This is a genomic window from Trichococcus sp. K1Tr, from assembly GCF_028309625.1.
GTDB lineage: Bacteria > Bacillota > Bacilli > Lactobacillales > Aerococcaceae > Trichococcus.
The window spans coordinates 57,672-115,342 of the sequence record NZ_JAQMHR010000008.1; the positions used below are offsets into that span (position 1 = coordinate 57,672).

The 57,671-nt window shown below is 44.8% G+C and carries 47 protein-coding genes and 1 other annotated feature (2 of these 48 cut by a window edge); of the genes, 5 read left to right on the plus strand and 42 right to left on the minus strand.

Annotation, left to right across the window (positions count from 1 at the left end):
- On the plus strand, window positions 1-756 hold the 3' portion of the coding sequence (gene fghA / locus PH235_RS11820) for an S-formylglutathione hydrolase (protein ID WP_272162604.1). Its footprint begins 75 nt before the window's first position; 756 of the gene's 831 nt are visible here — the last part of the coding sequence; its start codon lies beyond the left edge, outside the window; it ends in the stop codon at window positions 754-756.
- A gap of 90 nt (window positions 757-846) precedes the next feature.
- Here fghA and PH235_RS11825 read toward each other — a convergent pair whose 3' ends face one another.
- The 18 genes from PH235_RS11825 to PH235_RS11910 all read right to left on the minus strand — a co-directional run bounded on the left by PH235_RS11825 (window position 847) and on the right by PH235_RS11910 (window position 21,457).
- Window positions 847-1,785: a hypothetical protein gene (locus PH235_RS11825; RefSeq protein ID WP_272162540.1), complete on the minus strand. Its 939-nt coding sequence runs from the start codon at window positions 1,783-1,785 to the stop codon at window positions 847-849.
- A 440-nt stretch (window positions 1,786-2,225) separates the two neighbouring features.
- Window positions 2,226-3,893 carry a peptide ABC transporter substrate-binding protein gene (locus PH235_RS11830; RefSeq protein ID WP_272162541.1) on the minus strand — a complete coding sequence of 556 codons (1,668 nt, stop codon included), beginning with the start codon at window positions 3,891-3,893 and terminating at the stop codon, window positions 2,226-2,228.
- Between the two features lie 197 nt (window positions 3,894-4,090).
- Window positions 4,091-4,903, minus strand: coding sequence for an ABC transporter ATP-binding protein (locus PH235_RS11835; RefSeq protein ID WP_272162542.1), 813 nt, complete (start codon window positions 4,901-4,903; stop codon window positions 4,091-4,093).
- A gap of 12 nt (window positions 4,904-4,915) precedes the next feature.
- Complete coding sequence (locus tag PH235_RS11840) at window positions 4,916-5,968, minus strand: taurine ABC transporter substrate-binding protein (RefSeq protein ID WP_068561556.1); 1,053 nt, start codon at window positions 5,966-5,968, stop codon at window positions 4,916-4,918.
- 1 nt (window position 5,969) lies between these two features.
- A complete protein-coding gene (locus PH235_RS11845; RefSeq protein WP_272162543.1) occupies window positions 5,970-6,749 on the minus strand; it encodes an ABC transporter permease in 780 nt (259 codons plus the stop codon).
- A 131-nt stretch (window positions 6,750-6,880) separates the two neighbouring features.
- The gene (locus PH235_RS11850; RefSeq protein WP_272162544.1) at window positions 6,881-8,578 is read right to left on the minus strand and encodes an FAD-dependent oxidoreductase; all 1,698 of its coding nucleotides are present in this window, start codon (window positions 8,576-8,578) and stop codon (window positions 6,881-6,883) included.
- Between the two features lie 69 nt (window positions 8,579-8,647).
- Complete coding sequence (locus PH235_RS11855; RefSeq protein WP_272162545.1) at window positions 8,648-9,967, minus strand: YeeE/YedE family protein; 1,320 nt, start codon at window positions 9,965-9,967, stop codon at window positions 8,648-8,650.
- 542 nt (window positions 9,968-10,509) lie between these two features.
- Window positions 10,510-11,250: an amino acid ABC transporter ATP-binding protein gene (locus PH235_RS11860; RefSeq protein ID WP_272162546.1), complete on the minus strand. Its 741-nt coding sequence runs from the start codon at window positions 11,248-11,250 to the stop codon at window positions 10,510-10,512.
- Window positions 11,225-12,010, minus strand: coding sequence for an amino acid ABC transporter permease (locus PH235_RS11865; RefSeq protein ID WP_370684643.1), 786 nt, complete (start codon window positions 12,008-12,010; stop codon window positions 11,225-11,227). The genes PH235_RS11860 and PH235_RS11865 overlap by 26 nt, the downstream gene beginning before the upstream one ends.
- Before the next feature lie 24 nt (window positions 12,011-12,034).
- Window positions 12,035-12,745 (minus strand): amino acid ABC transporter permease, encoded by a 711-nt coding sequence (locus PH235_RS11870; RefSeq protein ID WP_086990053.1) that lies wholly within the window; start codon window positions 12,743-12,745, stop codon window positions 12,035-12,037.
- Window positions 12,746-12,806: 61 nt separating this feature from the next.
- Window positions 12,807-13,679 (minus strand): transporter substrate-binding domain-containing protein, encoded by an 873-nt coding sequence (locus PH235_RS11875; protein ID WP_272162547.1) that lies wholly within the window; start codon window positions 13,677-13,679, stop codon window positions 12,807-12,809.
- Between the two features lie 32 nt (window positions 13,680-13,711).
- Window positions 13,712-14,815: a uroporphyrinogen decarboxylase family protein gene (locus tag PH235_RS11880; protein WP_272162548.1), complete on the minus strand. Its 1,104-nt coding sequence runs from the start codon at window positions 14,813-14,815 to the stop codon at window positions 13,712-13,714.
- Between the two features lies 1 nt (window position 14,816).
- The gene (locus tag PH235_RS11885) at window positions 14,817-15,857 is read right to left on the minus strand and encodes a Gfo/Idh/MocA family protein (RefSeq protein ID WP_272162549.1); all 1,041 of its coding nucleotides are present in this window, start codon (window positions 15,855-15,857) and stop codon (window positions 14,817-14,819) included.
- A gap of 149 nt (window positions 15,858-16,006) precedes the next feature.
- Window positions 16,007-17,053: a uroporphyrinogen decarboxylase family protein gene (locus PH235_RS11890; protein WP_272162550.1), complete on the minus strand. Its 1,047-nt coding sequence runs from the start codon at window positions 17,051-17,053 to the stop codon at window positions 16,007-16,009.
- Between the two features lie 52 nt (window positions 17,054-17,105).
- Window positions 17,106-17,365, minus strand: a binding site (T-box leader).
- Between the two features lie 409 nt (window positions 17,366-17,774).
- On the minus strand, window positions 17,775-18,527 hold the full coding sequence (locus PH235_RS11895) for an esterase family protein (protein ID WP_272162551.1): 753 nt from the start codon (window positions 18,525-18,527) through the stop codon (window positions 17,775-17,777).
- Between the two features lie 15 nt (window positions 18,528-18,542).
- Window positions 18,543-19,706 (minus strand): ATP-grasp domain-containing protein, encoded by a 1,164-nt coding sequence (locus tag PH235_RS11900; protein ID WP_272162552.1) that lies wholly within the window; start codon window positions 19,704-19,706, stop codon window positions 18,543-18,545.
- Window positions 19,707-20,081: 375 nt separating this feature from the next.
- On the minus strand, window positions 20,082-21,149 hold the full coding sequence (locus PH235_RS11905) for a hypothetical protein (protein ID WP_272162553.1): 1,068 nt from the start codon (window positions 21,147-21,149) through the stop codon (window positions 20,082-20,084).
- A gap of 17 nt (window positions 21,150-21,166) precedes the next feature.
- On the minus strand, window positions 21,167-21,457 hold the full coding sequence (locus PH235_RS11910; protein WP_272162554.1) for a hypothetical protein: 291 nt from the start codon (window positions 21,455-21,457) through the stop codon (window positions 21,167-21,169).
- 332 nt (window positions 21,458-21,789) lie between these two features.
- Between PH235_RS11910 and PH235_RS11915 the strand changes: the two genes are divergently transcribed.
- Window positions 21,790-22,944, plus strand: coding sequence for a plasmid pRiA4b ORF-3 family protein (locus PH235_RS11915; RefSeq protein ID WP_272162555.1), 1,155 nt, complete (start codon window positions 21,790-21,792; stop codon window positions 22,942-22,944).
- Between the two features lie 315 nt (window positions 22,945-23,259).
- Here the strand turns inward: PH235_RS11915 and PH235_RS11920 are convergent, their stop codons facing one another.
- From PH235_RS11920 to PH235_RS11930, 3 genes are all read right to left on the minus strand, one after another.
- Entirely contained in the window at window positions 23,260-24,555 is a 1,296-nt protein-coding gene (locus PH235_RS11920) for an NCS2 family permease (RefSeq protein ID WP_272162556.1), read from the minus strand.
- A gap of 123 nt (window positions 24,556-24,678) precedes the next feature.
- On the minus strand, window positions 24,679-25,974 hold the full coding sequence (rpoN, locus tag PH235_RS11925) for an RNA polymerase factor sigma-54 (RefSeq protein WP_272162557.1): 1,296 nt from the start codon (window positions 25,972-25,974) through the stop codon (window positions 24,679-24,681).
- 160 nt (window positions 25,975-26,134) lie between these two features.
- Window positions 26,135-27,457, minus strand: a complete 1,323-nt coding sequence (locus PH235_RS11930) for a purple acid phosphatase family protein (protein ID WP_272162558.1) — start codon at window positions 27,455-27,457, stop codon at window positions 26,135-26,137.
- A 456-nt stretch (window positions 27,458-27,913) separates the two neighbouring features.
- On the opposite strand from PH235_RS11930, the gene PH235_RS11935 reads away from it, so the two are divergent.
- Window positions 27,914-28,483 (plus strand): histidine phosphatase family protein, encoded by a 570-nt coding sequence (locus PH235_RS11935; RefSeq protein ID WP_272162559.1) that lies wholly within the window; start codon window positions 27,914-27,916, stop codon window positions 28,481-28,483.
- Window positions 28,484-28,661: 178 nt separating this feature from the next.
- On the opposite strand, the gene PH235_RS11940 is transcribed toward PH235_RS11935, so the two are convergent.
- Window positions 28,662-29,594, minus strand: a complete 933-nt coding sequence (locus tag PH235_RS11940; RefSeq protein WP_272162560.1) for an alpha/beta hydrolase — start codon at window positions 29,592-29,594, stop codon at window positions 28,662-28,664.
- A gap of 342 nt (window positions 29,595-29,936) precedes the next feature.
- The gene (locus PH235_RS11945) at window positions 29,937-30,281 is read right to left on the minus strand and encodes a winged helix-turn-helix transcriptional regulator (RefSeq protein ID WP_200831811.1); all 345 of its coding nucleotides are present in this window, start codon (window positions 30,279-30,281) and stop codon (window positions 29,937-29,939) included.
- 136 nt (window positions 30,282-30,417) lie between these two features.
- Between PH235_RS11945 and PH235_RS11950 the strand changes: the two genes are divergently transcribed.
- On the plus strand, window positions 30,418-31,287 hold the full coding sequence (locus PH235_RS11950) for an SDR family oxidoreductase (protein ID WP_272162561.1): 870 nt from the start codon (window positions 30,418-30,420) through the stop codon (window positions 31,285-31,287).
- Window positions 31,288-31,410: 123 nt separating this feature from the next.
- Here PH235_RS11950 and PH235_RS11955 read toward each other — a convergent pair whose 3' ends face one another.
- The 15 genes from PH235_RS11955 to PH235_RS12025 form a co-directional block, all read right to left on the minus strand.
- Window positions 31,411-31,779 carry a YccF domain-containing protein gene (locus PH235_RS11955; protein ID WP_272162562.1) on the minus strand — a complete coding sequence of 123 codons (369 nt, stop codon included), beginning with the start codon at window positions 31,777-31,779 and terminating at the stop codon, window positions 31,411-31,413.
- A 211-nt stretch (window positions 31,780-31,990) separates the two neighbouring features.
- A complete protein-coding gene (locus PH235_RS11960) occupies window positions 31,991-33,133 on the minus strand; it encodes a glycerate kinase (RefSeq protein WP_272162563.1) in 1,143 nt (380 codons plus the stop codon).
- 97 nt (window positions 33,134-33,230) lie between these two features.
- Complete coding sequence (locus PH235_RS11965; protein ID WP_272162564.1) at window positions 33,231-34,496, minus strand: GntP family permease; 1,266 nt, start codon at window positions 34,494-34,496, stop codon at window positions 33,231-33,233.
- 126 nt (window positions 34,497-34,622) lie between these two features.
- On the minus strand, window positions 34,623-35,762 hold the full coding sequence (locus PH235_RS11970; RefSeq protein WP_272162565.1) for a CdaR family transcriptional regulator: 1,140 nt from the start codon (window positions 35,760-35,762) through the stop codon (window positions 34,623-34,625).
- Window positions 35,763-36,145: 383 nt separating this feature from the next.
- Window positions 36,146-36,979, minus strand: coding sequence for a PTS system mannose/fructose/sorbose family transporter subunit IID (locus tag PH235_RS11975; protein ID WP_272162605.1), 834 nt, complete (start codon window positions 36,977-36,979; stop codon window positions 36,146-36,148).
- Window positions 36,980-36,983: 4 nt separating this feature from the next.
- Window positions 36,984-37,817 carry a PTS mannose/fructose/sorbose/N-acetylgalactosamine transporter subunit IIC gene (locus PH235_RS11980; RefSeq protein WP_272162566.1) on the minus strand — a complete coding sequence of 278 codons (834 nt, stop codon included), beginning with the start codon at window positions 37,815-37,817 and terminating at the stop codon, window positions 36,984-36,986.
- Between the two features lie 24 nt (window positions 37,818-37,841).
- Window positions 37,842-38,336, minus strand: a complete 495-nt coding sequence (locus PH235_RS11985; protein ID WP_272162567.1) for a PTS system mannose/fructose/N-acetylgalactosamine-transporter subunit IIB — start codon at window positions 38,334-38,336, stop codon at window positions 37,842-37,844.
- A 14-nt stretch (window positions 38,337-38,350) separates the two neighbouring features.
- Window positions 38,351-38,776, minus strand: coding sequence for a PTS sugar transporter subunit IIA (locus PH235_RS11990; RefSeq protein WP_272162568.1), 426 nt, complete (start codon window positions 38,774-38,776; stop codon window positions 38,351-38,353).
- A gap of 390 nt (window positions 38,777-39,166) precedes the next feature.
- Window positions 39,167-40,459 carry an ABC transporter substrate-binding protein gene (locus PH235_RS11995; RefSeq protein ID WP_334223642.1) on the minus strand — a complete coding sequence of 431 codons (1,293 nt, stop codon included), beginning with the start codon at window positions 40,457-40,459 and terminating at the stop codon, window positions 39,167-39,169.
- Window positions 40,452-41,132, minus strand: a complete 681-nt coding sequence (locus tag PH235_RS12000) for a response regulator transcription factor (RefSeq protein ID WP_272162570.1) — start codon at window positions 41,130-41,132, stop codon at window positions 40,452-40,454. Before PH235_RS12000 ends, PH235_RS11995 begins: the two co-directional genes overlap by 8 nt.
- Window positions 41,125-42,222: a sensor histidine kinase gene (locus PH235_RS12005; protein WP_443080883.1), complete on the minus strand. Its 1,098-nt coding sequence runs from the start codon at window positions 42,220-42,222 to the stop codon at window positions 41,125-41,127. Before PH235_RS12005 ends, PH235_RS12000 begins: the two co-directional genes overlap by 8 nt.
- 200 nt (window positions 42,223-42,422) lie before the next feature.
- Window positions 42,423-43,379: a sugar ABC transporter substrate-binding protein gene (locus tag PH235_RS12010; protein WP_272162606.1), complete on the minus strand. Its 957-nt coding sequence runs from the start codon at window positions 43,377-43,379 to the stop codon at window positions 42,423-42,425.
- Window positions 43,380-43,675: 296 nt separating this feature from the next.
- Entirely contained in the window at window positions 43,676-45,580 is a 1,905-nt protein-coding gene (gene drmB, locus PH235_RS12015) for a DUF1998 domain-containing protein (protein ID WP_272162572.1), read from the minus strand.
- A gap of 10 nt (window positions 45,581-45,590) precedes the next feature.
- Window positions 45,591-48,998, minus strand: a complete 3,408-nt coding sequence (locus tag PH235_RS12020) for a helicase-related protein (RefSeq protein WP_272162573.1) — start codon at window positions 48,996-48,998, stop codon at window positions 45,591-45,593.
- A gap of 1 nt (window position 48,999) precedes the next feature.
- Entirely contained in the window at window positions 49,000-51,483 is a 2,484-nt protein-coding gene (locus PH235_RS12025; RefSeq protein ID WP_272162574.1) for a hypothetical protein, read from the minus strand.
- A gap of 151 nt (window positions 51,484-51,634) precedes the next feature.
- On the opposite strand from PH235_RS12025, the gene PH235_RS12030 reads away from it, so the two are divergent.
- Complete coding sequence (locus PH235_RS12030; RefSeq protein WP_272162575.1) at window positions 51,635-52,888, plus strand: DNA cytosine methyltransferase; 1,254 nt, start codon at window positions 51,635-51,637, stop codon at window positions 52,886-52,888.
- Window positions 52,889-53,000: 112 nt separating this feature from the next.
- Here the strand turns inward: PH235_RS12030 and PH235_RS12035 are convergent, their stop codons facing one another.
- The 4 genes in view from PH235_RS12035 to PH235_RS12050 are tightly spaced (at most 36 nt apart) and all read right to left on the minus strand, a layout consistent with a single transcriptional unit that may run on beyond the window.
- Complete coding sequence (locus PH235_RS12035; RefSeq protein WP_272162576.1) at window positions 53,001-54,008, minus strand: LacI family DNA-binding transcriptional regulator; 1,008 nt, start codon at window positions 54,006-54,008, stop codon at window positions 53,001-53,003.
- A gap of 36 nt (window positions 54,009-54,044) precedes the next feature.
- The gene (locus tag PH235_RS12040) at window positions 54,045-55,058 is read right to left on the minus strand and encodes an aldose epimerase family protein (RefSeq protein ID WP_272162577.1); all 1,014 of its coding nucleotides are present in this window, start codon (window positions 55,056-55,058) and stop codon (window positions 54,045-54,047) included.
- Entirely contained in the window at window positions 55,051-55,725 is a 675-nt protein-coding gene (pgmB, locus tag PH235_RS12045; protein ID WP_086988954.1) for a beta-phosphoglucomutase, read from the minus strand. Before pgmB ends, PH235_RS12040 begins: the two co-directional genes overlap by 8 nt.
- A 23-nt stretch (window positions 55,726-55,748) precedes the next feature.
- Window positions 55,749-57,671, minus strand: the 3' portion of a protein-coding gene (locus tag PH235_RS12050; protein WP_272162578.1) for a glycoside hydrolase family 65 protein. It continues 351 nt past the right edge of the window; only the last 1,923 of its 2,274 coding nucleotides appear in the window; its start codon lies off the right edge, out of view; it ends in the stop codon at window positions 55,749-55,751.

Genomic DNA, 57,671 nt, shown 5'->3' on the forward strand with positions numbered 1-57,671 from the left:
CTGGATTGCGACATGGTTTTCAGCCTTTTCCTGCCGAAACAAACAGATAACAAGCCGACATCTTTGGTTTGGTGGCTTTCAGGATTGACGTGCACCGACGACAACTTCAGCCAAAAAGGCGCGTTCCAAAAATACGCAAGCCAGCACCAGTTTGTAGCTGTAATGCCGGACACTTCTCCGCGCGGAACGGATGTGGCGGATGACGAAAACTGGGATCTGGGTCAAGGCGCCGGTTTCTATCTGAATGCGACCCAGGAACCGTGGGCAAAAAATTATCAGATGTATGATTATTTGACGAAAGAATTGCCTCAACTTGTCTACACTCTGATCCCGAATTTTTCAGGAAAAGAGAGCATCCTGGGCCATTCGATGGGCGGACACGGCGCGTTGGTCATCGGATTGAAAAATCCGGAGCGCTACCAGTCCATCTCCGCTTTCGCCCCTATCCTGAATCCGTCACAAGTTCCTTGGGGCAAAAAAGCCTTCACCGCCTACTTGGGTCCGGATGAAAAAGATTGGGCAGCATGGGATGCGACCAGCTTGATCGCGGAAAGCCCTACAGCTCCGCCCATCCATATTTCGCAAGGGACCGCTGATGCTTTTTATGACATCCAGCTGAACGAGGAATCTTTCCTGCAAGCCGCTGAAGGCAAGAAAGTTTCCTACGAAAAATTGGACGGCTACGATCATAGTTACTTTACGATCGCTTCCTACATAGAAGAACATCTGCAATTCCATAAAGACTGTTTGAAGTAGAAAGAAAAATTCCCATAAATACACAGAAAGCCGATAAGATCACGGATATTCCGTTTCCTTATCGGCTTTTTTTATTGAGCAATCAGTCAACTATTTTTTCTTCTGGATTCCTTTCCGGGAAGCGGTCGGTTTAATCAGATTTTTCTTCAGCCATTCAAAATAGTACATGTCCGGCACGACAGCAAAGTCGGCCATCACATTTGAAATCGCGATATAGAGTTCTTCTTCGCTGCCCGCAAGATAATCGGCAGCATCCGTTGCGTCAAACATACTTTCCACATCAAACTCCCGCCGGCCGAAAACTTTTTTGCAGTTTTTGTTTTCTTTCTGCAGATCTTTGTAGTAGCGTTTCGCGCTCAACTCATCATCGTATTTCAACGAAATCAGAATCAGCGGCAACAGCATTTGGGCGGATGTTTCGGGATAGCATTCATAAAGCTCTTTGGCTTTTTCCAGTTGTTCCAACTGACAGTAGATACCCATCAGAATGTAGCGGGCTCCCATGTTATCCCCCACGCTCAACCGCAACATGTCTTCGTATTCCCTCGCGGCCGCTGTCAACATCCGGCGTCTTTGCAGTTCTTCGGCATACAGCGCCTTGACGCGCATGTAGGCTCTGGTTTCGACGATTCCCCAATATTTTCCGATGGACTCTTCATCATCCCGACCGTGCTTTTGCATCACAGTTTTTCCGAACGCCACCAGTTTCTTGATTTCATGGATAAATTCGAGTGACTCAGGGTCCAGTTGATAGAGTCTCGCTTCCAGATTATCCGGATCCAATTTCAAGGCACGCTCCAAAATGGCCGCGTGTTCGCGTTCGGAAGTCGCGAACTCCAGCTTTTCCAACTCTTCGCTCGCTTTCTCTTCATCAGTCAATTCTCCGGCTGTGAACACCGATCCCTGGGCACCCGCCTCATTGGAAAGTTTCATGAATGCTTCGATTGCTTCCTCCACAGAATCATATTCCTCACCGTGTTTCATCACGAAATTGTTCAACTGTTTCATCATCTTTTCCGTCTCTTTCATACACTCCATCCTCCCCTATTACGATCTACTAAGTATATTATACCCGCTTGTTGATGGATTGCGTTAAGGGGAAAGACATTCTGAGCAGAATATTCTTCTCAGGTTTCTGCTTTTTTACACTCATGGCGCAGTTGGAGCAGCGACTTGCGTTCACTTTTTGGCGCTCAACTCCGGCGAGCGTGGCCTCGCCGGAGTTGGGCCTCTGTTAACGCTTCTCTTCTCCGGTGAGCACTGCCTCGTCGGAGTTGGGACCTCGTTTTTGATCCGCTCCTCCGGTGAGCGTCCCCTCGCCGGAGGAGCGGATTCAGTTTTTCGCCCCGCAATTCCGGTCAGCGCGAAATACTCCACAAAAAGGAAATATCCGACTAACGGTCGCCTTCTGAAGGCAAGTCCGTTAAGCGGATATTTTCTCAAGTGCTTGTTTTCAGTCTATTGTCCGTTTACTCTTCCACGTAAGCCGTTCGGAAATACATCGCTGCGCCCACTGGTTGGATCTGCACATCCTTCAAGGACGGATCAACCAAGTTGGCGTTGGCGCCTTGATAGATCGGCGCATTCACGGCGTTCTCGGCAATCAAGGTTTCTTCCGCCGCCAATAGTGTTTCCCAACGTTGTTCCGCATCGTTCGCATACGTGCTTCTGGTGTCGTCCAACAAGGCATCGTAACCTTCATCCGCAAAGCGCGAACTGTTCAGGCCGCTTGTGGATTCATACATCTCCAGAAAGGCAATCGGATCGGCGTAACTCGGGGTATACGTTCCGTAGGCGATGTCGTAATCACCGTTCGTGGTCGATTCCATCCGGCTCTTCAGCGGCACATTGCGGATTGTAATCGTCAAGCCCGGCAGATTCTCTTGCCATTGCGATTGCAGGAATTCGGCAGTCGTCTTGGAAGTTTCGGTATCGGAAGTCAGCAATTCGATCGACAATGTTTCGATGCCCAATTCTTCCTTAGCGGTTTCCCACTCGGCCTGTGCCGTTTCCAGATCGTAGACTGCCAAATCGCCGCTCTCTTCGCGGAAATCTTCATCGGTTTCCGGATTGAAGGCGTAATTGGAAGGCACAAAACCATTCGAAGGCACGGAACCGTCATTCAAAACGGTATCCACATACGCTTCCTTGTCGAACGAAGTAGAAAGAGCTTTCCGCAGATGGACATTGGCTGTGCTCGTGCGGCCTTGGTTAAACCAGACATAGCCGGACAGAGCTTTCGGTTCCGTCACCAAAGCGTCGGATCCTGCATATTGTTCAATGTAAGGATTGCTGATCTGCGTCAACTGGACCTCACCGGATTCGAACAAGTTGATGTTCGTGGCGATTTCTTTGCTGACTTCCCAGTTAATCTGATCCAATTGGACGTTTTCCGCGTCCCAATAAGCTTCGTTTGGAACCATCGACCAGTTCAGATCCGTGCCTTCCCAACCTTCCACGACGAAAGGTCCATTGTACACCGTGTTTTCACTGTTCGTTCCGTAGGCGCTGCCCAACTCGCTCGCCACTTGGTGGTTCTGCGGCAAATAGGAGGACGTCCCCAACAAATCCTTGAAATAAGCGGTCGGATTGCCCAAAGTGAACTTCACGGTCTTTTCATCGACCGCTTCGACACCCAGTTCGGCTTTGTCCAACTCCCCATTGTTGATTGCTTCGGCATTCTTCAACGGGTACAGTTTGTTGATGTTCGGGGAAGCCGTTGCTGGATCGACGATTTTTTGGTAGGTATAGACGAAATCCTGCGCAGTCACCGGATCACCGTTCGACCAATTCGCATCTTCCCTGATCTTGAAGATATATTCCAGTCCGTCTTCACTGACGACAGGCTCTTCGGCGGCGATACCCAATTCAAACGCGCCATCGTCACCGACGCGATAAAGACCTTCATTTGCGTTCTCGAGCACCACCAAGCTGGAGTTATCTGCTGAGATGGCGTTGTCCAAGGAAGCCAACTCCCCCGTATTCGTGATAGTGATGACTTGCTCCGCGGCAGGTGTGGCTGATGAAGCGGCTGCCCCTTCGCTGCTTTCCGTATTTGCGGCATCCCCGGTCGAACAGCCCGCCAACACCAAACTTATCGCTAGCGTTGTCGTGATGACCCATTTATCTTTTAACATACTGTTCCTCCTGACGATTCTCATTATTTTTATCCCTATGTTGGAATTCATTTCTTTGATATGTATGTACAAGTAGCTTACCATCACAGGATGCTTTAGGATAATTCCGATTTCCGAACAACTGTGATAGGCAACGCCGATACTTCCAATAACCACAAAAAGCTCGCCCCCGTTGCGAACGGTAGGGCGAGCAAGACTTACCCGTTGTCGCTGGAAGTTAAAGAAACGTCCATGTCTGTGTTGATAAGATCCAGAATTTCATTTTTTATTTCCAGATAGGCAGCGTCTACGTTTACGCGATTACTTTTTGTATCTAGCGTTTTATGCGTGTAGTCCAATTCATAAGTCTTTATGATTTTCCCTGGTTGCTTGGACATCACGATGACGCGATTTCCCAAAGATAGCGCTTCGTCGACATCATGGGTAATCATGAGAACCGTATTTTTGTTTTCTTGCCACAAATCACGAATCAATGTCTGCATATTCAAGCGCGTGAGAGCGTCCAATGCCCCTAATGGCTCATCCATGAGAATCAGTTCCGGCCGATTAGCCAGAACTCGCGCCAATGCCACACGCTGGCGCATACCGCCTGAAAGTTCAAAGACGGCTTTGTCTTTATCTTTCAGTAATCCGATTTGTTCGAGGAAGTGATTACTGATTTGGTCAACTGCTTTTTTGCCCAACCCTCTGATATTCGGGCCGAAGCCGACATTATCTTTTACACTTAACCAAGGATATAGGGTAGGTGTTTGGAAAACCACACCTCGATTCCAGTCCGGGCCTTGGATCGGGTTGCCTTGGAAAGTTGCTTCACCTGTTGTTGGTTGTTGATAACCAGCAATGATTTTCAGCAACGTACTTTTTCCACAACCGGAAGGCCCCAACACGCAAACAAAGTCTTGGGGGGCAATCGTCAGGTCAATTCTTTCCAACGCCAACATCTGCTCTTTTCCGTTGCCGTAATCCATGCTGACATTGCGCAGCTCAATTAAAGATTTTTGTGAATTCATATCAAAACATCCTTATCTTTCCAAGTACATTTCAATGTATTGTGGATTAATAAAAGCATCAAATTCATCTTGCGACGGGGATTCTGTGATTGTTCCTTGTCCCAACAAGAAATCGGATGTTTCTTTCATAACTTTCGAAAAAGCACCAGCTTTTTCGCTGGTCCCCATATATTCATCAGATATTTCTTCTTCAGAAGTCAACCAAATTGAACCTTGCATTTGTGCCAACGCATCTTCAGCTGTGATTCCCAATGGATCCGCAACGATTTCAGCAGCTTTGTTCGGATTTTCCCGGTAAATATTTCCACCTGCGACAAGCGCTGCAATGAAATCAGTTGTGAGTTCTGGATATTGTTCAGTGAATCCTTTTCTTGCAAGCAATACGTTCGCCGTTTTGTGGCCCATGGCAGCAGCCTGTTCTGAAGAAATCAGTATATCACCATCTTCCAACAGATGCCCTAGTGAAGGCTGCCATGTATAGGCTGCATCAATATCCCCTCGTTCCCATGCTGCGACAATATCCACGGTCTTCATGTCAAGCAGTTGTACTTGATCGGCAATGCCCGCATCGTTAAGAACTTGCAAAAGGCTGTAATGAGCAGTGGACGCAAATGTTGTTGCCACGGTCATACCCGCCAAATCTTCGACTTTCTCGATTTCGCTATCTTTCCGAACGGCTAAAGCTTCTATTTCACCCAGTATTTCATGTAGCCAAATCAATTCTACATCTAGTCCTCTTGCTAAGGCGATGATTCCGTTGGTGTTTCCCATCGATGCAAAATCGATACTTCCTGACGCAAAGGCTTGGTTCGCTTCCACCCCCGAATCAAAAACCAAAAAATTGGTCTCGATGCCTTTATCAGCGAAATACTCATCAAACAGGGCCTCCGTCTTGGCAATTTTTTCATCGTTTGGTACGCGCAAATAACCGATATTGATTTCTTTCGGCAGCTGGCCTCCTTCGGAACTGACCTGTTCCGTCGTCTCATCGGCTCCGCCACATGCGGCTAATGCACCGGCTGCCAAAATAGTGAGCATAAATCCAAATATTTTTTTTCTTTTCATATTAATCCTTCCCTTTCCAGAATATCAATTTATTTTCCAAATACAACAACCCGCTGTCCATCATAATGCCTGTGACACCCATTATGATGATTCCAACAAACATGACATCCGATTTTAGGTAACGAGAGGCATCGATCACCATCCACCCAATACCGGAAGTTGCCGCAGTCATCTCAGCAGCCACCAGTGTCGTGTAGGAGAATCCTATAGCGGTTCGCAGTCCTGTAAAAATATTCGGCAAACAAGCAGGCAGGACGATTTTGACAAACAAATCCTTTTGGCTTGCCCCCAAAGACAGCGCACTCAGAATGTAGTCCTGATTCACATTATTTACCGCGGCGACACATGCGGTATAAATCGGTGCAAACGCAGCGAGATAAAGCAGGGTGACTTTTGACCCATCATCGATTCCCATCCACAAAATCAACAATGCATAATAGGCTAATGGCGGGATGGGACGATAGAACTGTACGATTGAATCTATAATAGCCCGAAATTTTCTGAAATAGCCGCTCAATAGCCCCAGCGGAACTGCTGTCACAAAAGCAATACCCACAGCCCATAACAGACGCACAAAACTATCGCTCAAATGTTGCCATAGGCTAATGTTGTTGTAACCTTTCCGGACGATAGTGATGAATGTTTTCCATACTTCTTGTGGTGACGGAAGAAGCAAGGAAGATACATCATATAAGTTGGTGACCAAAAACCACAGCAGAAAAATGGTAACCCAAGTAACGAATGTCAACGTAACTTCGAAGCGATTTTTGGTTTTTTTCACATTCATGAACATCCTCCATTAATTATTTTTAATAAACTGTACTTCAGACAATAACAATCAAGCGAGCAGAAATAGCTTTCTCCTCGCTTGACACTGATTATTGAATTAACAGAACTAAGTGATTTCTTGTGTTAATTGAAGTTATATTCTGTCACAATCGGATCACGATTGAAAGTAACGTCATTGAAGTATTCATATTCCGAAAGACCCAGGAAAGAACCATCGATATTATAAACAAGCTCGTAACCTAATTGACCAAGCGCACGCACCATGTTATAGCTGCGTTGGCTTGAACGGCAGTGAACGTAAACTGGTTTATCTTTAGGAATCTCAGCCAGTCTTCCGCGGAATTGACTCAACGGGATATTGACAGCACCTTTGATATGGCTCAAGTGATATTCATGTTCTTCACGTGCATCAATAATCATCTCGCCACTTTCAACCAATTCGCGGACTTTGGTAACCGGTACTTTTTTCACTTCTCCGTTCAAAATATTCAGCCCAACAAGAACGGCATGGTTTACAACATCCTTGGCCGTGGAGAAGTGTGGTGAATAAGTCAATTCCAACTCTTTCAAACTTTCAAGGTTAGCATTCAACATTATCGCTGTTGCGATGACGTCGATCCGCTTATCGACGTTCCCGCGTCCCACTGCTTGCGCTCCCAATATTTTTCCAGACGGTACAGCGAAAATCAATTTAAAGAACAAGTTTTCCGCATCTGGCATGATGCTGACTTTGTCTTTCGGAATAACGTAGGCAAAGTCATATACGATGCCGCGTTCTTGGCATTGTTTTTCGTTTAATCCAGTATTTGCGGCATTCAAACCGAACATCTTCACGCTTGAAGAACCGATGACGCCTGTATTTACATATGTGCGACCGTATACATGATCAGCTGCTGCCCGTGCTTGACGCTGTGCTGGGCCGGCAAGAGTCAGTTGTGTTTTTTGACCTGCAAAGAAGTCAGTTGTCTCAATAGCATCCCCAACGGCATAAATGTGTGGATTGCTTGTCTGGTAGTGATGGTTCACTTTGATGGAGCCCCCGAGGCCCAATTCCAAGCCTGCTTGCTTTGCCAACGTGTTTTCTGGTGTCACTCCGATTGCCATCACGACTGCTTGCGCTTTGATCGTACGGCCCGAAGTCAAAGTCACTCCGTCAGGTTTGATTGCTTGGACACTGTTGTTTAAAATCAAATCCACACCATTCACCTTGATTTCACGATTGATGATTTGAACCATGTCATAATCCATAGGTGACAACACTTGGTCTTGTGCTTCAATCAACGAAACATTATATCCGGCGTATTTCAAGTTCTCAGCAACTTCAAGTCCAATATATCCGCCACCAACCACAGCTACATCTTCGACTTGGTTATCTTGGGCATATGCAGTAAGGGAAGCTACGTCCGGTACAGTTTTCATGACGAAAACGTGTTCGGAGTTTACTCCTTCAATAGAATGTGGACGTAAAGCATTCGCACCCGGAGCCAAGAATAAGACATCATAAGTCTCTTTGTACGTTTCACCAGTAAGCGTATTTTTTACGGATACTGTCTTTTCCTCTTTGTTGATTCCGACTACTTCATTGTATACACGTGCATCAATTTTGTATTGCTTATCGAATTCCGTTGGTGTCATCAATACCAGACTTTCTGACTCTTCGATATCGCCGCTGATGTGGAACGGGATACAACAGTTCGAGAATGACACATAAGGCCCTCTTTCAAATATAGTAATTTCAGCTGATTCATCCAAACGCCTTATGCGTGCCGCGACTGAAGCTCCCCCAGCAACGCCTCCAACGATCAATACTTTTTTGCCCATTGTAATGGCCTCCTAATATATTATTAGCTGTATTCTGGTTTGATGTTATTAATCCAGATTCAATAATGTTTATTTCTTTCCGACTCGGTGTGGAAGGATGCATACTTTACCAGCAAATGCCTTCATTCCTACGATACCGCCGAGCGTCATAGCGACCAAGAAAATCCATCCTGAGAAGGAAAAGCTAGAAATGGCTGCGTACATTGCCCCGAGATTGCATCCTAGGCCCAAACGAGAACCAAAGCCTAACATCAATCCACCTAATCCGAAATAAAATGCATCTTTCCTGCTGAAGTCAAAGTTTAATATAAAGCGATTTGCCAACAAGAAGCTGAGCATAGAACCCAAGAATAGTCCGATGTTCAAGATTGTTCCTCCATCACTCAATAGTCCGGCGTTCACTTTATCTATATGGGACTGGAAATATTCTACAGGGAATTCAAAGCCCAGCGATTGGAATAATGCTACATTCCATGTTACAAGCGCAGTGGACACACCCCAGTTTTTATCCGTCGTCACTAATACAAATACCGCACCAAGTGCCAATGCCAACGCCCCAACAGTGAAGCTCCAGCGCTCAACAAACAGTTTGTGGTATGTTTGATAACTGAAGAAAGAATCTTTATCACGGTTATCAAGCGGCAACTCGAAATCTTCATAGTCCCCTTTCGGATCCATGTAAGTCCCTTCTTGCTTGCGCATATTCTCATAGTGGACGACAATCCAATAGATGACCGCCAACAGGATGACCGTAATCAGAAAAGCGCCGAAATATCCGAACATTTGTGGTAAATGCAATTGATATCCGATTTTCCCAAGCACAGTCTTGTCAAAAACTTCACGAGTATATTGACCTGGAGCTGCGCCTACAACAAAGAAAATAAATGCAATCAAAGCACGCCCGGAACCTTCACCGAAGTCCGCCAACGTACCTGAACCACACCCTCCCGCAAGCATCATACCTACACCGAAAATAAAGCCGCCCACGATTGTAGCTAGATTGGTAAAGTACACATTCGCGGTTCCCGGAATGATTGATTGACCATCTGCAGCCAAATACTCAGGGACTGCACCACCAGCAGCTGCTTTCCATTGAATCCCCATGATAATGAAAGATGTAACCAAAATCAGGACAAGTAAGGCTTTTGATAAGCTCCCTTCTCCCCGCATATAGATACGTTTAATTCCACCGGCGAAACCGAACCGAGAACGAGTCAAAATGTATCCCAAAACTACTCCGGCAAATAAATTAAGCGGCAGATTTTCTTTCAGTCCGGCCAAATAGGCCGCAAAAAAAATAGCCCCAAAACTAAGTGCACCACCTATGATTGGTTGCAAGAAAGGTCTCTTTCTTGTTGTTACTTGTGATTCCGATAGTGCTTGTGACATGTTACTTCCTCCTAATTGTTATAAAATAATATATAATTGCGTAGCACCATTTCACCTTTCCCAGTCACTCATACTTATATACCTAAACCCCCAAAAAACTAAATTACTTACTAAATAAATCAAAATAATAATCCGACCAGCCTTTGCTACATAACCTTAATTTCCGAAATTTACAACTCTTTCGCTGATGAACAGTTCTTCGGCAATGATTTCCAGTTCAAACACTACCTTCTGGTCAACCTGTTAAAGCAGAGCCTTTAGTTTGGGTTCTCGAGTACCGCCAAACTGATCGCTAGAATTGTAGCGATGACCCATTTACCTTTCAATATACTCCCCCCTGACAATTCCCATATTTATTCACCCTATATTGGAAGTCATTCCATTTATAGTTCGTAAGAGTAGCTTACCATTGCAGCAACCTTTAGGATAATTCCGATTTCCGAACAAGTGTGACAGGCAGAACCGATACATCCTGCAACACAAAAAGCCCGTCCCCCATTGTGAACGGCAGGACGAGCTGATTAAGGGAGCAGCCACAAAGATCAAGCGCGGACCAAAATCCGCTGCAGGAACCCTTTGGTGCGGGCTTCTTTTGGATTGCCGAAAATATCTTCAGGGGCGCCCTCCTCCACGATGACGCCCTGATCCATGAAAATGACGCGGTTGGCCACTTCCTTGGCGAATGTCATTTCATGCGTGACGATGACCATGGTGGTCCCTTCCTCCGCCAGTTTGCGGATGACCTGCAGCACTTCCCCGACCAGTTCCGGATCCAAAGCCGAAGTGGGTTCGTCGAACAGAATGACATCCGGATTCACCGCCAAAGCGCGGGCGATGCCCACCCGTTGCTGTTGGCCTCCTGACAGTTGCGAAGGATAGTAAGCTAAGCGGTCGCTCAAGCCAACTTTTTCCAAGGCGCGGATGGAGGTTTCGACAGCCTCCTTCTTCGGCACTTTCCGCCCGATAATCAAGCCTTCGGTGACATTGTCCAATACCGTCTTATTGTCGAACAGGCCATAGTTCTGGAAAACGAACGCCGATTTTTTCCTTACTGCAGTGATGTCCTTTTTGCTTGCTTTCGAAAATTCGGTCTGGATTTCATCGAAGTGCAACGAGCCCTCGTCGGCGCGCTCCAAAAAGTTGATGCAGCGCAACAAGGTCGTCTTGCCCGAACCGCTTGGGCCCAGAATCACGACGATATCGCCTTTTTCGACTGCGATGTCCACACCTTTCAAGACTTCCAGTTCACCGAATTTCTTATGAATATTCTTCAATTCCAGCATGGTATCGCTCCTTTCGCGCATCTACAAAATACTCCGGTTGGTTTTCTGATTTTACGGCAATGTTACGCCCGCGTTTGTAGCGGGACAAGCGCTGCTCCAACAATTGGAAAAACACCTGAACGAGTGAACAGAGCACAATGTACACAATGAAAATCACAAGGTACGACTCCAGATAATTGTAGCCGAATGCCGCTTCCGTCTTGGCGATGGCCGTGATATCCTGGACCGACATCAGAAAAGCCAGCGAGGTCGATTTCAGCAGATTGACGGTGCTGTTGCACAAGTTCGGCGTTGCCGCAACCAATGCTTGTGGAATCACGATGCGACGGTAGGCCTGGATCGGCAGCAGGCCGATCGAAAGGGCCGCCTCCAGCTGACGTTTGTCGACCGTTTCGAGGGCCGAACGGAAGACTTCGGACAGGATTGCGATCGTATTCAGCGTAAAGACGATATAGGCGTAGTAGATCGGATTGATGCCGAAAACGTCGAAATCGATTCCCCTGCTTTTCACGAACACATTCAACAGGCTCGGGAAGATGCTGTACATCACCAGAATCTGAACGATCAAAGGGGTTCCTCTGATGAAGGACACATAAACTTGGGAAACACGGGCCAGTACTTTGAGATTGCGCTGTCTTGCCACTGCGATCAGGAAAGCGAACGGCAACGCGAGCAGCAAGGGGATAAAGGTCAAGCGCAGTGTTGTCGGGATGCCCTTCAACACAAGGATCAGAATTTCCTGCACATAGGCTAAATCAATGGTCATGCGTCTTGCTCCTTTCTCTTAGGCCGCGCGCAGCGGTTGTTTTCCTGCTGATAGTTTGTCTTCCGCCAACTTGAACGCTTTTTCGATCGCCAGCGTCAATAGCCAATAGATGCCCGCCAAGGCGATGTAGGTCTCGATCGAATATCCGCCGAGATTGCGCGCGATGATCAGCTGGCCTTTGCCCATGATGTCGACGATGCCGATGGTGTAGGCCAAAGCCCCCTCCTTCATCAACAGGATGAACGAATTTCCGAGGTTCGGCAACGCACTCACGAGCGCTTGGGGCAAAACGATTCTTCTGAACGCTTGCGCTTCCGTAAGGCCGATGCTGAGGGCAGCCTCACGTTGCACTTTAGCGACCGCCAAGTAAGCCGAACGCATGATTTCCGAGCAAGGTGCGGAGAACAGGAGCGACAGGGCGATGACGACAAAGTAGAGGCGGTTCCAGCTATTGATGTCGATGCCGAAGACACCCAACAGCACCTCCGGCAAGCCGTAAAAGACCAAGAACATCATGACGATCGAAGGCGTGCAGCGGATGATCCAAATATAGCTATGGACGATTGCCCGCAGCCATTTTGGACCGCGGAGTCTTGCCCAGGTCGCCAAAAATCCCAGGATGCCTCCGATCACGATCGTTCCGATCAAAAATTGCAACGTCACGCCGAGACCGGACAGAATGTCCGGCACTGCCTTCCAAATATAAGTGATGTCGAATGGACGATTCATCTTTTTGCCTCCCTTTGTAGCTTCAGCTGTTGTGTTCCGTTCTCCGGCAGCAGCGCGAATCTTATTCCTTCACGTATTGGAATGTGTTTTCGCCAAGAAATTCGATCATCAAATCATCGATTGTTCCGTCTTCTTGCAATTGCAGGAAGGCTTCGTCGTATGCCTCGGCCAACGCTTGTTGGTCCTTGTTGAACAACGGCCATGTCGGCAGCGCTTCATAGACGAAGTAGGAAAAATCATCCTTGTATTGGCTGTACGGTGCGCCTTCTGCCAGCACGTTCACTTCATAAGCGGTCTTGACGGCGAAGTAGCCGTCATAGCGGCCTTCCAACAACCAGGTGTAGGCATCCGCGATTTCGAATACGTCTGCCGCAGTCAACTCGATCGGCGTATCCGAGTGCTCTTCATTGAATGCTTGGATCACATTGTACTGGGCGTTGTTCGGCGAAATCGGCACTAGGCTCTTGCCGGCAGCCGCGAATGTTTCCAAGTCCGTGATTTCAGCCGCATCTTCCGAACGGATCAGCACGCCGATACTGCTGGCGCCGATGTAATGTTCAGGGAAAATGAATTTCTGTGCGCGCTCCTCGGTGTACCAAGCGCCTTTCGTTCCGACAGCATACTTGCCGGATTCGATCCCGATCAGCAGATCCTCGTCGGAAGTCGGCACATATTCGAATTCATACTGCGGCAATAACTCGTCGATGGCCTTCAGCACGCTGACTTCATAGCCGGTCGATTCGCCGTTCTCATCGACATAATTCATCGGTGCGGAACTTTGTGTATGCGCGACTTTCACCGTAGTCACTTCCACCGCCTCAGCTGCAGAACCGCTCGTTGCTTCGCTTGAAGTTTCCGCTCCGATCTGGCCGCAGCCAGCCAAAAATGCCGCCCCCAATAAACTTACTGTCGTCACTAATCTTTTTCGCTTCATATATTTACTCCTCCTGTATGTTTCCGATTCGTTTAATGGTTCGCTGTTTTTAGAATGGTCGCCTGCACTTTTTGGGCAGCCGCATGGATGCGTTGGTAAAAATCCGGGTTGGCTTCCAATGAAATCGCGCAGCCCGGCGCAAATACGATGCCCGTGTCGCCGGTTTCAGTCAGGACATCCGCCAAGCGATCGACCAGCAAGTCCTCGATTTCCTGCGCCTGATTTGAGAACGTCAAATCGGTTTTTGGCGAGATACCGCCAACCAGCAGTTTATCCGTCAGGGCACGTAGTTTGCGGAAACTTAACCGGGTTGGATCCTCCGCGTGATCGCTGCCGTCTTCCCAGTTGATGGCTTGGACATCGTAATCGATAAAACGCTCCACAGCCAAATCGACATGTCCATGCGCATGCAGGATATTGAACCAGGTGCGGTCCTTGATATAAGCCAACAGGTCATCCGTATAAGGTTTGGCGAAAGCGGCATAATCGGCTTCGGATATGTCGCCGCGCTGGCTGTACTGTTCGGCGATGAAGAAGCCGTCCACGCCGGCAGCGATCAATTCGTCCACGAACACCTTGTTGGAGGCATGCAGCACATCGAGCGCCGCCTTCAATTCCTCACGGTGATGCTCCAGAAATTCTGCAATCGGGCTTTCTTCCGGTCCGTCGACGATATGCGCGATCGAATCGTTACCCGGCGCAAATTGCTTCACCCATGACAAAGGCGAGAAGACGGTACCGACGACCACTTTTTCGCCTTTGTAGTGCTCCACGATTTTCTTGGCAAAAGCGGCTTCGCGATGGATCACCGGATTGTCCGCCTTGAGAGGCACCAAACGGGTCAAATCTTCCGCGCTCCGGATCGGATAGTCCAGTATTTTGCCCGCCCATTCTTTCGCATCCGTCGAGAAGGTGATTGGCGTTCCGTAGGCTTCAGCGAAGAATTGGCCTTGCGACATCAGCTTGATCAGGTCCCAACCATTCTCATCCGTGAAGGCGATCGTCGCTTCGGCGAACGCCTCAACATCCCGATCCACCAACGGCATGTGACGCCAACCGGAAATGGCCGGTCTGTCCAAAGGTTGCTTCTTGAGTGCCGCTTCTATTCTTTTTCTTCCATTAAATGTTTCTGTCATGTTATGCATCCTCCTGTTCGATGGGTATCCATGTCTGTGTTGCTTGCGAGCGGTAAGCGGCGGCCAGAATGCGCAATGCCGTTATCCCCTGTTCCGCTGTCACGAAGGGAACTGTATCCTGTTCGATGCTTTCGACGAATCTGTCGACGATCGGTGTCAATGGTTCTGTATAGAAGCCGTCCTGCGAGGGATCATCCAGGTAGGTCTTTTCCCCGTTCTTCCGGTAAAGTGCCACCGGATGCCCGTCCGCATAAGTTACGGCCGTGGCCTTTTCGCCGTAGATGACGGTCTGCCTTTCGTTCGAATAATCAAACCAGTGGGTCAGCAAGGTTCCTTGGATGCCCGAGCGATGTTGGAGTTGCAACACTGCATAATCCTCATAAGGAACCGGGCTTCCGTCCGCCAACTGCTTGCCTTGTGTCGCGGTCTGGGCCAACACTGCAGTGACGGGATCTTCGCTGAATAAGTAGTTCAACAAATCGATACGGTGGACGCCCACCTGCGCCAGAGCGCCGTTCGTATGGCCGATCCGATCGTAGAAATCGGGGACCGCCGTACCCCAACCGTCATTTTCCTGACCTTGGTTGGCCAATGTCGTCCGGTAAGCATGAATCTTTCCGAGTGTCCCTTCCGTCAGCAACTTTTTCAGCAGCTGATGTGCGGGATAAAGCCGTTGGTTATGGATGATCATCAGCTTTTTCCCCGTTTTTTCGGCTGTCTGCTGCATGCGTTCGGCCTCGGCCACCGAATCCGCCATCGGCTTTTCACACAGCACATGCTTACCGGCTTCCAGTGCAGCGATGGTGATGGGGCTGTGCGATTGTTCGTTCGTTGCGACGATAACGGCATCGACCGTTCCGTCTTCCCAGATTTCCTCAAGAGTCCGATAGACTTTTCCGCCGTACTTCTTTTGGAAAGCTTCTGCTTTTGCGATTGTGCGGTTATAGAATCCAACCAGATCGACTTTTTCGTTTTTATCGCTTAGAGGGGCGTGCCGCTGTTTCGAAACATCCCCGCAACCGATGATGACGATCCCGACCATGGGACCCCTCCTTCCTGAACTCCGGCTTACCGGAATGGCTATCGTTTTTAGTATGTGTCTGATTCTAACACGGTGCTTATTTTAAAAATAATACCGATTGTCTATCAGGGTTGACCGGCTTTGGCGAACACCGCTCCTGCCGTCCTGTTTTATTTTTGCAGCGACGTCGTTTGTTTGTTGTTTTTGCCTGAGACACCCGCCGCCGTTTGCCTTACCAATTCCAAACGGTCCAGTTCAATCTGCGGATCGACAGTGCAATCCGCTCCGATGATGACCCCTGTATCGCCAATTTCGTGGATGATGTCGACCGTGAATTGGGCGATGTCCGCCTTGTTCCCCGAGTCCAACAAGGTGCCGGTGTTATTGTCGAAGCCGCCGATCACCGCTTTGTTGCCGAAGAAATCTTTGCCTTCCTTCAGGCTGATTTTTTCGGTGTGTACCGCCCAGTTGTAGGCTTTGGCTTCATAATCTCGGTAGTACAACAAGTCGTTTTGATGATGCTCATAGCCGCAGATATGTAGGATATTGTAGTCGCTGACTTTGTTCGCCTCCGCCAATACCGTTAACTCACTCGGCGCGATATAATTTTGATAGGCTTCTTTGGTGGCAGTGCTGCTTTGGACGTTCTGCACGCTCAGATAGATGCCGTCCGTGCCAGCCTCTTCAATGACTCTCTGGGTCAAAACTGCGATATCCTTGGCGATTTCATTCGCCGCATAAGCAAGGGCTTCCGGTTCGGTTTCGAAGAAGCGGGTAAATTTTTCGGGATCCTTGTCCCACGCTTCGAAGGCAATCCGGATATAGTTCGCCGGCGAAAAGATATTATAGAAAGTTGCGACTTCGCCGTTGAAGGATTCCTTGATCCGTTTCACCGTCTTGACCTGCTCCGTGATCCAAGGGTGATTCGGCCCAACTGCTTGGACGTTGTAGAGGTCATCCGCTATTTCAATCCTTTTTTCCAACAGACTCGGATGCCCGAAAAAGCCATCGCTCATGATCTTTACGAAATCGGGTTTGAAGGCGTCATAGAATTCCTTGTGCCCCGCGATCACTCGATCCAAAATCGATCTGTCCTCCAAACCACGGAATTGAGCATCACCGAAAACAAAGTGAAACCAAAAGCCAACCGGCACACGCTCCGTTTCCTTGTTGTCGAAAGTGTCAAAAATCAATTGTTTTCTATTCGTCTCTGTCATATGTTTTCCTCCTAAAATGTAAAATAAAAAGCCGCCCTTCCTGGATTGTTCCAGAAAGGACGACTGTTAGATCGTGGTTCCACCTTTTTTCGCGAAAAGCTTGCGCTTGCCGCCTCAACCGGTACAGAGCCTTTTGCTACGCTCGATACCGTTGCCTGTCTAACGGGGGCGTCCGGATACGTCTGCAGGAAAATCCCTGTCAACGCATCAACTCCGAGGCCATTTTTCCTGTGCTGCCGTCCGCTCTTTTCCACCGACCAAGAGCTCTCTGAAGGACTATCCAACCAGTACTTTCCTCTTCTTTGCTTTTTTCTGTGTGGCTTTTATTTGATAGACAAAGTCTACCACCGCAGCCACGGCCTGAAAAGCACACGATTCCGAACAGGATTGACAGGGAAAAGCGAACAGTGGAGTGGCCGGTTGAGTATGCATGCTTGGGGAAAACATGGATAACGGCCAAGTATCCATGTTTTCGAATGCGAAAAGGGCCCAAAAAGATGAATACCGCGAAAGTATTCATCTTTTCGAATGTTTGACCTACATAAAAGATGAATAAGATTTATGAATTCATCTTTTCGAGCCGCCGCTGGACGAAAAAGATGGATAACGGCTAGTTATTCATGTTTACGCTCAAAAAAGACGGACGGCCCGCCCCCCACAACATCCATCGTCACGCAACAAAAAGTCCTCCCGGTAAAATGCCGGAAGGACAGATTTTTCATCAATTCAATTTGCCTTGCTCGTTCAGTTTGCCCAGGAAATACGGCATCTGGACGCGCCACCATTCCCAGTCGTGGTGAACGTTCTCGCCCCAGAAGTCGATCCAGGCGGGGATGTTCTTGAAGCGCAGGGCTTCTTCGATTTTCTTCGTGTCTTTGATGCTGACTTCTTCCCAGTTGCCTTGGCCGGTCGCAACGATGATGTTTCCGGAACGGTATTTATCCAGGAACCAGCCGTCGTTCAGATTCCAAAGGTAGTCGATCGGGGAGTTCTCATAAGCGTTGCGGTCATGGTAGTCTCCAAAGAAGTAACGGACATCGTAGAGCCCGCTCAGCGCGATGACGCTGTCGAAAACGTCCGGATGGCGCAGGTAAAAGTTCAGGCTGTGGTAGCCGCCCATGCTGCAGCCGGTCGCAATCATCGGTCCCTGATGGTTCGTCTGATGCTTGATGTGCGGCACCAGTTCCTCGATGATGTAGCGGTCATAGCGTTCGTGCATGTTGGCGCGGTCGTATGGACTTTTCCATTCGCACAGCCACGATTCGTTGTCGATGCTGTCCGGCGTATAAAACTGCACCAAGCCTTGGTCGATGAACCACTGGCAAGCTTCAATCATGCCGAAGTCCGCGTATTCGTTGTGGCTTCCCCCGGATGATGGGAAGACGATGATCGGTTTACCAGCATGTCCATAGCGATTGAAACGCATCTCACGGTTTAGGTGACCGCTCCATTGTGATGAATATTCTACGTGCATCTTATTTCCCCCAGTCTATTCGGTTACGGAAATCATATGGATAATGTCCATCAGTTCTTGATATTCTGCCGCACGGATCACATAGCCGAAATCCCCCATAATAGCCGCAAAAATCCCCGGCATTTCTTCAAACAGGACCACGTTGCCACCGTAACGGGCCATCACTTCCTCATGTGTGAAGCGGTAAGGATGGACGCCCTTGCGGCTGACGTAGCAGCAGTAATAAGGAAAATGCATCTGCGCCGTGAAATTTCCGGTCGCGACCAGTTCGCCATAAGCGGCATAGAGATCGACGTCATTCGCCCAGTTCCACATGTCCATCGTATGCCCGCCAGGCGGACGCAGGTTGGCCTCCAGGGCAACAAGGCTGCCGTCAGGTAATCGGAAAAACTCAAAATGGAAGAAACGCTCGCGGACATTGAAAGCCTGCACGAGCTTGGTGCCGATTTCACGCAAATCTTCCGGCATATTGCGGTCGACATAGTAGAACATATCCGCATTATTTTCGACGATTTCCAACACAGCTTTTTCGTACACCAGAGTAGCATCGAAAAGGATATTCCCCGCGGCATCGGTCAGACCATCATACGTGACGATCTTTCCGTCGATGAATTCTTCGAGAATGTAGGATTCATAAGGGTTCTTCACGTGGAAAAAGTGCCCGAGTTCCTCTTCGGAACGAATTTTGTGTGTATCCGCCGCACCGACACCGGAATCCGGCTTGATGCAGACCGGAAATCCGTATTCGTGGCATAACCCAAGGGCATCTTGATAGTCGCCGATGACACGCCCGCGTGCCACCCGGATACCGACTTCCTTGAATTTTGCTTTCATGGCGGACTTCAGTTTTACGAAGGCCATATCCTCATTTTTGAAGCCGAACACGTTGAAATCGGTGCGCAGACGCGCATCCTGCGCCAACCAGTATTCATTGTGCGATTCGATTCGGTCCATTTTGCCGTGCTTGTATGTCAAGTAAGCCACCGCGCGCAGCATTTCATCATAATTTTCCATATTATGGACGCGGAAATACTCGGTCAGACTCTCGCGCAAGTCCGTATCCAACAACTCGTAAGGTTCGCTGGCGATCCCGAAAACATGCACGCCCGCCTTCTTCAGACCGACCGCGAAATTCTTGAAATTACTGGGAAAATGGGGTGAAATAAATACATAATTCATGCTGATTCCCTTCTCTCTTCCGAACATTAGATTATAATGAGAATGTACCATTATAACGGCAGATTTACAAGCGTTTTTCTGGTGAAAACGAAAAATATTGATACAATCGTGAGGTTTTTCTGATAAGCTATGAATAACTAAAATCCATTTCTTCGAAAGGCGTGAACAGTATGAAAAAGATAAATCGGTTCTCAGCCAAAAGAGCATCCGCCAGGATCATTCGACTCTCATCAGATGCGCGAAGCACCCTTCTTTCCCGACAACAAAATCAGAAAACGAATGATTCGGAAACATTTTTAGCATGTGTGATTGAATCCATGGCTGAATACGACGAAGCTCTAAGGGGATTGATTGAGCGTTAACAACCTCACTTTCTTAAACGAACAGCCATTCCAAATTCAACAGTTCCGGAAAGCTGAGCATCAACCGGTTGACCTGGTCCAAGGTCAGTTCCCCCAACTCCAGTTCACCTGCCCGGATAGCATCCAATTGTTGCCTCGCGACCCCACTCACGAAAGCCAACTCATCTGTCGGTTTGTTGACAAGGAAGATCAGTTCGAACAATGCGCGTTCGACCCGATCCAAGAAAGTATCATAAAAAACCTCACCGATTCCGGTCTTTTTTGCCGATCCGTGCGCTATCTTTCCGCAAGCCGAAAGCATATGGTCGATTGTTTCGTCCGTGTCGGTGTAAAAAATGCGGATCCTTTTCTCATCCATCGAAAACCCAATGTGGTCGACATCACTGAAGTTTGCGGAGATCTTTTCAAAAGCCGCGATTATGCCCGGCATCTGAAGTGTGATCGCCCTCGATATGAGCACATCGTCCATGAACATCCGTTTGGACTGGAAATTCAGGTCCAATGGGAAGCCATTTTTTCGCAACTCAAGCGCTGCCCGATTGATGATTTCGTTGCGGAAATCGATCATGCTGATGACCATATCCGGGTGTTCCCACGTCTCGGTTCCATCAGCTGCCGCCACTTCATCCTCCTCACTGGGATCCCAGACCTTTTCCTCTACATATTTCTCAATTTCCTCCCAGTTATCGGGCATGCCGTAGACCATGACGAACTGCCTGCCTTGGCGGTCCACCGCTTCAACCGTCATCATTTCATGAAAATAATGATAGGCGAAGTCATCCATGAGGGCATATTCGATCCCATCGATTACCCTGGTGCCGTATGTGTTCGCCATGCTTGTGTAGAATTCTGCAGATTCGTTTTCTCCGACATAGAGCTGTTCATCCATCAAATTCAGATAGCGCAGTTCTTGGAAATGCAGTTCCAGGAACGGAAAGCCACCATCCTGAGCAGCCAATTCACTCAATCTCTCTTCAGGTATTTCATAATCGCTCAGTTCTTCCAACAAGTCTTCCCAGTCCATTTCAAAATCAGCTTTTGCCTCAAATTCATGACTCTCAAAAATATTGTCTTCATCCATTATTGTCCGCCTCCCTTTCAACCATGTAACAATGATTCGGAACTGCGCGTCCAGAGTGAATCCCAGAGTTCGTCCGTTTCCGCTTCGGTCAATAGCGCATTTTGATAATCTTCCCAAAAAACAACATTCCGGTCCCAATCCTTGATTTCCGTGAAGGCCTTTGTTTCCTTGCAACTCGGGCAATACATATGTTTGACGTGCCCCAATTTACGCTGCTCTGCTCTTTTGCGGTAAAGCACCATCTGCGCTCCGCATTCTTGGCAGATGAACTTGCTTTGGACCATTCTCTGATCTTTTTTTCTGGTCATTTTCAACACTCCATTCCTCTGAATGACAAATCCGAAGGGACAGTGCTCAAAAAACAAATGGGTATACGAAACGATTGCAACCTTTCGATATACCTATCATACACCTAGACACACACTGAAACAATTTTGTGAATTCGTCATCAATATTTCACAAAATTGACTTTCATGCCCCTTGATACGGCCGCTTAAACGGCAACTTTTTATACTGATATAACTATTTTCTGGTATGCTCATCCGCAAAATATCAGGTTGCTTCCCAACCCCATTATTGGTTATGATAGGGATACTGACACCCAAATTGCGGCAATTATTTTTGCCAAGGAGGCTCTTACGTGATTTACGAAATGACGATAGAAAAAAATCTGCTGACCGAACCGATTTCACACACAATCCGGATTGAGGAAAGTTCCACATTCGAGCAACTGTATCAAGATATTTTGGAAGTCCTCCAGGAAGAGGCTCCCAAAAATCATTCTTTCCAGATCATGCGCTCCAACGGAAAAAAGCAGTCCGGCATCTCGATTCAGCCGCAACCTGCCCCTGACCAAGTGTCTGAAGATCCCTTTGTTTACAACGAAGACTCTGAGAATACCTCGCTTTTCGATGAAAGATTCTATGAAAATGGCACACCCCTCAAGGACTACTTCAAGAAACCCGGTGACGCGGCAACGTACATTTCCGTTCAGGATATTCCAGATGAATACACAGTCACTTTCAGAAAAACATTAACTCCCGCAGAGGCTATCTTGGCAGAGCTCAACCAACTCATTGAACGGTCTCCCGAACGCGGAGATAGCTATGACATTATAAAAGGGCAGATGGATGAATTAACACAGCTATTGAATCCATCCTCCAGAAAATCGAAAAAGCCAGCCGCACCTAAGCAGCCACAAATCTACTCCTTCAAGATCACGCTTGAAAACGTCGGCGTGCCTGTCTGGAGGAAGGTGCAGGTCAACAGCTCCAGCACTTTCCTGGAGTTGCACAAAATCATCCAGATCCTGTTCGATTGGCAGGATGACCATCTGCACGAATTCAGGATCCAGAAATCGAACGGCATCCGCCAGAAAAACGTCGTCATCGAATCTGATGAAGAAGCCTCATCCCCCTTCGACAGTCTCTTTTTTGATGATGAACAGACCTACCTCTCCGAAACAGAGGAGCGTCTGCATGATCATTTTCTGGTGGAGAAGGATCAGGCGCGTTACACCTATGACTTCGGCGATGATTGGCAACATAAGATTGTCCTCGAAAAAATTCTCGAGCCCGCAGAAGGAACGACCTATCCGATCTGCACGGCCGCGAAAAACGATGCCCCTTACGAAGACAGTCGTTATGAAGTCATGACCGGGGATCTCAGCCTCCTCAACAGCGATGCTAAAGGTATTGTCAGTAGCGTGAACACAGTATTGGAAATGAGGCTACATAATAAAAAAACGGCTCGAAATAAAAATATTAAAGTGTGGCGCGGCCGGTTTCCCGAATAGACCTCCAACATTCGCGGATTTCGTCTTACGTTGGGGGAGAATTGTCGAATGTCACTGCAACATCCGACAATTCCGTTCCATGCTGTAATCGAATTGTCGAATGATTTCACCTATTCGACAATTTCACCTTACGCTGAGGTTAATTAGTCGAATAGCCGTCCACTATTCGACAATCTCACCCTCCTGTACAGTTTTTTATCGGTGATGAATCGGTGAGCACAGCGATTCACTCCGCATAAGCTAAGACCCGCACCCCTGCGTCTCGATCAAAAAGCAAAAAGCCGATCTCCAAAAGAGACCAGCTTTTTGCCTTTTTCAAATAAATTTCAAAACGAAATACAGAATAAAGATACCCGTCAATCCGTACATCATTTTTGATACCGCTTGTCGATCACCCGAAAACACTTTGATGAACGTATACAGGATAAACCCCCAGCCGATACCATCCGCGATATTAAACGTCAACACCATCATCAGCACCATCAGGATAGCCGGAAAATATTCCGTGAAATCATCAAAATTGATGCCCTTCAGATTGTTGGCCGCTAACAAGGACCCTACAATGATGAGCAAAGCCGAGATGACCGCCAGCGGGATAAGGGCAATGAAGGGAATCAACGCGATGGTGAACAGGAAATAAACGCCCACCATAAAGGATGTCAATCCGCTTCTTCCTCCTACAGCGATGCCCGTTGCGCCTTCCGCACTTGTGCAGGTGGAGCTGCAGCCCAACAAACCGGCAATCATCACTGATAAAGCATTCGATTCCAGCGTTCGTTTCAATACTTTCGGTTGTTCGGATGTCAAAAAACTGACTTGTGTCCCTAAGTTCTGGAAAACGACCAAAATCAGAAGAGAAAATACGGTAACCCAGTAGTCCATCGACAGAACGCCCGAAAAACCAAGTTGGAAGACAAACGGCTCTAAAGAACCCAGATCGATAAAGGAATAGGAAAAGGAGCTGATGTCCGTTACCCCTAAAGCAATGGAAATGAGAACACCGAAAATAATCGTTAATAAAAAATTGCCTTTTACATTTTTGACGAACAGGATCAGCCCGACCAGCAGCGTTGCCAAGAGCGTCAACGGCACCGGTTGAAAAATATTATTCAGTGCCACGATTGTACCCTCTGAGGATACGATGATGCCGCCGTTCTTCAAACCAAGGAATATCAGGAAGAAGCCGACTCCCGCGCTCATCCCTTTGATCAAAGTCACCGGGATGGAGCGAAGGAGTTGATCGACCACGTTGAAATGCGTCAACAGAAAGAAGAGTAGCCCGACGATAAAGATAATCGATAAACTTTGTTGCCAAGTAAAAGCAAAGGCATCGACCAAGATATAGGTAAAGAAAGCATTGTCGCTCATCCCCGGGGCAAGTATCAAGGGTGAATTGGCATACAGGCCCATCAGAATGTTACTGACGGCCGTTGTCAGTATCGTCGCAATCACAACCGAATTATAATCCATACCGGCTTGAGATAAAATCAACGCATTGACGGCCACAATATACACAATAGAGAAAAAGGAAGTCGCACTCGCCAACAGTTCGGTCCGTAAAGAACTCCCTTTCTCTTTCACATGAAAGAGTTCTTGCAATAGTTCCATCATCTCACGCTCGCATCCGGGCAAGCTGCCGCATCGGGAGCCACTCCAATTCCAACAGAGTCCAAAACAATCAAATGTAGTCTTTTACTTTTCACAATTCCCTTCCTTTCTGTTGCTTGCTACAATTCAATCGAACCGTTTCCTCTTCGAGGTGGCTGGGATGTTGAGCTCCGTCCTGTACTTGGCCACTGTCCGCCTCGAGATATCGATTTTCTCTTGGACCAACAGATCGACTATTTTCTGATCGGACAGCGGTTTGTGCTTGTCCTCTTCCTCAATCAGTTTTTGGATCATCTGTTGGACCGACGTTGTGGAGATGGCGTCTTCATTTCCCGATTTGGCTTTCCGGGACAAGAAGTACTTCAGTTCATAGAGACCCGAATCTGTTTGGACATACGTGTCGTTTATTGCGCGACTGATGGTGGATTCGTGCAGATTCAATTCCTCGGCGAGGTCTGTTAATTGCAGTGGAACAAGCGGATGCGCTTCATCAAAGAAAAAAGCTGCCTGTCTGTGCACGATTGCCGTACTCACGCGCAAAATCGTTTCACTGCGGAGCGACAAATTTTCCTGCAGCGATTCGTACTCTTTCTTTTTTTCCCTGACATACTTAACGACTTCCTTGTCCTTCATTTGCTCCAGTTCCTCTGCGTAGGCTTTATTGAAGGAAAGGATCGGCACACCGTAGCGGGCTTCGTTTATCTGAAGTTGTGCATCCTTGATGGTGACAATGATATCCGGTCTGATCGAGATTTGCTCGTCGGTTTGGAATGCTGACCCGGGAGAAGGATTCAGATGCTGGACAAAATCGAAAACGGATTGGATATTTTCTAATGTTACCGCATATCTTTTAGAAATGGCGCCCCATTTTCTGTTGATCAAATCATCAAATGACTCTTCCAACACGATATAAGCGATATCGGGTGCATCCTCCCGCCGTTCCGTCTGCAGCATCAGACACTCCTGCAGGTTACGCGCCCCGATGCCAGGCGGATCGAGTTGCTGCAGCAGTGTCAAGGCATCCATCATTTGGATCGGGGTGGCCTTCGTTTCAGCAGCAGCTTCTTCGATGCTTTTGATGACATACCCCTTATCGTTCAATTGGTTAATCCACCAAACAATCAAGGTGCGGAGGTAGGTATCCCGATAAGTCAGCATAATTTGCTCCGTAATATATTCATAAAGGGATTGTTTACGGTCAGGTATCCAACTCAAATCATTGGCTTGACTGCCTCTTCTGGAAACCCGCGACTCCCTTACTTTCATCTGCAGAAACGGATTATCCAAAACCTTCTGATTCAGATAATCGTGCAGTTCGAGAGTACCTAACTGAAGTATATGGATTCCTTGCAGCATCGTTTGGGAAAGCGTTTGCTTTTGTGTCTGCGTTTGGGTAAGATTTTGGCTTTGGCTTAAGTTCACACATATTCCTCTTTTCTCCTTCAACTCTGATTTGATGATGCACGCACTGACACTATACCATTTTTCGGTAAAAAATGGCTTTATTTTGGCGCAAAAATAAAACGTTGCCCTCAAGGGAAACTCCCCGCAGGCAACGAAAAGACTATCCAGCTTTTCCCGCTCATTCATCTCCAACCGTCTTCACAATACTGTAAGCATCCACAACCGACTGATCGGCGGTTTTATAGGTTGTGAAAGTCAGGGAATCGTCGGTCACTTCGACATTCATAAAAGTCGGTTCCTCCAACTGCAGCGCAACGGCCGCATAGCGTTCATAGACGGAGGAATCCTGCATGTCGTAATATTTGGAGTCAGAAGCTGAGTTACCGGTCAAATACAGTGTGCCTTCCGGATCGACAGCGGCGCCTGCCTCATCGTAGGCGATTTCCTCAACGACCGCATCGCCTTTCATCTGATAGGTTCGCACATAGACATGGTCATGCCCCATCAAAGCCACATCGATATCAAGTTCATCGAAGACCGGCACCAATCCGTCCCGGAAAGCCAACACATCCTCATCGCGCGCATGATCGGCACTGCTGTAGATGGATTTATGCATCAGCACGATTCGATGCGTAGCCTCCGGGTTTTCCGCTATAGCCAATTCCATTGCTTCCCGATGCTCTTCGATATTGTTTCTTTGGGTGTTCAAGGCGATAAACAGCGTGTTCCCATAGGTAAAATAAAAGTCACTGCCGGCATCATCCGCGCCCAGCCCCGTCTCGTTGGGCGGATTGAAATAATCGGCAAAAGGCGTGTAATCATGGTTGCCGATTAGGGTCATGATCGGATAGAAGGTCAGTTCTTCCGGAAAGAAGTAGCCGTCATATTGGTTCAAATTGTTGGCGATATTCACCTGATCACCCGCCGATACAAGGAAATCCGTATCAGGAAACATCTCCGTCGCAACCGTCACTGTCTTGTTCCATCCATCCGCATCGATCTGCGTGCCGTCGCCGGCCCCAATCTGCGGATCGCCGAAGAAAAGTAAATTGAATGCCCCGTCCCAAGCTTCTTGGGTCCGAAAAGAGTAGGATTCCGACCAGGCTCGATAGCCGTCCCCGAAGCGGTAGGTGTAGAATTGGTTTGGTTCCAGACCGGAAACGGACGCTTCGTGCGTAGAATAACCGCTCTGCGTATCCGCAACCGTCGCTTCAAAAATTTCAGTCGATAGAACATTGCCTTCCTCATCCAACAAACGCAACTCAACGAAACCTTCTTTGTTCGTTTTCGGAGTATGCCAGCTGAATGTCCGCTCCGTTTCGTCTGAACCGGGGGAAAAAGCAATATAGAATGCGTCCAATTTTGTCGGATCTTTAGTGGCTGAAGCCGAATCTCCGACTATGGTTTCTGTAGTCGATTCATTCGTACAGCCGGTTGCAAAAAACGTCAGAAGCAACGTTGCAAACAGGATCTTAGTCCTGTATTTTCTGTTTAACATCATTGATCCCCTCCAAAACGTCATAGGGCCATTGACAATAAGTTGATTTGCTTCCATTATACAATACTAGGCCTTAATCAGCATTGTCGATGCTTGCACTGCCGTACGTCACCTATACCTGGTCGTTCGGATTTCTGAAGAAAAAATGCTTCAACTCCTGATAAGGCTAAAGAAACTGCCCATCCCAATCGTTTAGCTGGAAGATTTGGACGACAGATTACCTGCGGAGGGCGCGCTGAAAATGCTCCTCCGGCGAGAGTTCCCCCACCGGAGGACAGCGGTACCTTGCATGTTCTTCTCCGGCAAGCCTATTCTAATCGGAGCACAGACTTATAATGTGAAGCGTCCTCCGGCATAGCCTTCGTTCGCCGGAGGACAAACCTCATTGTTGTTGACGTATCACCCGAAGCAAGTAGTATAATGATAATGCATACGCTTCACAATTCAGGAGGATTCCATATGAAAAAAACCTTATACTTGATGCGCCATGGCCAGACGCTTTTCAATGTCCGCAGAAAAATCCAGGGCGCCTGCGATTCGCCTTTGACGGAGCTCGGCATCCAGCAAGCCGGAATCGCCAGTGCCTACTTTGATGATATCGATCTCGACCATGCCTACAGCTCCACCGCCGAGCGCGCCAGTGATACACTGGAAATCGTGACGAACGAATTGATGCCTTATAAACGCCTGAAAGGACTGAAGGAGATGCATTTCGGCACTTTTGAAGGCGAGAGCGAAGACCTCAATCCCAAAGACAAGAGCACCTTTTTTGTGCAGTACGGCGGTGAATCCGGCGACCAGGTAATGGAACGGATGGTCCGTACTTGCACCGAAATCATGGAACAGGATGATCATCAAAACGTGCTCGCCGTTTCCCATGCCGGCGCCTGCATCCACTTCCTGCGCGCATGGCAGGATCCCCGTGAAGTAGTGAAGAACGGCATCACCAACTGCTGCGTCTTCAAGTACGAATACGACGTAGAAGCGAAAACTTTTGCGCTGTTGGAAGTCGAACGGCATGGGTTTTAAGGTTCCTTGAAAACAAATCTGGATGAAAAAGAAAAGTTAAGGAAATGCCTCGAAATAACGAGGCTTCCCTTAACTTTTTTGCGCTTTTCCCACATTTAATTGGTTACCTGAGAAGCCGAAACGATGAGTAATTTTCTCTTATTCATCTTTCCCCCCCAGGATCTTACCAGCACAGTTCCTAATCCCACTCGGTTTTATCCTGCAAATCGAGACTGAAGCGTTTCAGCAGCCAGGCGTCCGCCAGGTCGATCCATTTGGCGGCATTTTGGTCTACCAACGTTTTAGCGTTGGCTGTAGCCTGCGTGGCAAGGCTCAATCCATGCGGACCTTCTTCAAATACGTGCATCTCAAACGGGATATCGCGCTCCGAAAGAGCCATCCCCATCCGTAACGTGTGCCCGACCGGAACAAGTGCGTCGGATGCGGTGGCCCACAGGAACATCGGCGGTGTTTTTTCGGTCACCAACAACGCCGGGCTCACTTCCTTCAGCGTTTTATCGCTAGGGGTCGCTTCTCCCAGCAGCGACGTTACGGAGGCATCAAACAGAAGGGTGCCCATTTCATCCTTTTCGGTCGCTTTCATGAACAGATAATCGCTCAACGTATAGCCCAAAATCGTAGCAGCGGGACGAAGTTTTTCTTCCGACACTTGGTAATGATCGGTCAGAATCGGTTTGTCCCAATAGACCGAATACATCGCGGCATTGTGCGCACCAGCCGAAAAGCCGCACAAAGCGATCCGATCCATATCCACCAACCATGCTTCGCTGTTCTTGTGGATCGTCAGCATAGCTTTGCCGATGTCCCGGATCGCTGCCGGAAAGACCGTATGCTCGCGCCTTTCAACTCCTTCGAAAATGGATTCGTAAGGTTCGTGCTTATCCAAGTAAACAGAATAGCGCAGCACAAAAGCATGATAGCCCATCGCCGTAAACCGCATCGCCACGGGCTCAGCTTCCCGATCCGAACAGGAAAGATAGGCGCCGCCAGGGCAGATCAGTACGGCCGGACGCGTTGCGCCGTCCAATAATTCCGGCGAATCCTGCAGTACATAAGTCGTCAGCGTGACGTCTTCCCGTTCCGGATACAATTTTATCGTTTCAACAATCATATTTTTGCCTCCTTGTACTTTTTGCTTTTCCCAGTTTTTCCACAAAACGGCGAGCTAGCGATCGGTCACCCATACGTGTGTGTTTAGCCCTCGTAAAAAAATGAAGTTTCGCCGTATCGGTGTGATTTCGCTATCCAAACAAACTGATACCGCTTCCACATATCCGCTCCTTTCAGCCATATTCCTTCCCTAAGCTGAAATATATATCAAAGCTTACGCAAGAAAAAGGAACCTGTCAACAGATACCTTTGACCATCAATTATTTTACAGCCAGTTGTTCAATCAGCCTATCAAATTATCCAAACTAAAAGAGGGGGCTGATTCCCCCATCACTTCAACTTTTTATTTGCTCACCAAATTTTTCTTGCTCCACTCGCCCATACTCTGCAGTATCGGAATAAAGCTTTGCCCCAAAGGTGTTAAGGAATATTCCACTTTCGGCGGAACTTCTTTATAGACCTCTCTATGAACCATCTGGTCTTCTTCCAATTCCCGCAATTGTCTTGTTAAGATCCCTTTTGAAATATTTGGCAACAACCGTTGAAGTTCATTGAACCTTCTCGTCTGCGTGCTCAGATTCCACAGGATGATGATTTTCCATTTCCCTGCAATGATGTCCTGCGTTTGCGTTACGGGGCAAACTTCTATTTGATCCCCTACAGGTTCCCCAAACCGACTTTTTGCCATAATAAACGCCTCCCTTCCGTATTAGTCCTTTTTTTGTGACTAGGTAATAAAAAAGTGCCTACTTCCAAAAATCTGTCTATTACTATACTATTAGTTTACATTAAATAAGTAAATAAAAGAAAGGGAGAGATGCAAAATGAAATTATTAGTAACGGGAGCAACAGGAAAATTCGGAACAAAGGTTGTAGAAAATCTGTTGAAGACTGTACCGGCCAGTGAATTGGCCGTCAGTGTTCGTAACCCAGAGAAAGCGGAAGCGTTAAGGGCTCGTGGCGTGGAAGTCCGCCAAGGGGATTTTGATCACCCGGAAACACTGGATGCTGCTTTTGCAGGCGTTGATCGTTTATTGCTTGTTTCCGCGGATGGGGATAACGAAACAAGAATTCGCCAGCATGCCAACGCGGTAGCTGCGGCAGAGCGTGCCGGCGTTTCCTTCATCGCATACACCAGTTTAGCGAATGCACAGGCAAGCAAAAACTTATTCGCCCCAACGCATCAGGCCACAGAAGAAGCAATTCTGAAAACTGGGATTCCCTACTCCTTCTTGCGCAACAACTGGTACTTGGAGAATGAAATTTCAGGAATTCAAGGTGTCCTGGCAGGAGCTCCATGGGTCACATCAGCAGAAAACGGCAAGGTGGGCTGGGCTCTTCAGCAAGATTATGCAGAGGCTGCGGCTGCTGTACTTTCCGGTAAAGGGCACGAAAATACAATCTACGAGCTTTCCGGCAAGGTATTGACTCAGGAAGAAATAGCGGCAGCTCTCGGAAGTGTATTGGGCAAAGAAGTAACTGTACAACAAGTCGATGACGCTACCTACGCCGCTATTATGCAGGACGCTGGCGTGCCGGATTTCGTCATCCCTATCCTTGTTGAAATCCAGAGAAGCATTCGAGTTGGCTCCCTGGATGTTGAGAGCAATGATTTCGAAAAACTCCTTGGCCGTCCAGCAACCCCGATCAATGAGGGTTTGAGCCAAATCGTAAATGGCATTACGCAAAATTAATTATTGCATTGAACCGTAAAAATGAGGTCCTTTATTCCCAGTGATTGACTGGAAATAAAGGGCCTCATTGCTTTTTAAAATAGAGTCTTCGGTAACGTACTCATCCGACAATGATATTGCTTGTTATGCAACCCGATAGATTTCCGCCCCAAACGGAAACAATGCCAGCTTGGCGTGTTTGAAGTGCTGCAGCCCGAACGGAATGCCTACGATAGTCAGACAGAAGACGATGCCCAGGATGACTTCCTCAGCAGCCAATGCCAAGCCGCCCAACAGCATCCAGATTATATTCAACACTAAAGACGTGCCGCTTTCGCTGATGCGGATTTCCCTACCGAACGGCACAGCCGCCATCACCGCGAACTTGAAGCATTGCATACCGATTGGGATCCCGACTATCGTTAGGCACCACAAAACACCGATCACAACCCAGGAAATGAAGCTGATGAAACCACCCAACACAAACCAAATCAGATTCATTAAGAAATTCATGGCCTTTCCCCTCTCTTTCCCTTACATTATAATCCCTGTTGCGTACAAAGGCGTCGGACTAAGTACTGAATTTTCCGCCTGAAATCATAAACTCAACGAAAACAGTACCACTTGCAGATTTTGAAAAAGTCAGTGCAATAAAAAAAATCCAATCAGCAACTTTTTGAATAAGCTGCCGATTGAACTTTTTACGGATGTTTAATTTTATTTTTCAAAGCCTGCTCTGACTTAATTGAATAACTGACGCAATATTCTGTGTTGTTTTTCTTATATTCTCATATCCCATCTCCAACGCTGTCTCTAATGAAGTGAGCTCAGAAAGAATGCTGAATACCGCCGTCACTCCATGTTCATAGACTGTCTCGTAATTACCAGTCAAGCTTCCTGCAATAGCGATGACTGGGACTTGATATTTTTGAGCAATTTTAGCTACACAAATGGGTGTTTTCCCATAAATCGTTTGGTGGTTTATTCCGCCTTCACCCGTTATCACCAAATCGGCATCACAAATCTTTTCTGCTAAACCGACCAGTTCGCTTACCAACTCGCCGCCATTTTGCAGCTTAGCGTCTAAAAAGGCCATCAAAGCACCGCCTAAACCGCCAGCTGCTCCTGCCCCAGCAACAAACTCAATGTCCTTATTCAGATACTGGCGAATCAAACTGGCAAAATGTGCCAGATTTTTATCGAGTTGTTCTACTTGCTCAGCCGTTCCGCCTTTTTGAAACCCGTAAATATAAGAAGCGCCTTTAGGTCCGGTAAAAGGATTATCCACATCACAAGCTACTTTGATTTCAACTTCTTTTAATTTGGGATTTAATTCGGAAAGATCGATCGAAACTAAATCAGCCAAGCCGACTCCACCAGGAACGATTTGTTGCCCTTCTTTATCCAAGAGTTTACCGCCCAGGCACTGAATCATTCCAGCACCACCATCATTGGTCGCACTGCCTCCTATGCCAATCAAAATTTCCTTTACCCCTTTGTTTATAGCATCTTGAATCAATTCCCCGGTACCCCATGTGGATGTGATCAACGGATTTCGCTCTGAAGGGCTAACCAAGTCCAAACCTGAAGCTGCCGCCATTTCAATAATGGCTAATTTCCCATCTCCTGAAATGCCGTAAAATCCTTCTACCAATTCTCCTAATGGGCCATGAACAGTGAGCGTCTGAATTTTACCATTTGTTGTATCGACCAAAGACTGTACCGTTCCTTCGCCTCCATCGGCCATCGGAACTTTTAAGTATTCGGCATCAGGAAATACCTTTTTAAATCCTTCTTCAATAGCATTAGCTGCTTCTAATGCTGTCAAACTTTCTTTAAATGAGTCTGGTGCGATAACAATTTTCATGTAATCAGTCACTCTCCTTTATCTTTCTCCAAATCGTTTTCGTCTCAGTGAGATACTTCGCTTTACTTATTGATGAATGGCCATCTTTTTCATCTCATCAACCAAATAAGTTAAATACTCCAAAAATAAGTGTAGAAATCACAGTAATGATCAACCCTATAAGAGACTCATAAGAAATTAATCTTAGTCTTTCTCTAAAATCCATCGTGACACTTCCCGCAGTTGCATGGAAGAAACTCCCGTGCGGCAAATGATCCAATACAGTAGCTCCCGCATGAACCATAGCTGCTCCTCCGATGTTACTGATACCAGCTTTTAATAGTGTTTGACTAAAGACACTACTTGCTACGGCAGCTCCCGATGTAGTAGATGCTGTTGCAGCTGACATGAATATCCCTGAAATTGGAGCCAGCATATAGGCAGGCAAGCCCATTGTTTCAATCCCGCTGATCAGTACCTCACCCAACGCCGAATTACTGATTATTCCGGCCAGTGTCCCCGTCCCTAACAATAATACAGCTACTCCAGACATCTTATTTAATCCCGAAATAGTATAAGCTGTGATTGAGGAAAATTTTCCCATCACAACTATTCCGGCTATTCCTCCGACTGGCAATGCAATCATTGGGTCAATTGCAATACCGGCAATCGGCCTTAATGACAACAGAACAATCGCTACCAAAGGCGCCACAATCGCTTTCCCAAAAGAAGGAACTGACTGCGTTTCTTCCGACAATTCTTTTTCGGAAATGGAACTTCCTTTCAACACTAAACGTTTAGCGATAAAATAAGTGGCAACCACTGCGAAAACAGCAGGAATGACTCCCGCCAACATAACATTTGTTAAAGGTACACCAAAAGCTTCGGATACTGCTATCGTATTTGGATTTGGCGAAATAATATTCCCAGCCTTGCCTCCGCCAATCATTGCTAATAAAATAGCCGTTCTTGACATGTTTGTTTTATAGGCTATCGCCATTGCGATAGGAGCAACAGTAATAACTGCTATGTCAATAAACACACCTACTGCCGTAAGCAACATCGTTGCTAAAGCTAAGGCAAACAGAGCTTTTGAATGACCTAATTTTTTTATGATTGTTTGGGCAATAGATGAAGCTGCACCTGACTCTATTAGTATTCCTGCCAGAACACCAGCAGATAGTATTCTTAGAACTGCAGTGACAATTCCTTGCGCTCCTTGATTCATCAAACTGACGGTTTCTACCAAAGTAGCACCGCCTAATAACCCTCCGATCAGCGCTCCGCTAAATAATGCATATACCGGTGGAACTTTTTTAAAAATCAAAAAAATAGCTACTATCAAGCCCACTATTGCTCCTAAAGCACTTACTTGCACATCCATTAATAATTCCTCCCCAAATTTCAATACACAAATTGTAACCGTTTCACTTTCCGGAAGCATTAGCATACAGCACAAATGAGAAGCGCTTCCAAATGAATTTATTGTGCAATTTTCCATTTTTTGTATCTAATCTAATTTATCAACAATCAATGACAGATATAATTCAAATAAATCAGAATAAAAAAAAGGATTTTTTCCTGTAATCTCATGAATTTTACTCAATCGGTATTGGACAGTATTACGATGGACATACAATTCAGCAGCCGTCTGCTTGCTGTTACCACTATTTTTTATATAGGAATCCAATGTATTTTGTAATTCTAGGTTCTTATCATTCAGTTTCAGCTTATCATAACCCCGGAAAATAGAATTTTCCTTTATAGTAGGGATCATCTTTGATAAAAGTACATATAAAGAAACATCTCGAAACTGAAAAATTCTTTGGGTGACTTTTAATTTTTCTCCAACAACTAGAGCGTCTTTTGCTTCTTCGTATGATTTCCACCATTCTTTATGCTCACTATAAAAACTGCCAATGGAAATTGATATTTCCAATCCCAATCTGTCTAACTTCGTTAACCAAATTTTCAAAACTTGCAATGTTTTTTCTTCATTCCAAATCCCGTCATTGAGACTTACTTTTTTTAGTATCACCATTTCTCCTGTGAACAGGGTGGTATATAAATCGTGTTCTTCAATTAATTCCTTCAGCATATCTGTTAAGCGGCTTAATAATCTCAATTCATCGGTATTGCCTTTGATTACAATAGCCACCCTTGGTTCATTCAAGTTTAACTGTAATATTTTGATTTTTTTATAGAACAGGGTGTCATATTTATACCCTTTATTTATCAATTGTGTGATAACTTCTCGGTTGATGCGTTCATCAAGTTGAAGTTCTTTCTCAAGAATTGATTGTTCAATAATCATTTCAGCTGTCATTTTCACTAACTCGCCATAGCCTCTAATTTCATCTAATTTCCCTGTAATCCCTACTACACCTACAATTTCATCCCCTATTACAATCGGTAAATTCAGACCTTCCTTTACGCCTCCCCATGGAAGAGCATCTTCTGATTTTACCTCTATGGATTGCTTTTTGCGGATAACTTCAACCGCTACTTCATGTTTCATGGATATTCTTTTCGGGTCCCCAGATCCTATGATTTTACCTTCGTTATCCATAACATTCACATTATACGGAAGTATTTTCATCGTGCGATTTACGATATTTTGAGAAATTTCTGATGTTAAAGTTGCATGCATATTTCCACTCCCTCTCAATTCTCTTCGACAACGCATGTTTATATACACCACTTTACAACTTTTCACGCTCATCGGGGCATAACCATACAAGCCACCCGTTGCCAATTGACCTTGTTCATTCATCAGACTAAGTACTGAATTTAACTGCGTTAATAATTGTTTCGTTGTGACTCAATTATACCCGACCGAAAAGGTTCATGCTTTTTTGCGCTTACAGATACTACAGCAGCAAGGCTTTGAGATCGTTTTTTATGCGAGAAGTTTCAACTGTTTATTTCCAAACTAAAAAAAAAATCCCCATAACCGCGTATACAACGCGACTTATGGGGATATTTCGTTTTAAATTTATCAAGGTCAGTCAGCCAAGACAATAATACTAGATACTAATAAGACAATCCTGGGTTGAAGAATCCAACCAATACGCCGACAAAGGCAACGACTACCAAGATCAACATGACTTTGATCGGTGACATATTCTTTTTGGACAGCAAATACCAGCAGCCTACTACAAAGGAAGCAGTCAATAAGCCTGGGTATACGGAGTCGAATTTGTCTTGCAGCGTCAAAATGCTGTTTCCGTCTGATCCAATCAACGCGAACGATGTTTTGACACTTACCCAAGTAGCTGCAACCGCCCCGATGACCATTCCGCCTAATAAAGTGATCGATTCACGTAACGCCAACCCTTGTGGTCCTACTAAGAAATCAACAGCTTTACCGCCTAGTTCATAGCCTTTGAAGTAAAGGAATTTCATCCCGAAGTAGGCAATCAGGTTCCACACGATCATGTAGAAAATTGCGCCTAAGGGTGAGCCATCCGTAGATAAGCCCAGTGCGATACCGAGTAGAATCGGAATCAACGTTCCAACGATCAGAGAATCACCGATACCTGCCAAAGGACCCATCAGACCAGCACGTAAACCATTGATCGTTTCATCATCAACATCCGCTGCCCCGTTGGCACGAGCAACTTCCAACCCTGCTGTGATACCGACTACGACTGTACCTATTTGTGGTTCCGTATTGAAGAAGGCAGTATAGGTCTTCATCGATTTTGCTTGATCTTCTTTTTTATCATAGAGTTCTTCAACGATCGGCAGCATCGAACATAGATAGCCAAATGTTTGCATATGTTCTTGGGAGAAACAGGTCAGGTTTCCGTAATACCAGTTGTGAAAAGATTTCGTCAATGTTTTTTTGCTTAATTCCTTAGCCATCATCTTAAATGTCCTCCTCTTCATCGCCGCTTACTGAAACCACTCTTTGCAATGACAGCAGTTTGATGCGATAGTTGATTAACGCAAACATAGCCGCAACCACTGTCGCTGAAACCAAGTTGATCCCTAATGAAGCAGCCAACGTAAAGCCAAAGAAGAAGGGAATAAAGTCTACTGCTTTGGTAACGATTTGTTTCAACAGAATCGCAATCCCGACGCAAGGAAGCAAGGATCCGACTGTGAATAAAGTTTTCATTGCCAAGCCGTCCATCGGTAAGGTTTCTTTGATCAACTCAACAACATCGGCTCCCAATTTACACATGATCAAGGTTGGGATAAAGGAGAAGAAGAAATGAGAAATCCAAGGCAAGCCCATATTGACTGCATATAGCTTACGGAATTCGCCTTTTTCCACCGCTTTCCAACCGATGTGTTGCCATGCCAAGTTAGCTGTTGCAGTTCCGTAAAATAATACGGTACCCAAAGTCCCGACCATCGTACCGAATGATGTAGCCAATGCTGCACCTTCCACGCTAAGAGCCGCCAAGCCATAGCTTTTTAGAGCGACCATCGCAAGCGGGATACCGATATAACTGACCGCGCGAACGTCAGCTGAGACCGTTCCACCAGGAGTGACCAATGCGATGTACACGATTTGCATTGCAGCACCGACTAAAATACCCGTTTGGATATCGCCTAAAATAATGCCTGATACTAAACCACCGATTAAAGGACGACCTAATGTATAATTTCCGAATGATGTACCGCCTAAACCAGGCATACTTGATAAGCAGGCGAACAGCCCTAGCATAGCTGCTTGAATCCAACTGATTGTCATGATTGCTTCTCCCCTTTTGTTTTATTATTTAAAACCGAATTTGCTTCTGAAATTTTCCCATGTTCCGATCGAAACATCAGGCAACAAGGCAAACTTAATTTTGTAACCAGCTTGATATATCTCTTCAAAGGCTTCTGCTTCTGCTTGTGTGATCGATTGGTTATTCCCTAATTTCGTAGCACCTTCACGGTCATTGCACGGACCTACGATTACAGTGTCGATTCCGGGTTTGAATTTTTGATCCACCAAAATCTTTTTCATGTCCAAAGGATCTTTGGTGATCAGGAAATAGCGATCTTTGCTGTCCAATACTTTTTGATTTTTTTGTTGCCATTCCTCATTGGTCCAAATGAACGTTTTTAAACCACTGGCACTCTTATAGGCCGCTTTTAAAACGTCACTCTGAGCTGCTTTATCATTCACAGCTACCAACCCGTCACAAGGGAACTCTTTTGCCCAACGCGTACATGTTTGCCCGTGAATCATACGATCATCAATCCGAATAAATGATACTGTCATTTCTCTTTCCTCCTCTAAATTTCATCGTCTTCTTCTGGTTGTTCTAATTTGAATTCCTGCAAAGCTGCTTTCGCTTCGGATACGACCGTAGCGGTAAAAGTTTCTTTATCCAAGCTGTCTTTCATCAAAACGGAAGTTAAAGCCAATGGCAAGTTCATACCGCCGATAGTAATTGTATTGGCAAGTTTGCCTTCATCCGCTAAAACATTCAATGAAGTTGTCAAAGGTGAGCCGCCTACAATATCAGCAAGCAAGATGATTTCATCCTCCCCAGTCACAGCTTGAACAGCTTGCTTGAACATCAAAGCAAACTCATCTGCTGTTTTCCCATCAGGCAATCCAACTGCGATCACATCATCCCGTTTTCCAGCCAGCATATCCAACGATGTCTTTAAGCCCGTCGCAAAATCGCCGTGGCTTACCAGAACCACATATTTCAAATTGTTTTCCTCCTTCACGTATATCAATTAGCCTCTAAAGAATACCACCCATCGAAGCGCTTGCATCGTGTCGCGTGTCAACACATTCATGTGACATTTGACACGAAATAATTAAAACTGTTCACTACCGGACTGCGGTTTAGCGGTGGAATTCCCCGCCAAATTGGGTTTGGAGGTCTATCTCGTATTGTCCGCGGACGTTTTTCCCCGCCAAAAGGGTTTTGGCGGGGAATCTCTGCGCATAAATTCAATTCCCATACAAAAAAAAGCTGAATCAAAGCCAGAAAATACCGTTCTGGTTCTGATGCAGCCCCTATTTATGTTGCAGTCTCCAACGGATTACTCGGCGCTCAACAGACCTCATCCTCCGTGTGACATTTGTCATTCCGATTATTTTAAAAGATTATCGATTTCTTTTTCGATATCGACCAGCTCATCATCAATTTTATTTTCATTCAAAGCATTCGTGATCAGATAATCGCATCTTTCGATGATATTGTTGTACTTTTTGAATTTCGGTTCGATCACCGCATTTTCGATGATATCATCCAGTACATCTTGTTTTAAGGAATAATTGCTCATGGCATCCTGATCCAGCAGCCCTTTGGTGCTGTCGCTGGCCATCACACTCTTCAAAGCCGAAGCCCCTTGCGAATTTTCAAATAGTTCCTGTTGAATCTCTTGGTCGATCGTTAAGGTTTCAAGAAACTCAAAAGCTAATTGTTGCTGTGTCGTTTTGGAATTTATCGCTATCAAAGAGGTGGCTATTTGGGAAGTCTTTTGATTAGCGATTGTCCCGGGCATCGCCAAGCAACTCCATTTGAAAGTAGAGTATTTACTGACGCGATAAGGATATGGTTGATAAGTCCGGTATTGCGCAAACGTCAACGGGCAAAAAGCGACATTGCCTTTATCGAAGTCCTCTGACGATACTTGATAGCCTTTATTCAGATCTTTTAGTTTTTGAATATAGGATAAAGCTTCCCTTACATCGCTTTGATTCAGATTGCTTGAGGCACCCTCCTCATCAAACAAGCTGATGCCATAACCATTGACCGCATCTTGCCATTTAAAACCATAGGAGCCATACTGATCGATCGTGCCATCACCATCCGTATCCTTGGTTACTTGTGCACAGATTTGATAAAATTCTTCGATCGTCCAATTACCCTCAGGTATCGCGATACCTTCCTTTTCCAACAGATCGCGATTGACGCACATCATGGTCGGGTTGATCTCATAGGGTAAGGCATATTGCGTATTTTGGTAACTGCCCGAACTGAGCGCACTTTCATAGAAGATATCAGTACTTACGTTGTTAGCTTTGATCAATTCATCCAACGGCATCAATGCGCCCAATGAAGACAACTTATTGAAATCTTCAGCCAATACCATAAAAACATCCGGTTGCTCCCCGCTGGCGATATTGGATGCCAACCAGGCTGAGTAATCTTGTTTCAAGATGCCGCTCTTATACTCTATCGTTACGTTAGGATGTTCCTTTTCGAATTTTTCGATGGCATCATCGATCACTTTATAACTTTCCGCATTGTAGACATCCCAATTGCTGCCGGTGAACATCCCCAGCGTAATCGTGATTTCCCGGCGAGAGCTGACAAACAGATAGATCATCAACAGACTAAAACCGATTAATGCGAGGAATACCTTTTTCATTTTAGTCATGATCATTACCGAAATCTTTTGTCGTTTGACCCGTTTGGACTGCCCAAATGGCCAGTTGGGTCCGATCCCTTAAATCCAATTTGGACAAAATGGTGCTGAGGTAATTCCGGACCGTTCCCTCCGACAAGAACAGCTTTTGCGATATTTCTTTGTTGGACAGGCCGAATCCCACTTGTTGGATGACCTTCATTTCACGGTTGGAGATATCCGCAACATTTTTGTCATCCACTTGGATCGCATAATTGCTGGTTACCATTTGCGAGAATTTTTTGAATACTTTGGTGGCGATATCCGGGTTGATCATCGCGCCCCCATTCACGACAGTCAGAATAGCCTGGTGCAGACCGTCCATGCTTACGCCTTTCAACAGATAACCGCTGGCGCCGTATTTCAAGGCACTGAACACAAACTCATCGTCATCAAAAGTAGTCAGGATAATGATTTTGATGTCAGGGTATTGTTCCTTGACCATCTTGGTGCAGTAGACGCCATCCATCTTGGGCATTCGGATGTCCATCAGGATAAGGTCCGGACGGCATTTTTTGATGCTTTCCAGCACTTCAAACCCATCAGCTACGGTAGAGACAACTTCAATACCCGGTTTGGTCGATAAAACAATTTCCAGGGATTGTCTAATCAACTCTTGATCATCGGCAATCATTACTTTAATCATAATTTGCTCCCCTTTCGATCGGTATTTCTATGGCAGTCCGGAAACCGTTCTCGCCAGAAAATCTGATCGTACCGTTTAAAATCGATACGCGTTCACACATCTGCTTTAACCCATAACCACATTTAATGCTTTCACAGCCCGTCCCATTATCTTGGATGATGATGACATATTCATTATCGTAGACAAACATATTGATTTCAATCTCTGTGGCATGCCCGTGCCGCAAAGAATTGGTGATCGATTCTTGGATCATCCTGAAAATAATGTCCTCTTTGGTATTCTCAATATCAACATTATCCCATTTGTAATATAAATCTATTTTCAGATTGGATACGCCTTCATACTCGGCGATCATTTTGGTCAATCCATCTTTCAGCGTGCTGTCTTCCAAAACGCCCGGGCGCAATTTATACAAGGAACGCCGCACATCTTTGATGCCCATCCTGACAACGTCGCTGACCAGCAACAGTTGCTGTTTCGTTTTTTCCGGATCGATATCAATGATGGCAATGCAGGCATCGACACCCGCCGATATTCCGGTCAGAGCATGGCCCAGCGTATCGTGTATTTCCCTGGAGATTCTTTTCCGTTCGTTATCTTCGCCGATTTTTTCAGTCAGATTGGCATAGTTCTTCAATTCGACATTTACGCGTGAGACCATCGCCAACTGTTCTCCGACCCGTTGTTTTTCTTTTTGTTGGACAAATAAAGAAGTCGCCAGAAAAGAAATGAAGCCAACGATATTCAGCGAAGCAAGGATGTTTCTGAAGAACAAGATCAACGTTCTGGCTCCGCTGGGATAAAAATTAATATAGGTTTCAATCGATGGCATTCTGACAATGAGCGAAAGAATGGCATAATCAGAGATGATCAGCAGGCCAAAGCTGATGATCAGCAGTGCCGGCCAATATTTAATTTTCTTTGTATTGTACAAAATATCTGCGAACACCAACAACACGATGCCATTGTAACTGCCGTTCAAAACGATGATCAATGTGATCATCACGATAATTTCCAGATAGATCAGCCAATAAACGATGTAACTGTCTTTCGTGCGGAAGTACATGCTCGCCAGTAATACCAAAAACAACAGAATCGCCCCAAAAAAAGTCTTTTCCGGAGCCGGAGGCACATAAGACAGGTTTTCCAAAAAAGCCGAGGCATACCCATGTGCTTGCAAGTATTTAGTTGAAAGTAAAAAGATGGAGGCATTAAACAATACGATAATAAAATTCAGTAGCAATAAGGAATTATGAATATACGCTATATGCTTCGTTCCTAAATTTTTCATTATTGCCACCCCGAAATGTCATATTCGCTGATGTTGTTCTTGGTTATTAAGGTAACCGGCACAACAATCGACTTTTCATATTGTTCATAATTAACAATTTTATAGGCTGCTTCAATCGCTTTTGCCCCCATCGTAGTAGGCGATTGCGCTGCAGTTCCCTGGACTTCATCACTGTCAATCAATAGTTTTTTCATATCCGGTGAACCATCCACGCCATAGACCAGTACTTCATGATTGATTTGTTTATCTTTTATTGCCGCCAAAGCACCCAATGCACTGGGGTCATTTAAAGCCATGACAACATCGAAATCGATTTTTTTATCAATGATTTCCATCATGACGGGCATCGCGACTTCCGTTTGGCCCAAACACTCTTCGCTTGCAACAACCTTGTAATTGTCATTATCTTTGATCGTGTCCAGAAAGCCGTTGATCCGGTCAACAGAGGATAAAGCAGCGCTGTGTTTCAAAAGCACAATCTTTGCCGAAGACAGATTGCGCATCATATCCTTGGCACACTGCACGCCGGCATCATAATTATTGGACAAAACCGTCGTGTCGGCAATGGTGTCGTCATCCAGCTGCGCATCAATGACAATGATCTTGATGCCTTTTTCCTTGGCTTTTTTCAAAGACTCATTCACTTTCGAATAATCAACGGGGTTGATGATCAATACATCAATTCCCATCTCGATCAAGTCATTGATTTGTTCGTTTTGTTTCTCGACATCCAGAGCCGGATCACGGGTATATAAGATATCCCCACGATCATTGATTTGTTTTTCTATTTCATCTGTTATGGCCTTATAAAAGCTATTGTTCATTGTCATATATGTAGCGCCAAAAACAATTTTTTCACTGTCGTATCTGACGAATTTATAATTATAATAGATGGATGAAACCGCGATGACACAAACAGAGACAATCAGAACCATCATTTTGCTTACATTTCTCATCAAATCCTCACCCTCCCACCTCACAGTCTATATACTTTTGTCACATATGTAAATTGACAAAAGTAATTAATTTATGGAGGCGCTTTCTGAAAATCTTGACGGCAAAACGAAAACAGCAAGCGCCAATCTCCGATTTGGTGCCGGAAATTGGGGGCTTGCTGGTCTGGAGAAAATAGCTTTAGAAAAGACAGTCGCTCTTGGCGTTTTCCATCACATCATAAATCACCAAATTATACGTATGCTGAAGGTCTAAAAAATCGCCTCATAGAAGCTAAGAACCCATAAAAAGCTTTAAACTAAAAGTTATTTCCAGTAAAGAAACCCCACTCGGGATGTTGAAGACTGCCAACTAAAACATTTCTGTCTAAGAAAACATTCATTTTCTCACAACTGGTTTCTGATACCAATGAACACGCGTGGCATGCTGCTACATTTAGCGAATTCCTACCTTGCCCTTCACTATCAATGCAAATCGGATCAAAACTGCACCATTTAGCTTTTTCAATTGCATTCTCAACTATTGAAAAGAAATTACTAGGAATCCCTTGTTTTACTAATCCCCCCAAAGTTCCTTCTGAATCGCTACTTGAAGTATAAATTAATACCCCATACATTTCTTCACCATAATTATCTGAGAAATATAATCTCTCCCGGAGAGAAGATGATGAATAGCCACTCGTTAGTGTTAATTCTTTAATCAATAAATGAGACAATGTGTGCAATAAATAAAATTTTGGATTAATCGAAGATAATTCATCGCTAAAGGTCACATTCTCATCTTTCCTTATTATCTTCTCTATCATCGATGTATGTTGGTTTTTCTCAAACCAAGAATCAATTTTCTCTTTTGATAATTCAAAGAAAATACCTTCCCCTTTAGATTTGACAGCAACAAAAGTATCATCTTTACGCTTCAGTGACACCACATGTTCTTCTTTCTCGTCCGCTTCTCCCGCAAGTATCTTCTCTGTATCCGATGTTAAGATTCTAGAATAACCTGTCAAAGCACTGATTACCTCCAGCGAATGAACTAATGTCACTGTAGTAAATAGTTCTGAAATATCTGTTTTAGGAAACATTGTATGATCATGGATAGAAATTTTAAAATCAATATGGGAATCCTCATTGAAGCTTTCTTCACCACTTAATACTGCATATTCAGAACGTCGATAGTCCATTACTGTTTCAGGAACAGCATCATCACCTTCTAGATATAAGCCTAATTTCTTTCCAATTATCTCTCTGATTGTATTTTCATCTGTTTCCATATCCTCAACTATGTCAAGAATATAATTCCCTATTCGTCTGTCTTCTTCGTAGAATTCAACTTCTTTTCCTTTATCTGCTTTTGTCATTCGTTCAATTAATGGTTGATATACACTGTGTGACATTATTTTCTCTAAAAAAGCATTCTCGTTAAACGGAATATTTACGGAACTCATAATTTTTGGAAAATAAAAATTACTTGCATTTCTTAATAGGACTTCAGGATTTTCAGAACATGCTTTGTTACCTGAAGTCTGTTTCCATAAAAAGTCACCATTACAATGAACATTTATCTTTTCAAAGCGCGATTCCATTTTATTTTTGTCGAATATACCTGCAAGAGAATTGCTGGCTCCACACTGCACACATTTCACTATTAATTCAGAAATAGAAGCTGATTGAGATTGACTAATCAATTTTAAATCATGATTCGAAAACTGTTCTTTAGTTAGGTTCGTCTTTTGATGTGCCCATTCACTCCAAGGAAAATCTTGCACATGTCCATGCGAACAAGCACAAATGATTCTGACAGGAACCAGTTCTACATGATTATTCCCCTTATTTGAGAAAGTAAATGGAGCCTTATCGAATTCCGTCATCAAATAACTTTTATTGGTTGCTTCAATTCCTTTTTTCCATTGATTAATTGTCTTTAAACTTCTATCTACTGGAGAAAAATACCACCGAGGAAATCTTTTCCCAAAAATATCAGATATCTCCCCTAATGGCGGCTCAACAAAACCTGTCGCTTTCAAAACGCTTTCGAGCCTTATATCATGTAACTTGATCAGCTTTTCCGTTTCCCAATACTCTGAATCAGCTACCATAATGGATTGATTATTAATATCGATTAATGCTCCTATCCCAAACGGTGTGAGTAATTGTGATTTTCTAACATTGAATTCAGGATTTATGTTTTGTTTGTTATACACCATTTTATTCTCCTTAGTCTATTATTCGTAGAAATGCATTTTCTTCAACATTCCTCATAGCACCCATAACTCTAGTAGCTTCACCATGCATACTCTTATCGTCATAGGATCGCAATAATATAGAGTTTTGAATTTCTGAAGATTTAGTAGGCCCTACATAATACATCAAGTCTTTTTCATCGATGCTTTTTTCTGATAATGCTATCCAGTTACGGACAAATGTATCAATCAACTTTTCAGCATCAGATAAATATAAATTACTTTTTTCATCTGCTTTAGCTATACGTTTCTTTAAAAACTGCACTGCTTCAAGTAATTTCTGTTGATGATTCAATACATTTCCTGCAGACTCATTACTCATCAATTCGACTGAAGAATTTCTTACCATAGTTACAAGTGCCGCTGCCACCGCTTTTTCTAATGATGGTACTGAGAATGGCGTCACACTACTCGGCTCCACATATCTATATAGGCTTTGATGATAAGATTGAAAAGTCTCATAATGCGATCTATCTCTACTTCTTGAAGAATTGTAAAGGGTGCAAACTAACCCTAAACTCCTACGACCAACTCGACTAGTAGCTTGAATATATTCTGACGTGAGTTTAGGCTGTCCTACGACAAACATAGAGTTTAAACGGCCTATATCTACACCAACTGACAGCATATTCGTTGCAATGACAGAATCAAGTACGCCTTTATTACCTAACGGAATCTCTAATTGACTAATGATATCAGGAATTTCTGTACCGGATACTCTACTTGTCAATTCTACATTCGTATTATCATAAATTGCTCTTTTATTTGTATTATTTCGAGCATTTAATTGCGATAGAAAATCTTTTACGTCGTCTTTTATTAAAGTCGACGCCTTTCCAAGTTCACGAATACTATTAAAATAGCCAGCTACAGTCCAAAATAATTCCTTTTCTTCGTTAGTGAAATTTAAATCGTTGACACTTTGGAGTAGTGCCCCAGCCAGCCTTACCTCAGCAGTAATTTGAGTTTTACCAGTTGCCATTATCCCCAAATATTTCCTGCCTTTTTTTAGATAATTTTCCTTAACAAAAAAATTATCTTCTGCATCAAGACCGTTAGGAGGGAATTGCGTAACCGTTCTATCGAAGATATTCAAAACCTGTTCTTCTGCATTTCTTATGGTTGCAGTGGAAGCAATATATTTAGGTGGCCTCGCATTCTCGCCTAAAACATAATCAAATCCTGCTTCATAGAGCCCCACTATACTCCCAAGTGGACCTGAAATTAAATGCAACTCATCCTGAATGATTAACTCTGGCCGTCTAAACTTATTAGGATTATCGGATCCGAATAGTTTTTCAGTCCCTTCCTTAAGTGGTACTTGTGCAAACTTATCAACCGTCCCAAACAATAGAGTTGGGCGGTGATAATAAATTGCCTCATCGACAACGTGAATTGGAAGTTTTTCAAATGCACAATCTTTGTTCACACATTTTATATTATGGTAATCATTTCTTGTGGATGCTTTTTGATACCCCCACCTACGACTGAATTTAACGTTTTCATTTTTAGGGATAATACTGTGCTCCTCATTACACCAAGGACATTTTAATAATTGGAAGGAATTATATTTTTTAGCATCATTTAATGTCCTGCTATTCGTCATCTTATCAATACTTTCATTAGCGTCTTTATAATTATTTGGAGTGGAAGCTCCTCCTACCCACAACCCAACTGAGATCTCCTTTTCACCAAACATCCCATTGTGCAGCCTTATATACTCACACGCACAAATCAATGCCGCTGCTCGTTCAAATTGCTGGGCAGTCAACAAACGGAGTGTGTATCTCATAATTACACTTACTCCATCATAATTATCATATTCTAGTCTTCTGTAAAAAATAACTGCTGCAATGGCAAAAAGATATGCTTCGGTTTTCCCACCCCCAGTCGGAACCCAAATTAAATCAAGTATTTCTCTCTCCGAACTTTTTTCGTTCAAAATTGACTCCAGTGAATTCAATACAAATGCTAATTGGAAGGGCCTCCAAGTAAAGTTTGCTTCAGAATAATCTTTAGTTCTATATGCAGCTTCCTTATCACTAGATTTCCCCATACGTTGCAGTAGCATCGCTTCATTTGCATTTTGAAACGCGATCCAAGCGTTCGAATCACATCTCAGGAAATCTATTGTTTTCCTCATACGTTGGCTACATTCTTTACATTTATTCACATTCTCAGAAGCAATTTCCAAGTAAACGGAGTCTAATAATATTAGTTTCTTCTCTATTTTCAAAATCCAATCATCATATGCCTTAACAAAAGAATCCAACATTTTCAATTGTTCTTCTTTAGAATCCACAAGGTACGATTCAGGCTTAAGGACCTTAGCATTTAGATTGTCAACATTAAAACTCATCGGCGAAATTTCATGACTAGGCATATATGTCGTCTCAATTTGTCTAGGCATGATCTCATCCTCTATAATTTTCCAATTAACGGAAGTCCCATGTCCAACTGCATATGTTTTTTTATTTCTATACAGCAATAAATTAAGCCTATCATCGTAACTTAATTTATTCATATCAGGTAACTTTATAACTTCAAATGGAACAAATTCAAAGCTCTCATCTGGCTTTATTATCGTTATTTTAGATTGAAAAATCTCATGGCTAGATAAATTTTTCAGGACCAGTGTAAGGGATTCAATTTCTTTTCCGCCAGATATTTCAAGTTTCTTAATAATTGAAATAATCTCTACTTCTGTCTGGTCGCTAACTTTTATCCTTTCTGAATTATATTTTTTATCTAACGGGATCAAAAGTTCTTTTATAAAAGGATTCCGCTTATAGTTTTTATGCTTGTTACCATTTATATTAGAAAGTTTTTGCAAACAGAAATATAGTAAGCTTTGTTCTTTTCTAGATAGTGTCGACAAGACCTCATTGATGGCATATACGCTTTCTCCATTGTCTGCTTTTAATTTTATTCCTATATTTTCATAATCTAACAATACCGCTGCTTCTAGTTTTTCATTATTATTAATGGCCCCAGAAACGACATCAAATTCTTCTTGGGTCATCTCGATTAATGGATTTTCTATTTCTTCATAAAAGGCAAATTCAACGCTAGTACTTACCTCTTGTTTTTCCCCTGTAAAATAAACAGTTAGTCCCATTGTTCTAGGTTTAAACTCATTATCTATAACTATTGTTTCCTCATCCACAACATCAACATCATTGTCACTGACACTTATTTCTTCATGATTTTTTTCACCGTATGGGTATAAAATTCCAGTAACATACCTCTGCGATGGTGGCTCTGAAATAACTTCTCGGCTTGAGTCTCTCACCATCTTTTCAGAGCCAGGCCCCATTAATAATTCACGTACAGAATTCATCATTTTTTCTCTGACTTCATATTGTTCTATTTCACTTAACATTCTATGACTCCCCTCTAATTATCCTATTAGTAAATTGTCTGGGCACATCGGGATAATTTATATCCAATAGTCCGATTACTCTACGTCTTTGGCTAAATTCAATTTCTGCATTATTGAGAATTTGCTCTAGCGGCATTCCATCAAACCCCTCAATTGTTTGATCTCGAAGTTCTCGAAGATTATTCTTTACTTTTTCGCTTGCTCGATAGAAGCTCATATAATTCTCTTCTATATTTTTATCTCCTATCACTTTTCCTACAAATTTGATGAATTCTTTATCCCTAGGAAGTAAAGGGAATTTGCTTGAATTAGTCCATTGATTTAAAAATGCCGCTTTACGTTCGCCATCACCAGCTCTATAAAATAGGTCAGCTAAGTCTTCACTACTTAACATGTTTTTTTTTCTATAGTGTTCAAGGCTAGTTTTCCAGTAGTAATCAAGAAATTCAGCTTTCTCCTTTTCATTGAAATCTGAATAGCTTTTAAAAAGATACCCATCATTTTGAAATCTCTTAAGATATATCTCGTTGGAATACGGTACTACAAACTCAACAATTTCATCAAACACATTTATTGATGAAATGTCTTTTCGATAAGTTATTCCATCTACTAAAACAAATGCCCGCCCAAAATCTGTTCCAAGGATGACATCTCCTGATTCCAAGAGAATTTTTTTATTTATTGTTACGAATGCATTCTTATCTGCATCTTTGTCTATAAGATATTCTGACTCATTACTATTTTTCTCGACAATCCTACTAATAACTTCCATTTCACTCTCAATTTCATCTTCCATTTCTTCTAACAGGTCTTCGGCGCCATCATCAAGTAGTTCATTCCCATTAATACCCTGAACTAATTCTTCGCTTTGGAGATACTTTTGAACGCATTGATAATAACTACCTTCAATGCATCCACTCAATTCATTAATTTTATTGATTTGCTGGAGAATTCTTTCATCTCTTTTTAAAGATTTAGCAAGCCAGTTAGAGTGCATTTTAGGAAACATGAAACAATAATCTTTTGCAACATTAGCAGATACCCACTTCCGTCTATCTGCCGGCTTTAAATTAACTAGAATGACATGATCATATTGATATATCATGTCCTCGGTTAATTTTGCATTACTTGGTAAAACCATAATGTTAATATTATTTGTTGTGTAATATTCAACAGTATCATTTAACAAATCTGGATACACGACTAATGCTATCTTATGTTTACTATGTGTTATTTGCTTTATTTTTTGAGATACATTAAATCCGAATCTATTAATACTTAAATCAGTCAACAGTTGCCTTAATCTTTTTGTCTCATGAAACCCAATTTTTTCTGAATATTCTGATATCACATTCATCTTTTCCGCAAATATTGATGATTCTCCTCCATGCGTTTGCCCTAAGACAGTCCTCGAGAATCCAATCAATAAGTTGTGCAAGTAACGTTTGCTACTATCATTACTCATTTCATCTAAGAACTCATGCAGCTTTTCAACATTAAGATGAAAAGCTGCATTATTTGAGACTGGAATAAAATTATAGGAAACCTTTAACGCATCTTCTCTATTAGCTGTCATATAAGAATCCGTCCAAATATATTTCTTTAAAACTAAAGATAAATCTTCAATTAAATCTGACTCAAATAAAGTTGGTACTGTTCCGAATATTCCCAGCTGGATGTCATTTTCATTGTGTATATCTATAATTGAATTAAAATCACTACGCTTAAATCCCTTCTCAAATTTATCTCCGAAAATATAGATATGGGAAGGTAACTTCTCATTCTCAATATATTCTAAGGCCTCAGATATGTTGGAAAAAAAATATACAATGGGATCATTATTACTTAGGTCATGAGCAATTCTTTTTTTTTCGCCTTTATTTGGAAAGTACCACGCCGGGCAAAGTTCACCAAAGAAAAGGGTTTCATTTTTAACCGTTAGCCGAACTTGCTCTATTTTTTTTAGGAGATTTAATTCAGCTATTATTATAATTTTTTGTGAGTTTGTTCTACTGAAATCCGATATTCCTAGATAATCAGCTAATTTTTTTCGTGTATCCTTAACCCGGCTACCTCGTTTTACTGTAGTTGCAATTGTCACACCATTAACAATTGCCTCCTCATCCAATATTCGGCTAACTGGAGAATTTCTCCCTTTTTTTCTTGCCCCTACTCCTAGTAAAATATATTTCCCTTTAAAATCGGGAGCTTCCCCACCAAATGTAAAGTATTCCCCTCCATATATTAAGGAGTCACCTAAACTAATATCAGCCAACTTAATTTTGTTGGAGTGAACTAAATTTTCATACACAGCCTTTAAGCAGACATATAGCATTAGGGTTTGATAATAATCTTCTACTATGTAGTAATAAGCGAAAGATTTATCATTTTCTACAGACAAAATGTCTTTTACTATTTTTTTCACATTTCCAGAAACATATCCGAAGGGAGAATTCTGATAAATTAAAGTCTCAATTAAATCCAACAAGATCACCCCTAAATATAGTTATATAACTTAATTATACATTAACGGAATTATTTATGTTGCATAAACCATGAAATTTTTATACAATTAAAATTTCATGGTTTATCAACTATTAAAGAACTGATATAATATCTATTAAGGAGGGGAAATCATGATTAATATTGTTGATTTATTCTCCGGGGCAGGGGGATTGACGGAAGGCTTTAGAGGTAGTGAATTCAACATTGTATCCCACGTTGAGATGGATAAGGCTGCTTGCCAGACTCTTCAAGTTCGTGAAATTTATTATCATTTAAAAAATAATAACAATTTGAATAATTATAATGAATACCTTGCCGGGAACCTCTCATTCAGCCAATTAACATCATCTGTGCCCGAATCAATAACAAATAAAATTATCAACTTACCTATTTGCGAAGAACACATTCAGAGCATTTTTAATAGAATTGATGCAGAATTATCTGATAATTCTGTACACGGAATTATAGGAGGCCCTCCCTGCCAAGCATACTCTACTATAGGCAGAGCTCGAAATGAGTCAAAAAAGCACGAGGACCAAAGAATATATCTTTATAAATACTATATCGAATTTCTAAGGAAATATAGTCCTGATTTTTTTATTTTCGAAAACGTAAAAGGCCTCCTTTCGTACAAGGATGTTGACGGCAACTTGCTATTTCCTAAGATAGAAAAAGACTTTCAAAATGCATTAGGAGAGAATAGTTATGTGTTGCAACATCAAATAATTAACAGTGCTGACTTTGGAGTACCTCAGAAAAGAGAACGATTGATAATTTTCGGAAGGAAACCTAGCTTTAACGGTTTCAATTTTTTTGACGATTTAAGCCACTTTAAGACTAATCCACCAACACTTAATGAACTTTTTTATGATTTGCCAATAATGAAGAATGGCGAAACTAATAATGATTACCGCCCAGTGGAACCTGTCGAATTCGTGAAGAAATTCATCAGAACCGAAGAATTCCCGTTAACACAAAATATATCTCGTAAAAATAATCTAAACGATTTAGAAATATACAAAATCGTAGTTCAAGAGAAGTTAAATACGAATAATAATCTCAAATATTCCGATTTACCTCAAGAATTAATTAAACATAAAAAATCAAATATATTCCTTGATAGATTCAAAGCCCTTCAAGGTGACTCGATTAGCCATACTGTAGTCGCCCATATTTCAAAAGATGGTCATTATTATATCCATCCTGATATAAATCAAAATCGTTCAATCTCTGTACGAGAAGCCGCACGGATTCAAACTTTTCCGGATGATTTTTATTTTGAAAACTCTAGAACAGCTGCCTTCAAACAAATTGGCAATGCGGTCCCACCACTTCTCTCAAAAGCCTTTGGCAAAGTAATTATGAATATTTTATCTGGCAGCTGATTATGTAATACCTTCCACTATCAAAAAAAGAGCCGCTTTGTTATCCAATAAAACTGGATTACAAAGCGGCTCTTTTTTTCATGTCGGTTCTATCGATAAAATAGTGAGTGAATTATCTTGAAATAACCGTCTCTCTCTCGATCACCTCATGCGGCACGATCATCTTCGGCAGCAAGGCGCTCGGTTCGTTGAGTTGGCGGATCAGTAGGGCGGCGGCTTGTCTGGCCAGTTCCTGGACGTGGATGTCGATGGTCGTCAGGAATGGGTGGGACAGGGTCGCAAAGACGGAATTGTTGAAGCTGATCAGCGAGATGTCGTCCGGAACTTTGTACTTGTCCAGCTGCAGATACTGCAGGACACGCAAAGCTAGGCGGTCATCGCCGACGACGAGTCCGGTCGGTTGGGTCTCTTCGAGGAACTCCAGGAAAGCCATGAAATCAGTCGGCGTTTCGAAATAGAGTTCCGGATGGACGGTCAGATTGGCGTCGCGCAAGGCATCGGAATAGCCTTTATAGCGTTCCTTGTCGACGACTTGGGAAGGCGTCAGACCGACATAGCCAATCCGCTGGTGCCCATGCTGGATCAGGCAGTCGGCCGCCGATTTGCCGGACAGGCGGTTGTCGTTGTCGATATAGATTGTTTCGTTCTCGTAGACATCCGGTTTCCCCAGCAGTGCATAAGGAATCTTCTCATCATGCAGGAACATGCGGATCGGATCTTTCGCCTCCGAATACAACAGGATGAAGCCATCGACCAGTTTGCGTTGATGCATCAAGCGTACGCTGTCCTTCAGTTCCGTCATCGTCTTACCGGTCGCTAGGGAAATCATGTATTTCTGTTCGTTGCAGACGACGCCGATTTCCTGGATCATCTCCAGGAAGAGCGGATTCTGCGCAGGATTCCCCATCGTTCCCACCGGCAGAATCACACCGATTGTCTGCGTGGACTTATTGGCCAGGTTCTGGGCGGCGAAGTTGGGCGTGTAGCCCAGTTTCTGCATCGCTTGGCGCACTTTCACTTTTGTGTTTTCGCTGATCAGCGGACTGTCCTTCAACGCGCGTGAAACGGTTGAAGTCGCGACGCCCGCTTCTCTGGCGACATCTTTTATCGTAACGGTCATAGGCATTTTCCTCAGGTTCATTTTTGTATCTCTAGATTACCATTTAAAAGTGTAATTTTGAACCCTTGTCGCTAAAGTATTTGGCACCAGAACGATATTGTCCCAGCCCGGATGATGGATGGCGTCCGGCACTTCCTGCGCTTCGATCGCCAAACCGAGGTGGCTTTGCATCGGGCGTCCGTTCACAAGGTATGGCTCATTCATGTCGGTCGTCGAAAACAACACGATGCTGCTGCGGTTGCTGGACAGCGCCATTTCCCGGCCACTGCCCGCATCGCTGAGGGCCAACTGCTTTTGTTCGTCCGAGTGCATCAGGAAAACATCGTCGAATCCTTCCGGCTTTTTTTGAATGGCGTCGCCGATAAGCGTCGCTTCGCGGAAATCGAAAGCCGTCCCCGCCACCGCTTGTTTCGTCCCGGTCGGAAGCTTTTCGGCATCCAATTCCAGCACTTCTTCGCAGGCCAGCTGCAAAGTATGCTCGGTGATCGGACGCTTGGCCTCGCCGCTCAAATTGAAATAGATGTGGCTCGTCGGATTGAACAGCGTCTCTTCAGAGCAAGCGCCTGTCATTGTGATTGTCAAGCAGCCTTCCGCATCCAGCGTATAGCTGATTTTCGCCTGCAGCCGGCCGGGATAGCCGACCGTTTCCGGAGTCGATTCCAACGAGAAAGTGACGCTCACCGCTTCCGCCGTTTCTTCGGTCGTAAATCCCCAGAACTGTTGGCCCCAACCGCGGCTTCCGCCGTGGATATGGTGTGCGCTGTTATTCTGTTCCAGCTGCACTGCGCCCCATTTGCCTTCAGCGATCCGGCCGGCAACTGGTCCAACGGTCGCGCCGAAGGATGCCTGGTCGTTACCGTAGGCTTCGGCATCAGCCAAGCCCAGGACAACATTTTCGCTCTGGCCTTCCCGGTCCGGGACAAGCAAGCGGATCAGCCGTGCGCCGTAGTTGATGCAGCTGACGGACATACCGTTCGGCTGGCTCAAATCGATGCGCATGACTTGTTCCGTTCCGATGCTGCCCCATTCGCGGATAGAGATGCTAGCCATTGGCCGTCGCCTTCTCCCACGTATCGCGCAGGACGGCAAGCGACAAGTCGCTCGTGTCCGCCAAGACGCGGTCGGCTTGCGCCAGCACTTCAGCGTCGCCGATTGCGATCGCAGGAATATGCGCAGCTTTGATGGCCTCCACGCCTGAAGCGGCATCTTCCACGCCGATGCACTCGGCTGGTTTTGCCCCTGCCAGCTCCGCGCCGGCCAAGAAGATGTCCGGAGCCGGTTTACCTGCAGCCACTGAGGCTGGATCGACGATGCCGTCGAAGTAGTCCTTGACCTGCAAAAGCTCCAGGATGCCAGGTGCGTTCTTGCTGGCGGAAGTCACGATCGCCTTCAGACCCGCTTCGCGCAATTCTTCCAAAAGCGGCAGGATGCCAGGCAGGATGTCCGCCGGTGTCATTTCCTGGATCAATTCCAGATAATGGTCATTTTTCTTTGTGCACAAGGCTTCTTTTTCAGCTGTGGAATATTTATCCGCCAAGCCGCCGAATGCCAGGATGCGCTCGAGCGAATCGATGCGGCTGACACCCTTCAGCTCTTCATTGAAGGCTTCGTCAACGGTGACCCCCAACTCCGCGCCGAGGTCACGCCAGGCCAAAAAATGGAATTTGGCAGTGTCGGTGATGACGCCGTCCAAGTCGAACAATACTGCTTTCAACATTTCTTTCTCTCCTTTGGTGCCGCTCATGCGGACACGGTCTTTTTCAGTGCGACTTTGATTTCATCTTTCAGTTGCAGTTCTTCATCATAGATGCGGACAGACAACGCTTCGCCTTTCACCAAGGTCAAGCTGACGTGTTCTTCGTTCACCGCGATCAGGATCAAGCTACCGCGGTAGTTGATGTGGAATTGGTAGTGCGTCCAGTCTTTCGGCAAGAACGGCGCGAAGCTCAGACCGTCTTTGGCGCGCATGCCGGCGAAGCCTTCCGCAATCGTCAACCAGCTACCGGTCATCGAAGTGATGTGCAAGCCGTCTTCGGTATCATTGTTGTAGTTGTCCAGATCCAGACGGGCAGTGCGTTGGTACAGTTCCACAGCTTTTTCTTCCTTGTGCAGCTCGGCCGCAAGGATCGCGTGGATGCATGGTGACAAACTTGATTCATGCACGGTCATCGGCTCGTAGAAGTCAAAGTTGCGTTCTTTTTCTTCCAGCGTGAATTCGTCACCGAACAGGTAGATCCCTTGCAGGACGTCGGCTTGTTTGATGAAGCAAGAACGCAAAATCTTGTCCCATGACCAGTGTTGGTTCAATGGCAAATCAGCTTTGTCCAGCGCGCTGACCGGTTTCAGATCTTTGTCCAGGAACGTGTCGTGCTGCACGAAAACTTGGCGCTCCTCATCGTACGGGAAGTACATGTTGTCGATGATGTCCTGCCATTTTGCTTTTTCGGCTGCGGTGATGCCCAATGCTGCTGCGCGTTCCGGATACTTCTCCAAGCTTTCCAAAGTATAACGCAGCACCCAGACTGCCAAACGGTTTGTGTACCAGTTGTTGTTGATGTTGTTTTCGTACTCGTTCGGTCCGGTTACGCCATGGATCATGTAGCATTGCTTGTTTTGTGAGAAGTGTACGCGGTCAGCCCAGAAACGGCTGACGGCGCTGAGCACTTCCAGCCCTTCTTCGGCCAGGTAGCTTTCATCGCCTGTATAGGCGGTGTAATTGTAGATTGCGTAAGGGATCGCACCATTGCGGTGGATTTCCTCGAAAGTGATTTCCCATTCATTGTGGCACTCCACGCCGGTGAAGGTCACCATCGGATACAACGCGCCCTTCAACCCTTGTTGCTTCGCATTATGGAAAGCACCCGGCAATTGGTTGTGGCGGTATTTCAAGAGATTGCGGGTAACTTCCGGCTCGGTAACCGCCAAGTAGAACGGCACGCCGTAAGCTTCCGTATCCCAGTAGGTAGCGCCGCCGTATTTCTCGCCGGTGAAGCCTTTCGGTCCGATGTTCAGGCGCTCATCTTCGCCGTAATAAGTAGAGAACAGTTGGAACAGGTTGAAACGGATGCCTTGTTGCGCTTCGTCATCTCCGCCGATTTCGACATCCGCCAGATCCCAACGCTTAGTCCACAGATTCGCTTGTTTTGCTTCCAATTCTTCGAAACTTTGGCCAGCTACTTTGGTGGCGTAGATTTCTTCGGCAGTTGCTGCCAGCTGGTCCTTCGCATGATCGCGGCTCGTCGTCAGCGTCACGTATTTCTCTAATAAAAGGACTTGGCCGTTTCCGGCTTCCCCTTCGAACACTTGGGAGACGAACAATTCTTTGCTGTTGTTGCCTTTTTGATTGAAGCCTGTCGCTTTGTGGTGCATCGTTGCAGCCACACTGAAACGTTCAATGCCGAAGTTGTTCGGGATCGTTTCGACGACCAGCGTATCTTCCGTTTGTTCGACCCATTCCCAGAACATTTCATCATAGTTGGCATCTTCGTTTTGGACATTCCCGTCCAGAGCACTTTCGATACGGATCGCGGCCTTTTCCGAGGCTGTGATTTCCACTTTGATAGCGCAAAGTTCCTTGATGTCGATGCTCAGGAAGCGGGTGAAGTGGACGGTGATTTCTTTACCGTTCTTCACTACCGTAAAGAAGCGTTCCAAGCGGCCTTT

Excerpts from the sequence above, each read along its gene's own strand:
- PH235_RS11825 (WP_272162540.1), bottom strand. The coding sequence starts at position 1,785 with ATGAAAGAGACGGAAAAGATGATGAAACAGTTGAACAATTTCGTGATG.
- drmB (WP_272162572.1), bottom strand. The coding sequence starts at position 45,580 with ATGGTGTATAACAAACAAAACATAAATCCTGAATTCAATGTTAGAAAA.
- PH235_RS11995 (WP_334223642.1), bottom strand. The coding sequence starts at position 40,459 with ATGACTAAAATGAAAAAGGTATTCCTCGCATTAATCGGTTTTAGTCTG.
- pgmB (WP_086988954.1), bottom strand. The coding sequence starts at position 55,725 with ATGTTGAAAGCAGTATTGTTCGACTTGGACGGCGTCATCACCGACACT.
- PH235_RS11895 (WP_272162551.1), bottom strand. The coding sequence starts at position 18,527 with ATGCACGTAGAATATTCATCACAATGGAGCGGTCACCTAAACCGTGAG.
- PH235_RS11965 (WP_272162564.1), bottom strand. The coding sequence starts at position 34,496 with ATGGATGTGCAAGTAAGTGCTTTAGGAGCAATAGTGGGCTTGATAGTA.
- PH235_RS11830 (WP_272162541.1), bottom strand. The coding sequence starts at position 3,893 with ATGTTAAAAGATAAATGGGTCATCACGACAACGCTAGCGATAAGTTTG.
- PH235_RS11855 (WP_272162545.1), bottom strand. The coding sequence starts at position 9,967 with ATGTCACAAGCACTATCGGAATCACAAGTAACAACAAGAAAGAGACCT.
- PH235_RS11890 (WP_272162550.1), bottom strand. The coding sequence starts at position 17,053 with ATGACAGAGACGAATAGAAAACAATTGATTTTTGACACTTTCGACAAC.
- PH235_RS12010 (WP_272162606.1), bottom strand. The coding sequence starts at position 43,379 with ATGAGAAATGTAAGCAAAATGATGGTTCTGATTGTCTCTGTTTGTGTC.
- PH235_RS12030 (WP_272162575.1), top strand. The coding sequence starts at position 51,635 with ATGATTAATATTGTTGATTTATTCTCCGGGGCAGGGGGATTGACGGAA.
- PH235_RS11900 (WP_272162552.1), bottom strand. The coding sequence starts at position 19,706 with ATGAATTATGTATTTATTTCACCCCATTTTCCCAGTAATTTCAAGAAT.
- PH235_RS11870 (WP_086990053.1), bottom strand. The coding sequence starts at position 12,745 with ATGAATCGTCCATTCGACATCACTTATATTTGGAAGGCAGTGCCGGAC.
- PH235_RS12035 (WP_272162576.1), bottom strand. The coding sequence starts at position 54,008 with ATGACCGTTACGATAAAAGATGTCGCCAGAGAAGCGGGCGTCGCGACT.
- PH235_RS11840 (WP_068561556.1), bottom strand. The coding sequence starts at position 5,968 with ATGAAAAGAAAAAAAATATTTGGATTTATGCTCACTATTTTGGCAGCC.
- PH235_RS11905 (WP_272162553.1), bottom strand. The coding sequence starts at position 21,149 with ATGGATGAAGACAATATTTTTGAGAGTCATGAATTTGAGGCAAAAGCT.
- PH235_RS11955 (WP_272162562.1), bottom strand. The coding sequence starts at position 31,779 with ATGAATTTCTTAATGAATCTGATTTGGTTTGTGTTGGGTGGTTTCATC.
- PH235_RS11920 (WP_272162556.1), bottom strand. The coding sequence starts at position 24,555 with ATGATGGAACTATTGCAAGAACTCTTTCATGTGAAAGAGAAAGGGAGT.
- PH235_RS11935 (WP_272162559.1), top strand. The coding sequence starts at position 27,914 with ATGAAAAAAACCTTATACTTGATGCGCCATGGCCAGACGCTTTTCAAT.
- PH235_RS12040 (WP_272162577.1), bottom strand. The coding sequence starts at position 55,058 with ATGGCTAGCATCTCTATCCGCGAATGGGGCAGCATCGGAACGGAACAA.
- PH235_RS11975 (WP_272162605.1), bottom strand. The coding sequence starts at position 36,979 with ATGGCTAAGGAATTAAGCAAAAAAACATTGACGAAATCTTTTCACAAC.
- PH235_RS11835 (WP_272162542.1), bottom strand. The coding sequence starts at position 4,903 with ATGAATTCACAAAAATCTTTAATTGAGCTGCGCAATGTCAGCATGGAT.
- PH235_RS11970 (WP_272162565.1), bottom strand. The coding sequence starts at position 35,762 with ATGCATGCAACTTTAACATCAGAAATTTCTCAAAATATCGTAAATCGC.
- PH235_RS11875 (WP_272162547.1), bottom strand. The coding sequence starts at position 13,679 with ATGAAGCGAAAAAGATTAGTGACGACAGTAAGTTTATTGGGGGCGGCA.
- PH235_RS11880 (WP_272162548.1), bottom strand. The coding sequence starts at position 14,815 with ATGACAGAAACATTTAATGGAAGAAAAAGAATAGAAGCGGCACTCAAG.
- PH235_RS11985 (WP_272162567.1), bottom strand. The coding sequence starts at position 38,336 with ATGACAGTATCATTTATTCGGATTGATGATCGTATGATTCACGGGCAA.
- PH235_RS11945 (WP_200831811.1), bottom strand. The coding sequence starts at position 30,281 with ATGGCAAAAAGTCGGTTTGGGGAACCTGTAGGGGATCAAATAGAAGTT.
- PH235_RS11950 (WP_272162561.1), top strand. The coding sequence starts at position 30,418 with ATGAAATTATTAGTAACGGGAGCAACAGGAAAATTCGGAACAAAGGTT.
- PH235_RS11885 (WP_272162549.1), bottom strand. The coding sequence starts at position 15,857 with ATGGTCGGGATCGTCATCATCGGTTGCGGGGATGTTTCGAAACAGCGG.
- PH235_RS11980 (WP_272162566.1), bottom strand. The coding sequence starts at position 37,817 with ATGACAATCAGTTGGATTCAAGCAGCTATGCTAGGGCTGTTCGCCTGC.
- PH235_RS12020 (WP_272162573.1), bottom strand. The coding sequence starts at position 48,998 with ATGTTAAGTGAAATAGAACAATATGAAGTCAGAGAAAAAATGATGAAT.
- PH235_RS11860 (WP_272162546.1), bottom strand. The coding sequence starts at position 11,250 with ATGCTGGAATTGAAGAATATTCATAAGAAATTCGGTGAACTGGAAGTC.
- PH235_RS11850 (WP_272162544.1), bottom strand. The coding sequence starts at position 8,578 with ATGGGCAAAAAAGTATTGATCGTTGGAGGCGTTGCTGGGGGAGCTTCA.
- PH235_RS11910 (WP_272162554.1), bottom strand. The coding sequence starts at position 21,457 with ATGACCAGAAAAAAAGATCAGAGAATGGTCCAAAGCAAGTTCATCTGC.
- PH235_RS11930 (WP_272162558.1), bottom strand. The coding sequence starts at position 27,457 with ATGATGTTAAACAGAAAATACAGGACTAAGATCCTGTTTGCAACGTTG.
- PH235_RS12000 (WP_272162570.1), bottom strand. The coding sequence starts at position 41,132 with ATGATTAAAGTAATGATTGCCGATGATCAAGAGTTGATTAGACAATCC.
- PH235_RS11940 (WP_272162560.1), bottom strand. The coding sequence starts at position 29,594 with ATGATTGTTGAAACGATAAAATTGTATCCGGAACGGGAAGACGTCACG.
- PH235_RS11960 (WP_272162563.1), bottom strand. The coding sequence starts at position 33,133 with ATGAAAATTGTTATCGCACCAGACTCATTTAAAGAAAGTTTGACAGCA.